Source organism: Streptomyces sp. NBC_01428 (genome assembly GCF_036231965.1).
GTDB lineage: Bacteria > Actinomycetota > Actinomycetes > Streptomycetales > Streptomycetaceae > Streptomyces.
On record NZ_CP109499.1, the window covers coordinates 2,802,079 to 2,859,749 of the forward strand.

The 57,671-nt window shown below is 70.1% G+C and carries 39 protein-coding genes, 1 tRNA gene and 3 rRNA genes (1 of these 43 running past the window's edge); 13 read left to right on the forward strand and 30 right to left on the reverse strand.

Annotated elements, in window-relative coordinates:
- Nucleotides 1-1,421: the 5' end (the start) of a HAMP domain-containing protein gene (locus tag OG406_RS12030; RefSeq protein ID WP_329185677.1), read on the reverse strand. It extends 4,072 nt beyond the left edge of the window; the window shows 1,421 of its 5,493 coding nt (coding positions 1-1,421); its start codon is at nt 1,419-1,421; its stop codon lies off the left edge, out of view.
- A 409-nt stretch (nt 1,422-1,830) separates the two neighbouring features.
- Between OG406_RS12030 and OG406_RS12035 the strand changes: the two genes are divergently transcribed.
- Nucleotides 1,831-4,578 (forward strand): SpoIIE family protein phosphatase, encoded by a 2,748-nt coding sequence (locus OG406_RS12035; RefSeq protein ID WP_267048678.1) that lies wholly within the window; start codon nt 1,831-1,833, stop codon nt 4,576-4,578.
- An 82-nt stretch (nt 4,579-4,660) separates the two neighbouring features.
- Here the strand turns inward: OG406_RS12035 and OG406_RS12040 are convergent.
- The 8 genes from OG406_RS12040 to thyX all read right to left on the reverse strand — a co-directional run bounded on the left by OG406_RS12040 (nt 4,661) and on the right by thyX (nt 15,032).
- Nucleotides 4,661-4,736, reverse strand: a tRNA-Thr gene (locus tag OG406_RS12040).
- An 85-nt stretch (nt 4,737-4,821) separates the two neighbouring features.
- A complete protein-coding gene (locus OG406_RS12045; RefSeq protein WP_266620261.1) occupies nt 4,822-5,484 on the reverse strand; it encodes a DegT/DnrJ/EryC1/StrS family aminotransferase in 663 nt (220 codons plus the stop codon).
- Between the two features lie 113 nt (nt 5,485-5,597).
- Nucleotides 5,598-5,714 (reverse strand): 5S ribosomal RNA (gene rrf, locus OG406_RS12050).
- Between the two features lie 86 nt (nt 5,715-5,800).
- A 23S ribosomal RNA gene (locus OG406_RS12055) occupies nt 5,801-8,924 on the reverse strand.
- A gap of 312 nt (nt 8,925-9,236) precedes the next feature.
- Nucleotides 9,237-10,762 (reverse strand): 16S ribosomal RNA (locus OG406_RS12060).
- Together the 16S, 23S and 5S rRNA genes form the textbook arrangement of a ribosomal RNA operon.
- A gap of 598 nt (nt 10,763-11,360) precedes the next feature.
- Nucleotides 11,361-13,046 (reverse strand): ribonuclease J, encoded by a 1,686-nt coding sequence (locus OG406_RS12065; RefSeq protein ID WP_081219744.1) that lies wholly within the window; start codon nt 13,044-13,046, stop codon nt 11,361-11,363.
- 134 nt (nt 13,047-13,180) lie between these two features.
- Entirely contained in the window at nt 13,181-14,080 is a 900-nt protein-coding gene (dapA, locus tag OG406_RS12070) for a 4-hydroxy-tetrahydrodipicolinate synthase (protein WP_081219743.1), read from the reverse strand.
- A gap of 211 nt (nt 14,081-14,291) precedes the next feature.
- Nucleotides 14,292-15,032, reverse strand: coding sequence for an FAD-dependent thymidylate synthase (thyX, locus tag OG406_RS12075; protein ID WP_327408818.1), 741 nt, complete (start codon nt 15,030-15,032; stop codon nt 14,292-14,294).
- A 233-nt stretch (nt 15,033-15,265) separates the two neighbouring features.
- Here thyX and OG406_RS12080 point away from each other — a divergent pair, with 233 nt between their 5' ends.
- Both OG406_RS12080 and OG406_RS12085 read left to right on the forward strand, forming a co-directional pair.
- Nucleotides 15,266-15,505 carry a hypothetical protein gene (locus OG406_RS12080; RefSeq protein WP_081219742.1) on the forward strand — a complete coding sequence of 80 codons (240 nt, stop codon included), beginning with the start codon at nt 15,266-15,268 and terminating at the stop codon, nt 15,503-15,505.
- A 90-nt stretch (nt 15,506-15,595) separates the two neighbouring features.
- Nucleotides 15,596-16,153: a hypothetical protein gene (locus OG406_RS12085; RefSeq protein WP_266617035.1), complete on the forward strand. Its 558-nt coding sequence runs from the start codon at nt 15,596-15,598 to the stop codon at nt 16,151-16,153.
- 129 nt (nt 16,154-16,282) lie between these two features.
- Here OG406_RS12085 and OG406_RS12090 read toward each other — a convergent pair whose 3' ends face one another.
- The 5 genes from OG406_RS12090 to rpsO all read right to left on the reverse strand — a co-directional run bounded on the left by OG406_RS12090 (nt 16,283) and on the right by rpsO (nt 21,789).
- Nucleotides 16,283-16,735 (reverse strand): hypothetical protein, encoded by a 453-nt coding sequence (locus tag OG406_RS12090; RefSeq protein ID WP_164375402.1) that lies wholly within the window; start codon nt 16,733-16,735, stop codon nt 16,283-16,285.
- Between the two features lie 32 nt (nt 16,736-16,767).
- Nucleotides 16,768-17,520, reverse strand: a complete 753-nt coding sequence (dapB, locus tag OG406_RS12095; protein ID WP_266617030.1) for a 4-hydroxy-tetrahydrodipicolinate reductase — start codon at nt 17,518-17,520, stop codon at nt 16,768-16,770.
- Between the two features lie 26 nt (nt 17,521-17,546).
- The gene (locus OG406_RS12100) at nt 17,547-18,926 is read right to left on the reverse strand and encodes a M16 family metallopeptidase (protein ID WP_329185683.1); all 1,380 of its coding nucleotides are present in this window, start codon (nt 18,924-18,926) and stop codon (nt 17,547-17,549) included.
- A complete protein-coding gene (locus OG406_RS12105) occupies nt 18,923-21,139 on the reverse strand; it encodes a polyribonucleotide nucleotidyltransferase (RefSeq protein ID WP_164375399.1) in 2,217 nt (738 codons plus the stop codon). The genes OG406_RS12100 and OG406_RS12105 overlap by 4 nt, the downstream gene beginning before the upstream one ends.
- 359 nt (nt 21,140-21,498) lie before the next feature.
- Nucleotides 21,499-21,789, reverse strand: a complete 291-nt coding sequence (rpsO, locus tag OG406_RS12110) for a 30S ribosomal protein S15 (protein WP_081219736.1) — start codon at nt 21,787-21,789, stop codon at nt 21,499-21,501.
- Between the two features lie 266 nt (nt 21,790-22,055).
- Here rpsO and OG406_RS12115 point away from each other — a divergent pair, with 266 nt between their 5' ends.
- The 7 genes from OG406_RS12115 to OG406_RS12145 all read left to right on the forward strand — a co-directional run bounded on the left by OG406_RS12115 (nt 22,056) and on the right by OG406_RS12145 (nt 32,797).
- Nucleotides 22,056-22,352: a DUF397 domain-containing protein gene (locus tag OG406_RS12115; RefSeq protein ID WP_329185685.1), complete on the forward strand. Its 297-nt coding sequence runs from the start codon at nt 22,056-22,058 to the stop codon at nt 22,350-22,352.
- A gap of 438 nt (nt 22,353-22,790) precedes the next feature.
- Entirely contained in the window at nt 22,791-26,501 is a 3,711-nt protein-coding gene (locus OG406_RS12120) for an SCO5717 family growth-regulating ATPase (protein WP_329185687.1), read from the forward strand.
- Nucleotides 26,502-26,831: 330 nt separating this feature from the next.
- Nucleotides 26,832-28,676, forward strand: coding sequence for an ABC transporter substrate-binding protein (locus OG406_RS12125; RefSeq protein ID WP_267048673.1), 1,845 nt, complete (start codon nt 26,832-26,834; stop codon nt 28,674-28,676).
- Between the two features lie 71 nt (nt 28,677-28,747).
- A complete protein-coding gene (locus OG406_RS12130; RefSeq protein ID WP_081219733.1) occupies nt 28,748-29,815 on the forward strand; it encodes an ABC transporter permease in 1,068 nt (355 codons plus the stop codon).
- 23 nt (nt 29,816-29,838) lie between these two features.
- Nucleotides 29,839-30,762 carry an ABC transporter permease gene (locus tag OG406_RS12135; RefSeq protein ID WP_164370828.1) on the forward strand — a complete coding sequence of 308 codons (924 nt, stop codon included), beginning with the start codon at nt 29,839-29,841 and terminating at the stop codon, nt 30,760-30,762.
- Entirely contained in the window at nt 30,759-31,793 is a 1,035-nt protein-coding gene (locus OG406_RS12140) for an ABC transporter ATP-binding protein (protein ID WP_266617018.1), read from the forward strand. The genes OG406_RS12135 and OG406_RS12140 overlap by 4 nt, the downstream gene beginning before the upstream one ends.
- On the forward strand, nt 31,790-32,797 hold the full coding sequence (locus OG406_RS12145; protein WP_164370824.1) for an ABC transporter ATP-binding protein: 1,008 nt from the start codon (nt 31,790-31,792) through the stop codon (nt 32,795-32,797). The genes OG406_RS12140 and OG406_RS12145 overlap by 4 nt, the downstream gene beginning before the upstream one ends.
- Nucleotides 32,798-32,895: 98 nt before the next feature.
- On the opposite strand, the gene OG406_RS12150 is transcribed toward OG406_RS12145, so the two are convergent.
- From OG406_RS12150 to rimP, 9 genes are all read right to left on the reverse strand, one after another.
- Nucleotides 32,896-33,849, reverse strand: coding sequence for a bifunctional riboflavin kinase/FAD synthetase (locus OG406_RS12150; protein ID WP_081219730.1), 954 nt, complete (start codon nt 33,847-33,849; stop codon nt 32,896-32,898).
- A 137-nt stretch (nt 33,850-33,986) separates the two neighbouring features.
- Nucleotides 33,987-37,766, reverse strand: coding sequence for a trypsin-like peptidase domain-containing protein (locus OG406_RS12155; protein ID WP_329185690.1), 3,780 nt, complete (start codon nt 37,764-37,766; stop codon nt 33,987-33,989).
- A gap of 247 nt (nt 37,767-38,013) precedes the next feature.
- Nucleotides 38,014-38,919, reverse strand: a complete 906-nt coding sequence (gene truB / locus OG406_RS12160) for a tRNA pseudouridine(55) synthase TruB (RefSeq protein WP_266846475.1) — start codon at nt 38,917-38,919, stop codon at nt 38,014-38,016.
- Complete coding sequence (gene rbfA / locus OG406_RS12165; RefSeq protein ID WP_081219727.1) at nt 38,916-39,365, reverse strand: 30S ribosome-binding factor RbfA; 450 nt, start codon at nt 39,363-39,365, stop codon at nt 38,916-38,918. Before rbfA ends, truB begins: the two co-directional genes overlap by 4 nt.
- A 33-nt stretch (nt 39,366-39,398) precedes the next feature.
- Complete coding sequence (locus OG406_RS12170; RefSeq protein ID WP_081219726.1) at nt 39,399-39,692, reverse strand: DUF503 domain-containing protein; 294 nt, start codon at nt 39,690-39,692, stop codon at nt 39,399-39,401.
- A 233-nt stretch (nt 39,693-39,925) separates the two neighbouring features.
- Nucleotides 39,926-43,084, reverse strand: coding sequence for a translation initiation factor IF-2 (gene infB / locus OG406_RS12175; RefSeq protein ID WP_266846478.1), 3,159 nt, complete (start codon nt 43,082-43,084; stop codon nt 39,926-39,928).
- Nucleotides 43,085-43,232: 148 nt separating this feature from the next.
- On the reverse strand, nt 43,233-43,511 hold the full coding sequence (locus OG406_RS12180; protein WP_164371085.1) for a YlxR family protein: 279 nt from the start codon (nt 43,509-43,511) through the stop codon (nt 43,233-43,235).
- A 101-nt stretch (nt 43,512-43,612) separates the two neighbouring features.
- Nucleotides 43,613-44,611: a transcription termination factor NusA gene (gene nusA, locus OG406_RS12185; protein ID WP_081219723.1), complete on the reverse strand. Its 999-nt coding sequence runs from the start codon at nt 44,609-44,611 to the stop codon at nt 43,613-43,615.
- Nucleotides 44,612-44,613: 2 nt separating this feature from the next.
- Nucleotides 44,614-45,111 carry a ribosome maturation factor RimP gene (gene rimP, locus OG406_RS12190; RefSeq protein ID WP_164371084.1) on the reverse strand — a complete coding sequence of 166 codons (498 nt, stop codon included), beginning with the start codon at nt 45,109-45,111 and terminating at the stop codon, nt 44,614-44,616.
- Between the two features lie 252 nt (nt 45,112-45,363).
- Here rimP and OG406_RS12195 point away from each other — a divergent pair, with 252 nt between their 5' ends.
- From OG406_RS12195 to OG406_RS12205, 3 genes are read left to right on the forward strand one after another with little or no spacing between them, the layout of a single operon-like run.
- Nucleotides 45,364-45,969, forward strand: a complete 606-nt coding sequence (locus tag OG406_RS12195; RefSeq protein ID WP_329185696.1) for a hypothetical protein — start codon at nt 45,364-45,366, stop codon at nt 45,967-45,969.
- Nucleotides 45,966-46,439, forward strand: coding sequence for a ferritin-like domain-containing protein (locus OG406_RS12200; RefSeq protein ID WP_107482648.1), 474 nt, complete (start codon nt 45,966-45,968; stop codon nt 46,437-46,439). Before OG406_RS12195 ends, OG406_RS12200 begins: the two co-directional genes overlap by 4 nt.
- 39 nt (nt 46,440-46,478) lie before the next feature.
- Nucleotides 46,479-47,411: an aminoglycoside phosphotransferase family protein gene (locus OG406_RS12205; RefSeq protein ID WP_329190766.1), complete on the forward strand. Its 933-nt coding sequence runs from the start codon at nt 46,479-46,481 to the stop codon at nt 47,409-47,411.
- Between the two features lie 277 nt (nt 47,412-47,688).
- On the opposite strand, the gene OG406_RS12210 is transcribed toward OG406_RS12205, so the two are convergent.
- The 7 genes from OG406_RS12210 to OG406_RS12240 form a co-directional block, all read right to left on the reverse strand.
- Complete coding sequence (locus tag OG406_RS12210) at nt 47,689-49,380, reverse strand: proline--tRNA ligase (RefSeq protein WP_164371081.1); 1,692 nt, start codon at nt 49,378-49,380, stop codon at nt 47,689-47,691.
- Nucleotides 49,381-49,451: 71 nt separating this feature from the next.
- A complete protein-coding gene (locus tag OG406_RS12215) occupies nt 49,452-50,021 on the reverse strand; it encodes a GNAT family N-acetyltransferase (protein WP_164371080.1) in 570 nt (189 codons plus the stop codon).
- A gap of 98 nt (nt 50,022-50,119) precedes the next feature.
- Nucleotides 50,120-50,968, reverse strand: a complete 849-nt coding sequence (locus tag OG406_RS12220) for a GNAT family N-acetyltransferase (protein ID WP_164371079.1) — start codon at nt 50,966-50,968, stop codon at nt 50,120-50,122.
- Between the two features lie 381 nt (nt 50,969-51,349).
- The gene (ispG, locus tag OG406_RS12225) at nt 51,350-52,507 is read right to left on the reverse strand and encodes a flavodoxin-dependent (E)-4-hydroxy-3-methylbut-2-enyl-diphosphate synthase (protein ID WP_164371078.1); all 1,158 of its coding nucleotides are present in this window, start codon (nt 52,505-52,507) and stop codon (nt 51,350-51,352) included.
- A 163-nt stretch (nt 52,508-52,670) separates the two neighbouring features.
- Nucleotides 52,671-53,975: a M50 family metallopeptidase gene (locus OG406_RS12230; protein WP_164371077.1), complete on the reverse strand. Its 1,305-nt coding sequence runs from the start codon at nt 53,973-53,975 to the stop codon at nt 52,671-52,673.
- Nucleotides 53,972-55,228, reverse strand: coding sequence for a 1-deoxy-D-xylulose-5-phosphate reductoisomerase (gene dxr, locus OG406_RS12235; RefSeq protein ID WP_164371076.1), 1,257 nt, complete (start codon nt 55,226-55,228; stop codon nt 53,972-53,974). The genes OG406_RS12230 and dxr overlap by 4 nt, the downstream gene beginning before the upstream one ends.
- 474 nt (nt 55,229-55,702) lie before the next feature.
- Entirely contained in the window at nt 55,703-57,634 is a 1,932-nt protein-coding gene (locus OG406_RS12240; RefSeq protein WP_329185701.1) for an acyl-CoA dehydrogenase family protein, read from the reverse strand.
- Nucleotides 57,635-57,671 lie beyond the last annotated feature (37 nt).

Sequence of the window (57,671 nt, forward strand, 5' to 3'; positions counted from 1 at the left end):
TCGACGCCGACCTCACGCGCCACCCGCGTGACCTCGACACCGAACGACGACAGCTGGTCGACCATCGTGTTGACGGTGTTCTTCAGCTCCAGCATCTCGCCGGCCACGTCCACGGTGACCTTCTGCGACAGGTCGCCGTTGGCCACCGCCGTCGTCACCGCGGCGATGTCACGCACCTGCGTCGTCAGGTTCCGGAAGACCGTGTTGACCGAGTCCGTCAGGTCCTTCCAGGTGCCCGCGGCGCCCGGCACGTTCGCCTGGCCGCCGAGCTGTCCCCCGGCGCCGACCTCGTTGGCCACGCGCGTGACCTCGTCGGCGAACGTCCGCAGCGTCTCGGTCATCTGGTTGATCGTCTCGGCGAGCTGGGCGACCTCGCCCCGCGCCGAGACCGTCACCTTCTGCGACAGGTCACCGCTCGCGACCGCCGTCGTCACCTGCGCGATCCCGCGCACCTGGGCCGTCAGGTTGCCGGCCATCAGGTTCACCGAGTCGGTGAGGTCCTTCCAGACGCCGGCCACCCCGGGCACCTGCGCCTGACCGCCCAGCTCGCCCTCGGTGCCCACCTCACGGGCGACCCGTGTCACCTCGGAGGAGAACGACGAGAGCTGGTCCACCATCGTGTTGACGGTGTTCTTCAGCTCCAGCATCTCGCCGGACACGTGGACCGTGACCTTGCGCGACAGGTCACCCTTGGCCACCGCCGTGGTCACCAGGGCGATGTCCCGCACCTGCGCGGTCAGCCGGTACGCCATCGTGTTGACCGAGTCCGTGAGGTCCTTCCACGAACCCGACATCCCGCGCACCCGGGCCTGCCCGCCCAGCTTGCCCTCGGTACCCACCTCGCTGGCCACGCGCGTGACCTCGTCGGTGAACGTCGACAACTGGTCGACCAGGTTGTTGACCGTCCGCCCGACCTTCAGGAACTCCCCGCGCAGCGGATGCCCGTTCCCGTCCGCCGCCTGCGCGCGCAGATCCATCCGCGGCGACAGATCGCCCTCCGCGACCGCGGACAGCACCCGGCCGACCTCGGAGACCGGTCGTACGAGATCGTCGACCAGCGCGTTCGACGCGTCGATCGCGGCCGCCCAGGAGCCCTCGCTGACCCCCGTCTCCAGCCGCTCCGTGAGCTTTCCCTCACGGCCCACCACCCGCCGTACCCGCGACAGCTCGCCGGTCAGGTGCAGATTGCGGTCGGCGACCTCGTTGAACACCGCGGCGATCTCGGACATCACCCCGTCGCCGGAGACCGTGAGCCGCTTGCGGAAGTTCCCGTCCCGCATCGACACCAGGGCGGCCAGCATGCGGTTGAGGGCCGCCGTGTCCACCTCGGTGGTGCCTCCCCGCGATGCGCGCCCGCTGTTCAGGGACTGTCCGCCTTTCGCGCGCGTCCTACCGCCCCGCGTCGCTGCGCCAGACTCCACTGTGTCCCTCCCGCAAGGGTCGACCATTACTGCTCGGCGTACTCGGGTACTGCTGCTCGGCGTGCAGAGGAGGCACTCGGCGTGCCCGGACCTTCTCCATGGAGCCTGCCCAGTGTTTCACCCCGGCTGAACCAGGCCATAACAGTTCGGCAGCTTCGCACATCGTCCGCACACGATCGGGCCGTGTCCGCACACCCGCGGAACGGGAGCCGTCGCCGGTCGCGAACGACCTCAGGCACACGGCGGAACGGAAACTCCCGGCCCTTCCGGACGGAAACACTGGCGACCGGCATCCGCATGGACGGCGAAGGTAAGTAACCTTGCATGCGGCTGTCCAGCCGTGCCGGACCTGTCCGGCCTGGGCGGTGGCACGAGCACGAGCGGGCAGGCATCGGAGGGGCACCGCACCATGACCACCGGACTGCATCCAGAGGAAGCCCCTCAGGATCCCCGGCCGACGGGGAACCACGCTCTTCCCACGCAGGAGCGGGGCGGCCACGCGGCCGTGCACGCCGACAACCGGAAGAGGAGTTCTGTGATCACCGCGCGCGCGGCCGCCAGTTTCGAGCCGGTGGGACGCTCCGTCGCGACCGCCCGCTCCTTCGTCCGCGACACCCTCCAGGGCTGGGGCTTCGCCGACATCGTGGACGACGCCGTCGTCCTGACCAGCGAACTGGTCACCAACGCCGTCGTGCACGCGGGCACCTCCGCCGACGTTCTGTGTCTGCGCAGCGACGACGGCGTGCGCATCGAGGTGGCGGATCACTACCCCGAACGCGAGATCCCACTCCAGGGCGCCGCCATCAACATGGGCAGCCCCGACCGCGAGGGGGGACGCGGGCTCCAGCTCTGCGCCGCCCTCGCCGGCCGCTGGGGTGTCGAGTACACGCCCACCCACAAGCAGGTCTGGTTCCAGCTCGAACTCCCCGAGCGCGCGGTCGGCACCCGCGCCGCCGGCCCCTCGCTGCCCGCGCACCTCCTCCCCCTCGCCGACGGCCGCGTCCGCGTCGCGGTCGTCCAGATCGACCGCACCGGCGCCATCAACGCCTGGAACGAGGACGCCGAGGAACTCTTCGGGTACGCGGCCGAGCAGGTCACCGGCAAACCGCTCACCGACCTCGCGGCCTGGCCGCACACCCCCGGCACCAGCACCGGCATCGTGGAGGCCCTCCAACTCTCCCGCTGGGAAGGCAGTTACGGCATCCGCTGCGCCGACGGCCGGGTCACCCCCGTCTACGCCTCGCATCTGCGGGTCCGGGACACGAGCGGCGAACCGTCGACGGTCTGTCTCCTCGTCCGCGACCACGAACGCGCCGTCCTGCAGACCCCGTTGCGCCTCGCCGCGGCGGACTCGGGCACCACCGCCGAGGGCCAGACCACCGACCCGTTCGAGATCTTCATCGGCTCGCCCGCCCCGGACGACCTCGACGGACTCCTCCAGCGCACGGTGGAGCGCGCCCGCGACATGCTCGACGCCGACTCCGCGTTCCTGCTCCTCGCGACCGACGACGAGACGGAGTTGGAGGTACGCGCCTCGACGGGCCTGCCCTCCGCCCGCCAGCGCTTCGCCCGCGTCCCCGTCGAAGCGGGCCCCGGACGCTACGGCTCGGCCCGGATGCCCGCCGTTCACGAGGACCTGACCGTCGTCCCCGGCGCGGTCCCGCTCCTCGGCGGCACCGGCATGCGCTCGGTCGTCACGGTCCCGCTGAAGGTCGAGGGCCGCCTCACCGGTTCCCTCGGCGTCGCCGCCGAAGCCCCGGGCCGCTACTCCAACGAGGAGGCACTGCGCCTCCAGTTCGCCGCCGACCGCATCGCCCTCGCCGTGGAGTCCGCCCGGCTCGGCGAGCTGGAACGCCTGCGCCGCGGCTCCCTGTCGTTCCTCGTCGAGGCCTCCGACCTCCTCGCCGGCACCCTGGACCGCGACCAGACGCTGGCCCTGATGGCCCAGATGACCGTCCCGACCCTCGCGACGTGGTGCGCGGTCTACACGATCGCCGACCAGGCCTCGGAGCCCTATCTCTCGTACGTGCTGCACGAGGACGAGGAACGCATCGACGGCCTCAAGGCGCTCCTGTCGAAGATCTCCCCGCCGGAGCCGGTGCCCACCCCGGGCGCGCGTGTCTGGTCGGCACCCGCCGCGGCGGCCCACGAGGCGGCCCTGCGCACCTCCATGCGCAGCCTGGGCCTCGGCGAGACCACCTCGGCGACCACCGGTATCGGCACCACGCTCGCCACGGCCTCCGCGGTCGGCGGCGAGACCGTCGTCCTCCCCCTGGTGGCCCGCAACCGCGTGATCGGCATGCTGACCCTCGGCAAGCCCTCCGACGAACACTTCCGCCAGGAGATCCTGGAACTGGCCGAGGACCTCTCCCGCCGGGCCGCCCTCGCCCTGGACAACGCCCGCCTGTACTCGGAGCGCACGGCCATCAGCCAGTCCCTCCAGCGCAGCCTCCTGCCCCCGGAACTCCCTCACATCGAGAACGTCGAGGTCGAGGTGATCTACCGCGCGGCCGGCGAGGGCAACGAAGTCGGCGGCGACTTCTACGACCTCTTCCCCATCCGCGACGGCGCGTACGGCTTCGCCATCGGCGACGTCTGCGGTACGGGCCCGGAGGCGGCGGCGGTCACCGGCCTCGCCCGGCACGCCCTGCGCCTGCTGGCCCGTGAGGGCTACGGCGGCCCGGCCGTCCTGGAGCGCCTGAACTCCGCGATCCTCGACGAGGGAGCCCGCAGCCGCTTCCTGACCCTCCTGTACGGCGAGCTGTGGCCCCAGGAGGACGGCAGCGCCGTCCTGAAGGTGGTCTGCGCCGGACACCCGCTCCCGCTGCGTCTGCGCCAGGACGGCACGGTCGAACCGGCCGCCGAACCCCAGCCGCTCCTCGGCGTGATGGAGGACCTGGAGCTCTACGAGCAGACCGTCACCCTCGATCCGGGCGATGTCCTGCTCTGCGTCACGGACGGCGTCACGGAGCGCCGCGAGGGCACGCGCATGCTCGGTGACGACGGTCTCGCGGACGTCCTCACCACCTGCACGGGTCTGACGGCGGGCGCCGTCGCGGCTCGCATCATGCGGGCGGTGGAACGCTTCGCCTCTGACGCTCCCTCGGACGACATGGCGATTCTCGCGATGCGTGTCCCGGGCCTGCAGAACGACTAGGGGTCGTCGGGGCCGGCCGGACCTCCGGTCGGCCCCGGACATGCGAAAGGCCCCCGCCCACAAGGGCGGAGGCCTTTTCTGCTGGAGCCCCCCAACGGAATCGAACCGTTGACCTTCTCCTTACCATGGAGACGCTCTACCGACTGAGCTAGGGGGGCCTGCTGCCTCTGCGAAGTTTCCCTCGCGGCAACGAAATAGATCATACCCCGAACACAACGGTGTTCCCAACCACCGGTGCGGAGATCAGAAAGCGGGCTGGAGGAGTCCCCCGAGCGCGTTGCACGCGGAGACGATCCGCTGCATCTCTCGCTTGGTCAACGCCCCCTCCACCGGCAGCGAAAGGGTCTCGTCCGCTGCCCGCTCGGTCTCGGGAAGGTGCACGTCCCGACGGAACCCGGGCATGCGGTGCACGGGCGTCTTGACCGGAACCTGGCACTCAACTCCCTTGGCCCGGACGGCTCGTGCGAAGGCGTCCCGGTCCGGCCGCCCGTTGCCGGGCACCCGCACCACGTACTGCTGGTAGGTGTGTCCGTCTCCGCCGTCCGGCGTCCGCACTCCGCTGAGCCGGCCGTCGAGGTAGGCGGCCCGTTCCCGGCGCTGCGCGATCTCGTCGTACGGCGACGCGGATTCTCCCTGTTCCAGCACCAACAGCCCGTGCCGTCGGCCGAGTTCGTGCAGTCGCGGCAGGTCGGCGGTCCGGCCGAACCGGTGGACGACCACGACGGCCGCGGACCGGGCCGTTATGACGGCGTCGACGGCGAGGGGATCGAGGCAGTACGTCGCCGGGTCTATGTCGGCGAAGACGACGGTGGCGCCGGCCTCGTGCACGGCCTCGGCGACCTCCACGTTCCCGAAGGCCGGGACGATGACCTCGTCACCGGCTCCGACGCCCGCGGCGCTGAGCATTGCAGCAGTACCCATGCCTGGAATCGTGGTCGCGCAACGTGAACTCCAAGTGACGCAAAACAAAAAAGAGCTGGTCCCCGAACCGAAGTTCGGGGACCAGCTCTTCACTATTAGTTCGGCGGCGTCCTACTCTCCCACAGGGTCCCCCCTGCAGTACCATCGGCGCTGTGAGGCTTAGCTTCCGGGTTCGGAATGTAACCGGGCGTTTCCCTCACGCTATGACCACCGAAACACTATGAAACTGTCAACCGGAGCCGTGGCATAGCTACGACGGTTGTTCGTGGTTTCAGAACCAACACAGTGGACGCGAGCAACTGAGGACAAGCCCTCGGCCTATTAGTACCAGTCACCTCCAGCGGTTACCCGCCTTCCAGATCTGGCCTATCAACCCAGTCGTCTACTGGGAGCCTTAACCCCTCAAGGGGGTGGGAATACTCATCTCGAAGCAGGCTTCCCGCTTAGATGCTTTCAGCGGTTATCCCTCCCGAACGTAGCCAACCAGCCATGCCCTTGGCAGGACAACTGGCACACCAGAGGTTCGTCCGTCCCGGTCCTCTCGTACTAGGGACAGCCCTTCTCAATATTCCTACGCGCACAGCGGATAGGGACCGAACTGTCTCACGACGTTCTAAACCCAGCTCGCGTACCGCTTTAATGGGCGAACAGCCCAACCCTTGGGACCGACTCCAGCCCCAGGATGCGACGAGCCGACATCGAGGTGCCAAACCATCCCGTCGATATGGACTCTTGGGGAAGATCAGCCTGTTATCCCCGGGGTACCTTTTATCCGTTGAGCGACGGCGCTTCCACAAGCCACCGCCGGATCACTAGTCCCGACTTTCGTCCCTGCTCGACCCGTCGGTCTCACAGTCAAGCTCCCTTGTGCACTTACACTCAACACCTGATTACCAACCAGGCTGAGGGAACCTTTGGGCGCCTCCGTTACTCTTTAGGAGGCAACCGCCCCAGTTAAACTACCCATCAGACACTGTCCCTGATCCGGATCACGGACCCAGGTTAGACATCCAGCACGACCAGACTGGTATTTCAACGACGACTCCACCATGGCTGGCGCCATGACTTCAAAGTCTCCCAGCTATCCTACACAAGCCGAACCGAACACCAATATCAAACTGTAGTAAAGGTCCCGGGGTCTTTCCGTCCTGCTGCGCGAAACGAGCATCTTTACTCGTAGTGCAATTTCACCGGGCCTATGGTTGAGACAGTCGAGAAGTCGTTACGCCATTCGTGCAGGTCGGAACTTACCCGACAAGGAATTTCGCTACCTTAGGATGGTTATAGTTACCACCGCCGTTTACTGGCGCTTAAGTTCTCAGCTTCGCCACCCCGAAGAGTGACTAACCGGTCCCCTTAACGTTCCAGCACCGGGCAGGCGTCAGTCCGTATACATCGCCTTACGGCTTCGCACGGACCTGTGTTTTTAGTAAACAGTCGCTTCTCGCTGGTCTCTGCGGCCACCCCCAGCTCACCGAGTAAATCGGATCACCAGTGATGGCCCCCCTTCTCCCGAAGTTACGGGGGCATTTTGCCGAGTTCCTTAACCATAGTTCACCCGAACGCCTCGGTATTCTCTACCTGACCACCTGAGTCGGTTTAGGGTACGGGCCGCCATGAAACTCGCTAGAGGCTTTTCTCGACAGCATAGGATCATCCACTTCACCACAATCGGCTCGGCATCAGGTCTCAGCCTTGATGTGTGACGGATTTACCTATCACACGGCCTACACCCTTACCCCGGGACAACCACCGCCCGGGATGGACTACCTTCCTGCGTCACCCCATCACTCACCTACTACCACCTTGGGCCGGCGGCTCCACCACTCCCCTCAACTCCGAAGAGATCAGGGCGGCTTCACGGCCTTAGCATTAATGGGCTCGATGTTTGACGCTTCACAGCGGGTACCGGAATATCAACCGGTTATCCATCGACTACGCCTGTCGGCCTCGCCTTAGGTCCCGACTTACCCTGGGCAGATCAGCTTGACCCAGGAACCCTTAGTCAATCGGCGCACACGTTTCTCACGTGTGTATCGCTACTCATGCCTGCATTCTCACTCGTGAACCGTCCACCACTGCCTTCCGGCGCGGCTTCACCCGGCACACGACGCTCCCCTACCCATCACAGCGGGCGTTGGCCCTATTGCTGCAATGACACGACTTCGGCGGTACGCTTGAGCCCCGCTACATTGTCGGCGCGGAATCACTAGACCAGTGAGCTATTACGCACTCTTTCAAGGGTGGCTGCTTCTAAGCCAACCTCCTGGTTGTCTGTGCGACTCCACATCCTTTCCCACTTAGCGTACGCTTAGGGGCCTTAGTCGATGCTCTGGGCTGTTTCCCTCTCGACCATGGAGCTTATCCCCCACAGTCTCACTGCCGTGCTCTCACTTACCGGCATTCGGAGTTTGGCTAAGGTCAGTAACCCGGTAGGGCCCATCGCCTATCCAGTGCTCTACCTCCGGCAAGAAACACACGACGCTGCACCTAAATGCATTTCGGGGAGAACCAGCTATCACGGAGTTTGATTGGCCTTTCACCCCTAACCACAGGTCATCCCCCAGGTTTTCAACCCTGGTGGGTTCGGTCCTCCACGACCTCTTACAGCCGCTTCAACCTGCCCATGGCTAGATCACTCCGCTTCGGGTCTTGAGCGCGCTACTAAATCGCCCTATTCGGACTCGCTTTCGCTACGGCTTCCCCACACGGGTTAACCTCGCAACACACCGCAAACTCGCAGGCTCATTCTTCAAAAGGCACGCAGTCACGACGCACCGAGTAAACTCGATGCGCGACGCTCCCACGGCTTGTAGGCACACGGTTTCAGGTACTATTTCACTCCGCTCCCGCGGTACTTTTCACCATTCCCTCACGGTACTATCCGCTATCGGTCACCAGGGAATATTTAGGCTTAGCGGGTGGTCCCGCCAGATTCACACGGGATTTCTCGGGCCCCGTGCTACTTGGGTGTCTCTCAAACGAGCCGTTGATGTTTCGACTACGGGGGTCTTACCCTCTACGCCGGACCTTTCGCATGTCCTTCGTCTACATCAACGGTTTCTGACTCGCCTCACAGCCGGCAGACTGTGAAAGAGAGATCCCACAACCCCTTGCATGCAACCCCTGCCGGGTCTCACACATACAAGGTTTGGCCTCATCCGGTTTCGCTCGCCACTACTCCCGGAATCACGGTTGTTTTCTCTTCCTGCGGGTACTGAGATGTTTCACTTCCCCGCGTTCCCTCCACACTGCCTATGTGTTCAGCAGTGGGTGACAGCCCATGACGACTGCCGGGTTTCCCCATTCGGAAACCCCCGGATCAAAGCCTGGTTGACGGCTCCCCGGGGACTATCGTGGCCTCCCACGTCCTTCATCGGTTCCTGGTGCCAAGGCATCCACCGTGCGCCCTTAAAAACTTGGCCACAGATGCTCGCGTCCACTGTGCAGTTCTCAAACAACGACCAACCACCCATCACCCCGAACCAGTAGTTCGAGTGCACTGGGGCCGGCACTGAAGGCAGCCTTTCGGCCGTACCTTCAGACACCCAACAGCGTGCCCGACACCCTCACCACTCGTGATCAGCTTTCCACGCTCCGAAGAACAGTACTTGCAGCCCGAGATGACTTGAGTGCCGAATAATCAACGTTCCACCCATGAGCAACCACCGTCGAACGTATGCCGACGTAATGGCCCTGGACCACCAAGCAGGCTTGGCGGCCTAGATGCTCCTTAGAAAGGAGGTGATCCAGCCGCACCTTCCGGTACGGCTACCTTGTTACGACTTCGTCCCAATCGCCAGTCCCACCTTCGACAGCTCCCTCCCACAAGGGGTTGGGCCACCGGCTTCGGGTGTTACCGACTTTCGTGACGTGACGGGCGGTGTGTACAAGGCCCGGGAACGTATTCACCGCAGCAATGCTGATCTGCGATTACTAGCAACTCCGACTTCATGGGGTCGAGTTGCAGACCCCAATCCGAACTGAGACAGGCTTTTTGAGATTCGCTCCGCCTCGCGGCTTCGCAGCTCTTTGTACCTGCCATTGTAGCACGTGTGCAGCCCAAGACATAAGGGGCATGATGACTTGACGTCGTCCCCACCTTCCTCCGAGTTGACCCCGGCAGTCTCCCGTGAGTCCCCATCACCCCGAAGGGCATGCTGGCAACACAGAACAAGGGTTGCGCTCGTTGCGGGACTTAACCCAACATCTCACGACACGAGCTGACGACAGCCATGCACCACCTGTACACCGACCACAAGGGGGGCACTATCTCTAATGCTTTCCGGTGTATGTCAAGCCTTGGTAAGGTTCTTCGCGTTGCGTCGAATTAAGCCACATGCTCCGCTGCTTGTGCGGGCCCCCGTCAATTCCTTTGAGTTTTAGCCTTGCGGCCGTACTCCCCAGGCGGGGAACTTAATGCGTTAGCTGCGGCACCGACGACGTGGAATGTCGCCAACACCTAGTTCCCACCGTTTACGGCGTGGACTACCAGGGTATCTAATCCTGTTCGCTCCCCACGCTTTCGCTCCTCAGCGTCAGTAATGGCCCAGAGATCCGCCTTCGCCACCGGTGTTCCTCCTGATATCTGCGCATTTCACCGCTACACCAGGAATTCCGATCTCCCCTACCACACTCTAGCCTGCCCGTATCGACTGCAGACCCGGGGTTAAGCCCCGGGCTTTCACAACCGACGTGACAAGCCGCCTACGAGCTCTTTACGCCCAATAATTCCGGACAACGCTTGCGCCCTACGTATTACCGCGGCTGCTGGCACGTAGTTAGCCGGCGCTTCTTCTGCAGGTACCGTCACTTTCGCTTCTTCCCTGCTGAAAGAGGTTTACAACCCGAAGGCCGTCATCCCTCACGCGGCGTCGCTGCATCAGGCTTTCGCCCATTGTGCAATATTCCCCACTGCTGCCTCCCGTAGGAGTCTGGGCCGTGTCTCAGTCCCAGTGTGGCCGGTCGCCCTCTCAGGCCGGCTACCCGTCGTCGCCTTGGTGAGCCACTACCTCACCAACAAGCTGATAGGCCGCGGGCTCATCCTTCACCGCCGGAGCTTTTAACCCCCACCCATGCAGGCAGGAGTGTTATCCGGTATTAGACCCCGTTTCCAGGGCTTGTCCCAGAGTGAAGGGCAGATTGCCCACGTGTTACTCACCCGTTCGCCACTAATCCACCCCGAAAGGCTTCATCGTTCGACTTGCATGTGTTAAGCACGCCGCCAGCGTTCGTCCTGAGCCAGGATCAAACTCTCCGTGAATGTTTTCCCGTAATCGGGACGACACCACGAGAGCGGAACAACCGGTCGGAATAGGACCGGTCGTTCACAGCGTCCTCGCTGTGCGCCTACCCCGAAGGGCAGGACTTTTTTTTCAAAGGAACCTCGTCCCAGCCGATCGGCCGGAGACGGGGTATCAACAAATCTGGCGTTGATTTTTGGCACGCTGTTGAGTTCTCAAGGAACGGACGCTTCCTTTGTACTCACCCTCTCGGGCTTTCCTCCGGGCGCTTCCCTTCGGTCTTGCGTTTCCGACTCTATCAGACCGTTTCCGTATCCGATTTCCTCGGCGCTTTCCAGGTTTTCGCTTTCGCGTTTCCCTTTCCGGCGAGTCCGACTCTATCAGATCCTTTCGGGCCTGATTTCCTCGGCGCTTTCAAGTTCCGCGCTTTTCGCGCTTTCCTTTTCAGCGACTCCGACTTTATCAGAAGCTCTGAGTCGGATTTTCCGCCCCCTTCGGGGACTTGATCCGAGGCACGAAGCTGTCGGGTTCCCGTTCAGGCGGAGACGTAAACGTACTGGAGCGGGCCGCCTCGATGCAAATCGAGGCGGCCCGCTCCTGGTTGACGTGCTCCGGGGGTCAGACCTCGACCACGACCGGGAGGATCATCGGGCGCCGGCGGTAGTTGTCGGAGACCCACTTGCCCAGCGTGCGGCGGATGAGCTGCTGCATCTGGTGGGGCTCGACCACACCGTCCTGAGCGGACCGCTCCAGGACTTCGGTGACCTTCGGGATGACGTCGGCGAACGCGGCGTCGTCGATGCCGGAGCCGCGGGCCTGCACGTGCGGACCGCCCGTGAGCTTGCCCGTGCTGGCGTCCATCACCACGAAGACCGAGATGATGCCCTCGTCCCCGAGGATCCTGCGGTCCTTGAGCGCGGGCTCACCGACGTCACCGACCGAGAGGCCGTCGACGTACACGTACCCGGCCTGGACCTTGCCGGAGATCTTCGCCTTGCCGTTGATCAGGTCGACGACCACGCCGTCCTCGGCGATGACGATGCGGTCGTGCGGGACGCCGGTGAGGGCGCCGAGCTCGGCGTTGGCCCGCAGGTGGCGCCATTCGCCGTGGACCGGCATCAGGTTGCGCGGCTTGCAGATGTTGTAGAAGTACAGCAGCTCGCCCGCCGAGGCGTGACCGGAGACGTGCACCTTGGCGTTGCCCTTGTGGATGACGTTCGCACCCCAGCGGGTCAGGCCGTTGATGACGCGGTAGACCGCGTTCTCGTTGCCGGGGATCAGCGACGACGCCAGGATCACGGTGTCGCCCTGGACGATCCGGATCTGGTGGTCGCGGTTCGCCATCCGGGAGAGGGCGGCCATCGGCTCGCCCTGGGAGCCCGTGCAGACGAGCACGACCTCGTGGTCCGGGAGGTCGTCGAGCGTCTTGACGTCGACCACCAGGCCCGGCGGGACCTTCAGGTAACCGAGGTCCCGGGCGATGCCCATGTTGCGGACCATCGAGCGGCCGACGAAGGCGACCCTGCGGCCGTACTCGTGGGCGGTGTCGAGGATCTGCTGGATGCGGTGCACGTGGCTGGCGAAGCTCGCCACGATGATGCGCTTGCTCGCGCTCGCGAAGACCTGGCGCAGCACGTTCGAGATGTCCCGCTCGGGCGGGACGAAGCCGGGGACCTCGGCGTTGGTGGAGTCCGAGAGGAGAAGGTCGATGCCTTCCTCGCTCAGACGCGCGAACGCGTGCAGGTCCGTGAGGCGGCCGTCCAGCGGAAGCTGGTCCATCTTGAAGTCGCCGGTGTGGACGACCATGCCCGCGGGGGTGCGGATGGCGACCGCGAGGGCGTCCGGGATGGAGTGGTTGACGGCGACGAACTCGCAGTCGAAGGGGCCGATGCGCTCGCGGTGGCCCTCGGCCACCTCCAGCGTGTACGGCCGGATGCGGTGCTCCTGGAGCTTCGCCTCGATGAGGGCGAGGGTCAGCTTGGAGCCGATCAGCGGGATGTCCGGCTTCTCGCGCAGGAGGAACGGCACGGCACCGATGTGGTCCTCGTGGCCGTGCGTGAGCACGATGCCCTCGATGTCGTCGAGGCGGTCCCGGATGGACGTGAAGTCCGGCAGGATCAGGTCGATTCCGGGCTGCTCCTCCTCGGGGAAGAGCACTCCGCAGTCGACGATCAGGAGACGGCCTCCGTACTCGAAGACCGTCATGTTCCGGCCGATCTCGCCGAGACCGCCGAGCGGGGTGACGCGCAGGCCGCCCTTCGGCAGGACCGGCGGTGCGCCGAGTTCAGGATGCGGATGACTCAAAAGACTCTCCTCACCACGGACGCCACGTACCTGGCAAGGCACGTGGCGCGCGTGACGTTCGTGCAGTAGCAGTTGTCTGTGTGGGGTGCGGGCCATGGCCCGCGGTGGTGCTTATTCAGTTGTGAAGTCTGTGTTCAGAGCTCTACCCCGCCGGCGCCAAGATCGATCTTGAGCTGGACGGTCTCCTCGGGCGACAGCTCGACCATCGGGGCGCGCAGTGGACCGGCCGGCAGGCCCTGGAGGGCGAGTGCGGCCTTGGTCGTCATGACGCCCTGGGTGCGGAACATGCCGGTGAAGACGGGGAGCAGCTTCTGGTGGATCTCCGTGGCCTTCTGCACGTCGCCCGAGAGGTGGGCGTCGAGCATGGCGCGGAGTTCCGGGGTGACGACGTGGCCGACGACGGAGACGAATCCGACCGCGCCCACGGAGAGCAGCGGGAGGTTCAGCATGTCGTCGCCGGAGTACCAGGCGAGTCCGGAGCGGGCGATGGCCCAGCTGGCCCGGCCGAGGTCTCCCTTGGCGTCCTTGTTCGCGACGATACGGGGGTGCTCGGCGAGCCGCACCAGGGTTTCGGTGTTGATCGGGACGCCGCTGCGGCCGGGGATGTCGTAGAGCATGACCGGCAGGCCGGTCGCGTCGGCGATGGCCGTGAAGTGCCGATAGAGGCCCTCCTGCGGCGGCTTGTTGTAGTACGGCGTCACGGTGAGCAGGCCGTGCGCGCCGACCTGCTCGGCGGCGCGGGCCAGCTCGATGCTGTGGTGGGTGTCGTTCGTGCCGACGCCGGCGACGACGTGGGCGCGGTCGCCGACCGCCTCCACCACGGCCCGTACGAGATCCGCTTTCTCCGCGTTGCTGGTGGTCGGGGACTCACCGGTGGTGCCGTTGATGATCAGGCCGTCGTTGCCTGCGTCCACCAGGTGGGTGGCGAGCCGCTGAGCGCCGTCGAGGTCGAGTGCGCCGTCCGCCGTGAAGGGCGTGACCATGGCGGTGAGGACCCGCCCGAAGGGGGTCTGCGGAGTGGAGGTCGGAGCCATGGGTAACACGCTACTCGCTGCTCAACCCGGGGTCTGCCCTCGGGGGACACGACAAAGCATGACAAAGGTGGAGCCCGGCACTGCCTGCTCGGGGGTTCAAGCAGTGCCGGGTCCGTTTGATCAGGCTAGATGAACTTCGCGAAATGCCGCAATACGGACACCTCGCCCGGATGATCCGTACATCTGTGCCGGACCGGTGCGCACAGGCGTTTTACGGTGCCACACGGCCGTTCGCGTTGTAGGCCGCGTGTGTGAGCGGCATGAGCCTGGCCCACTCCGCTTCCATCTTCTCGCCGACCATCTCGATCTCCCGCTGCGGGAAGGACGGGACCTTGGCGAGCTCGTGCTGGGTGCGCAGGCCGAGGAAGTGCATGAGGGACCGCGCGTTGCACGTGGCGTACATCGAGGAGAAGAGGCCGACCGGGAGGACGGCGCGGGCGACCTCGCGGGCCACGCCGGCGGCGAGCATCTCCTGGTACGCCTCGTAGGCCTGGCGGTAGGAGTCCTCCATCGCGCGGCCCGTGAGCTCCAGCTGGGCCGGTGTGCCCTCCACGAAGACGTACTTGCCGGGACGGCCCTCCTGGACCAGCTTGCGGGAGGCGTCCGGGACGTAGAAGACCGGCTCCAGGTTCCTGTAGCGGCCCGATTCCTCGTTGTACGACCAGCCGACGCGGTGGCGCATGAACTCGCGGAAGACGAAGATCGGGGCGCTGATGAAGAAGGTCATCGAGTTGTGCTCGAAGGGGCTGCCGTGCCGGTCCCGCATCAGGTAGTTGATCAGGCCCTTGGAACGCTCCGGGTCCTTCTGCAGCTCTTCCAGCGACTGCTCCCCGGCCGTGGAGACACGGGCGGCGAACAGCACGTCGGCGTCGGAGGCCGTGTGCTTGATCAGCTGGACGGTGACATCGCTGCGGAAGCTGGGCTTGAGGTCGTCGGCGGGGGTGTCGGTCACGGTGCGGAGGGTCCTTCCCATCACTGGCTCGGGCGGCGCCCACTCTACGGCCCGGCACCGACAACGGGGCGTTCGGTGTCGTGCCGCGACATTCGGCACCGAACTTCTGCGAATTCGGTGATTCAGGGCACCTCTTGGGGCACTCGTGCGTCTGTATGAGTGAGGGCGACGCGTTCGAGCCGCTCTCACCGACCGTCACACCAGCACGATTCTCCGGAAGGAGAAGCACGCCCATGTTCCGCCGGCGCGAGCCCGTCCCGTTCGCCTTCATCGCCGAGGCCGACCAGTTCCGCAGCAATGTCACTCCCCCACCCCGCGAGCGGGCCTCCGCCGGGCAGATGGTCGGGCGATGGCTCATCGGCCTCACCGTCGTCGCCGGGATAGCGGGGTCCCTGCTCGTCGGGATGCCCGCCTTGTCGCAGGATCAGTCACCTGCGAAGACGCAGCATTCCGAGGCGTCGGACGGCCGCTGACTCATCCGGACCCCCAAGGGTGGTGGCCCGGCATCCGGCTCGATAACCTCACCGGGCACAGCCCATGCGTGGATTGAGTGAGGATCAGTCGTGCCCCTGCCTTTCCTGACGGCGGACCGCGCCTTTGACGAGGCCGCGGACGATGTCGCGCTGCCCTTCGACGACCGCGACCGCTGGCGGCGCCCCTACCGGCCCGGCCCGTGGCGGGTCGGCGCCGCCGCGCTCGTCCTGCTGCTCGCCTCGTTCGTGCTCGTCGCGGCCGTGATCATCGCCGTGGCCGGTGCCGTGCCCGCCGCTCTGGCCTGCATGGTCGGCGCGGCGGTCGTCATACTGTGCGCGCTGCGTCTGCTGCGCGTCGGTGTGTGGGTGAGCGCCCGGGGACTGCGCAGGGTGGGCTTCTTCGTCACGAGCACGACCCCGTGGGAGCAGGTCACCGCCGTCCGCACGGTGCAGCAGCCGGTGCGCTGGCTGGGGCTGCCGCGCACGGTGCAGGGACAGGCTCTGACGCTCGTACGGGCGGAGCGCGCGCCCGGTGAGGTTCCGCCGCTCATGACGACGCACAACGCCGACTTCCTGGCCCGTACGGAGGCCTTCGACCGGGCGGCGGACGCCGTCGAGGTGTGGGCGGACGAGTACCGCCGGCACTGACGCGCGATCACGCCGAGGGCGACGACGCAGGAGGGGCCGACCCGCAGGTGTGCGGGTCGGCCCCTCCTTTCTCGTACAGCCGCCGTGGCGGGCGTCCCGCCCGAGGCCATGGGCGTCGCGCCTGCCCGGTCAGGCTTCCAGGGTGCGGCCCTCCTGGAGGGCGATGGCCCGCTGCATGGCCTTGCGGGCGCGCGGGGTGTCCCGGGCGTCGTGGTAGGCCACCGCGAGGCGGAACCAGGTGCGCCAGTCGTCCGGCGCGTCCTCCGTCTCGGCCTTGCGGCGGGCGAAGACCTCGTCGGCCGAGTCGCGGTCGATGCGGCCGCCCTCGGTGCGCCGCAGCTCGTCGACGGGCAGTCCGCCCTCGGCGTCGAGCACGGCGGCGAGCCGGTTGGCCTTGCGGACGAACTGCGTGTTCGCCCAGAGGAACCAGACGCCGATGACCGGCAGGATGAGCACGGCGACACCGAAGGTGACGGTGATCAGGGTGCCGTCCTGGATGAGCATCACTCCCCGGCTGCCGACCAGGACGAAATAGACGACCAGGACGGCGGCCGTGACCGCGTAGGTGATTTTCGCGCGCATGTCTGCCGGTTACCTCGTGTACGTGCCCCGGCTCAGCCGAGGTCCAGGAAGTGTTCCAGGCCGAAGGTGAGGCCCGGGGTGGTCACCACGCGGCGGACACCGAGCAGGATGCCCGGCATGAAGCTGCTGTGGTGCAGGGAGTCGTGGCGGACGGTGAGGGTCTCGCCCTCACCGCCGAGCAGGACCTCCTGGTGGGCGAGGAGGCCGCGCAGCCGGACCGAGTGCACCGGCACGCCGTCGACGTCCGCGCCGCGGGCGCCGTCCAGGGCGGTCGCCGTGGCGTCGGGCTGCGGGGCGCTGCCCGCGCGCTCCCGGGCCGCGGCGATGAGCTGGGCGGTGCGCGTGGCGGTGCCGCTGGGGGCGTCCACCTTGTTCGGGTGGTGCAGCTCGATGACCTCGACGGACTCGAAGTACGGAGCGGCGACCTCGGCGAACTTCATGGTCAGGACGGCCCCGATGGAGAAGTTCGGCGCGATGAGCACGCCGGTCTCCGGGGACGCGGCCAGTGAGGTGCCGAGCTGCGCGAGACGCTCGTCGGTCCAGCCGGTCGTGCCGACCACGGCGTGGATGCCGTGCCGGACACAGAAGTCGAGATTGCCCATCACCGAGGCGGGGGTGGTCAGTTCGACGGCGACCTGGGCGCCGGCGTCGACCAGCGTCTCCAGCTTGTCGTCGCGCCCGAGGGCGGCCACCAGCTCCATGTCCCCGGCGGCCTCGACGGCTCGTACCGCCTCGGCTCCGATCCGGCCCTTGGCACCGAGGACCGCCACGCGCAGCTTGCTCATTGCTTCGTTCCTTATCGAGACGGGGGTCAGGCGACCGCGTCGTGCAGCCGCGACGCCTGCTTGTCCTTGACCGGGCCGATGACCGCCAGCGAGGGCCGCTGTCCCAGGATGTCCCGGGCGACCTCGCGGACCTCGTCCGGGGTGACCGAGGCGATCCGGGCCAGCATGTCGTCGACGGACATCTGTTCGCCCCAGCACAGCTCACTCTTGCCGATGCGGTTCATCAACGCGCCGGTGTCCTCGAGGCCGAGGACGGTGGAGCCCTGGAGCTGGCCGACGGCGCGGCCGATCTCGTCGTCCGAGAGGCCGTGCTCGGCGACCCGGTCCAGCTCGTCGCGGCAGAGCTTCAGGACGTCGTGGACCTGGCTCGGGCGGCAGCCCGCGTAGACACCGAAGAGACCGCAGTCGGCGAAGCCCGAGGTGTACGAGTACACGCTGTAGGCCAGGCCGCGCTTCTCGCGGACCTCCTGGAAGAGACGCGAGGACATGCCGCCGCCGAGGGCCGTGTTCAGGACGCCGAGGGCCCAGCGCCGCTCGTCGGTGCGGGCGAGGCCCGGCATGCCGAGGACGATGTGGGCCTGTTCGGTCTTGCGGCCGAGCAGTTCGACGCGGCCGGCGGTGCGGATGGTGCGCCGGCCGTCGCGCGGGGCGATGGGGGTCGCCGAGGCGTTCTTGAAGGCACCCGCCTTCTCGAAGGCGGCACGGACCTGGCGGACGACCTTGTTGTGGTCGACGTTGCCGGCGGCGGCCACCACGAGGTGGGTCGGGTCGTAGTGCTTCTTGTAGAAGCGGCGGATGCGGTCCGCGGTCAGGGCGTTGACGGTGTCGACCGTGCCGAGGACGGGGCGGCCGAGGGCGTTGTCGCCGAACATCGTGTGCGCGAACAGGTCGTGCACGCAGTCGCCCGGGTCGTCCTCGGTCATCGCGATCTCTTCGAGGATCGCGCCGCGCTCCACGTTGACGTCGTCCTCGACGATGAGGGAGCCGGTCAGCATGTCGCAGACGACGTCGATCGCGAGCGGCAGGTCGGTGTCGAGCACGCGCGCGTAGTAGCACGTGTACTCCTTGGCCGTGAACGCGTTCATCTCGCCGCCGACCGCGTCGATCGCCGAGGAGATGTCCAGGGCGGACCTGCGGCTGGTGCCCTTGAAGAGCAGGTGCTCCAGGTAGTGCGTGGCGCCGTTCAGTGCCGGCGTCTCGTCGCGGGAGCCCACGTGTGCCCAGATGCCGAAGGTGGCGGAGCGCACGGAGGGGAGCGTCTCGGTGACGATGCGCAGGCCACCGGGGAGGGTGGTCTTGCGGACCGTGCCGATGCCGTTCGTGCCCTTGATCAGGGTTTGGGTACGGGCGACGGCCCGCGCCTCCGAGGAGGTGCGGGCCGTCGTCGTGGAGCTACTCGACGTCACTTGTCGGTGTCGTCCTTCTTCTCATCGTCGCCTTCGCCCTCGATCACGGGGATCAGGGAGAGCTTGCCGCGGGAGTCGATCTCGGCGATCTCGACCTGGACCTTGGAGCCCACGCCGACGACGTCCTCGACGTTCTCCACGCGCTTGCCGCCGGCGAGCTTGCGGATCTGCGAGATGTGCAGCAGACCGTCCTTGCCCGGGAGCAGCGACACGAACGCACCGAAGGTCGTCGTCTTCACGACGGTGCCCAGGTAGCGCTCGCCGACCTCCGGCATGGTCGGGTTGGCGATCGAGTTGATCGTGGCGCGCGCGGCCTCGGCCTGCGAGCCCTGCTGGGCACCGATGTAGATGGTGCCGTCGTCCTCGATCGTGATGTCGGCGCCGGTGTCCTCCTGGATCTGGTTGATCATCTTGCCCTTGGGGCCGATGACCTCACCGATCTTGTCCACGGGGATCTTGACGGTGATGATCCGCGGGGCGTTCGGGGACATCTCGTCCGGCGTGTCGATCGCTTCCATCATCACGTCGAGGATGTGGAGGCGGGCGTCGCGGGCCTGCTTGAGGGCCGCGGCCAGGACGGAGGCGGGGATGCCGTCCAGCTTGGTGTCCAGCTGGAGGGCGGTCACGAACTCCTTGGTGCCGGCGACCTTGAAGTCCATGTCGCCGAAGGCGTCCTCCGCACCGAGGATGTCGGTGAGGGCGACGTAGTGCGTCTTGCCGTCGATCTCCTGGGAGATCAGACCCATGGCGATACCGGCGACGGGGGCCTTGAGGGGCACACCGGCGTTCAGCAGCGACATGGTCGAGGCGCAGACGGAGCCCATGGACGTCGAGCCGTTGGAGCCGAGGGCCTCGGACACCTGACGGATCGCGTAGGGGAACTCCTCGCGGGTCGGCAGGACCGGCACGATCGCGCGCTCGGCGAGCGCGCCGTGGCCGATCTCGCGGCGCTTCGGGGAGCCGACGCGGCCCGTCTCACCGACGGAGTACGGCGGGAAGTTGTAGTTGTGCATGTAGCGCTTGCGGGTCACCGGGGAAAGGGTGTCCAGCTGCTGCTCCATGCGGAGCATGTTCAGGGTGGTGACGCCCAGGATCTGGGTCTCGCCACGCTCGAACAGCGCCGAGCCGTGCACGCGCGGGATGGCCTCGACCTCGGCGGCCAGCGTACGGATGTCCGTGACGCCGCGGCCGTCGATGCGGACCTTGTCCTTGATGACGCGCTCGCGGACCAGCTTCTTGGTCAGCGAGCGGTACGCGGCGGAGATCTCCTTCTCGCGACCCTCGAACTGCGGGAGCAGCTTCTCGGCGGCGATCTCCTTGACGCGGTCCAGCTCGGCCTCGCGGTCCTGCTTGCCGGCGATGGTGAGCGCCTGGGCGAGCTCGCTCGTGACCGCGGCGGTGAGCGCCTCGAAGACGTCGTCCTGGTAGTCCAGGAAGATCGGGAACTCGCCGGTCGGCTTGGCGGCCTTGGCGGCGAGGTCCGACTGCGCCTTGCAGAGGACCTTGATGAAGGGCTTCGCGGCGTCGAGGCCGGCGGCCACGACCTCCTCGGTCGGCGCCTCGGCGCCACCCTGGACGAGCGTGATCGTCTTGTCGGTGGCCTCGGCCTCGACCATCATGATCGCGACGTCGCCGTCCTCGAGGACGCGACCGGCGACGACCATGTCGAAGACGGCGTCCTCGAGCTCGGTGTGCGTCGGGAACGCGACCCACTGGCCGTTGATCAGCGCGACGCGGACGCCGCCGACCGGGCCGGAGAAGGGCAGACCGGCCAGCTGCGTGGACGCGGAGGCGGCGTTGATCGCCACGACGTCGTACAGGTGGTCGGGGTTGAGGGCCATGATCGTCGCGACGACCTGGATCTCGTTGCGAAGGCCCTTCTTGAAGGACGGACGCAGCGGGCGGTCGATCAGGCGACAGGTGAGGATGGCGTCCTCGGAGGGACGGCCCTCACGGCGGAAGAAGCTGCCGGGGATCTTGCCGGCGGCGTACATCCGCTCCTCGACGTCCACCGTCAGGGGGAAGAAGTCGAGCTGGTCCTTGGGCTTCTTGGAGGCGGTGGTGGCCGACAGCACCATGGTGTCGTCGTCCAGGTACGCGACGGCGGAGCCGGCGGCCTGACGGGCCAGCCTGCCCGTCTCGAAGCGGATGGTGCGGGTACCGAAGGAACCGTTGTCGATGACGGCCTCGGCGTAGTGGGTCTCGTTCTCCACTAGTGTTTTCTCCTCGTCTTCGTCCCGTCCTGCCCGTGTGGCAGGGGGACGGTGGCGGAGAGGCGCTCCTCCTGGTGCGGGCCGGTCTTCGATCGAAGCACCCGGGGCTGTTACGCCCGGGGGCCACTACCGAGGACCGGCGGCGGCGAGGCGCGCTTCTCCTCGTTCGGTGTCGTGAGATGCCCTACCCGGCGGGTACGGCTTCGTCACGCTCTGTTCGTACGTGCTGTTTCCTGCGTATTGCGTTGTGCTACCACACTACAAAGCGTCGGTGACACTCCGCACGTACAAGGCCGTGCGGCGGCACATACAGCAAAAGGAGCGGCTCCCGACGCGGGAACCGCTCCCTTCACGGCGTCTTACTTGGCGCCGCCGGCCGCACCGCGGCGGATGCCCAGGCGGTCGACCAGCGCACGGAAGCGCTGGATGTCCTTCTTGGCCAGGTACTGAAGCAGGCGGCGACGCTGGCCGACCAGGATCAGAAGACCACGGCGGGAGTGGTGGTCGTGCTTGTGGGTCTTGAGGTGCTCGGTCAGGTCCGAGATCCGGCGCGACAGCATGGCGACCTGGACCTCGGGGGAGCCGGTGTCGCCCTCCTTCTGACCGAACTCGCTGATGAGCTGCTTCTTCGTAGCGGCGTCGAGCGGCACGCTTACTCCTTGTAGTCTCGTGTCTGCCACCGAGTGCCCCTGGTCGAATTCTCAGGGGAGCTTCCGTGACTCGGAAGGCGGGGATCCGATGGGCGCGGCCTCCAGAGCAGCGCTCCGGGGGTGCGTACACAAACGGCCGTTACACAGGGTACCAGCCTGGCCGGACGCGTCTGTCCGGGTCACGGAAGGTTCCCGGGCGGTGTGGTCCAGGCCACTAGGGTGACGCCGCAGAGGTCATTCGTACGTGGGGAAGGGGCCGGCGGAACATGGCCGAGGAAGCGGACAAGGACGTCAAGGCGCGCAAGGAGCGGGAGAAGGACGAGCTCTACGCCCTGGACATCTCGGGCGTCGAATGGCAGAGCGCGCCCGGCACCGAGGAGCACGAGGAGCGGGTCGAGATCGCGTATCTGCCCAGGGGTGCGGTGGCCATGCGCTCGTCGCTCGACCCCGGGACGGTGCTGCGGTACACGGAGGCGGAGTGGCGGGCCTTCGTCCTGGGTGCGCGGGACGGTGAGTTCGACCTGGAGCCGGCGCCGCACGCCGAGAGCCTGCCTGCGGAGTAGCGGAGTAGTGGCGCAGCAGTAGCGGAGCAGGGCAACGGTCGGCGGCCGTCCGGTGGGCGGCTGCCCGACGCCGTGTGAACGCCGAGCGAGCAAGGGCCGGAGCGGAGAACCTCTCCGCTCCGGCCCTTGCTGCTGTTTGTCTGCTTTGGGGCTCAATCGTGAGCGTGTGTACGCCACTTCTGGGCAGGGTGTGACGTAGCGGGCGTCCGCGGTGGGGTGGACGGGCCTGCCCTCCTGACAGTCATGGTGATTAGGCTGGGACAGGGCGCGACGCCAGAACCCGTGGACGGGAGGCTCGTGTTCCAGGGGGAGCCGGGTCAATTCGGTCGACCTCGTACGGACTTCGGACGGCCTCGGTCGTTCAGGGACGCCCACGGACGACAAGCAGACGGTCGCCCCGGCACGGCTTGAGGGTGCTCGACCACACCAGGAGGAATTGTGAACAGCGATCGGGACGGGATCCGCGGGGGCTGGGCCACGCCCGGCGATGACCAGTCCGACGCGGAGTCCGCCGTCGAGACGACGGGCGAGTTCACCATCGACTACGCGCCGCCGGCCTGGTACACGCAGAACGCCTCGGGCGGCTCCGGGGATTCGGACGCCACGAACGACACGGACGACACGGACGCCACGGACGCATCGGACACCGATGCGGACGTGGAGGAGCCGGTCGACGCGGACGCTCCGGCAGACTCCGACGGCTCCGCGCGGAGCGACGACGCGGCGGTCGCCGTGCCGCCCGTCCCGGACGCGGTCGGCCCCGCCGCCGTGCCGAACCTTCCCGTGGGCGGTTTCGAGCCGCAGTGGGCGCCGCCCGCTCCCCCGCTCGCTCCGGCTCCCGCTTCTCCCCCGGCTCCTGCCGTTCCCGTCGCCGGGCCGGACAGCACCCCGTCGGACGCCGCCTCGGACGAGGCCGACTCCGCGAGCGGGGACCTGGAGAGCGGCGCCACCATGCGGTTCTCCGCCGCCGCGGTGAAGCGCGAGATCGCGGAACGGACGGGTGCGGAGGTCGCCGAGGCCGAGGACACCGCTCCGGCCGCTCCCGCTCCCGATCTCGTTCCTGCTTCTGCGACCGCTTCTGCTTCTGCGACCTCTTCTGCTCCTGGTTCTGCTTCTGCCGAGGTCGCCTCCGAGGGCGAGAGTGACGGCGAGGTCGAGGACGTCGACGTGGCAGACCGAAACCCTCGGGCCGAGAGCGCGGACGGGCCGGACGCCGAGGCCCCGCACGGAGACGAGGAGGGGGACGCGGGCGAGGCCGATGCCGAGGGCGCCGCCGACGCCGACCTCCCCGTCCCGGTCGAGCCCGTGGCAACCGAGCCCGAGGCCGTCGAGCCCGAGCCCGTCATCCCCGCCCAGCCCGTGGGCCCGCCCGCGCCCGCCATCGACCCGGTTCTCGCGTACCAGTCGCTGGAGGCCGGGGTCCACCGGATCGGTGCGTCCGACGCGCCGGTGGCGGGCGACGCGCCCCGTGACGACGCTCAAGTCCCCTCCCCCGAAGTCGAGTTCACCGACGCACCGGGCGGTACGCCCGCGGAGACGCCCGAAGCCGCCGACGTCGTGGCAGCGCACCCCGCCGCCGACGAGCACGCCGCGCCGGGCGAGGTCCCGGCGGACGACGACGTGCGCGACGCTGTACCGGCGGACGCTCTCACGGGCGGCGAGCCGCAGACCGGTACACCGACGGCCGGTGAGCCGCAGGACGCGCCCCCCGCCTGGGCGCCGCCGCCGCTTCCGCAGACCGGGCTGCCGCCGTTGCCGCCCGCCTATCAGCCCGCGGCTCCCGCCCCCGCCGCGCAGTGGCCCGCCTCCACCGAGCCCGCTCAGGCCCCCGGCCCGGGTCAGGTTCCGCCGCAGGCACCGGTTCCGCCGTACGTTCCGGATCCGCAGCAGGCCCCGGCCGCGCAGGCTCCCGCACCGGGCGCCCCCTTCCAGCCGCCCGCGCCCCAGCCCGCGCCGGGTCAGCCGTTCCAGCCCCCCGCCGCGCAGCCCGCGCCCGGCCAGCCGTTCCAGCCTCCGGCCCCGGCCCCTCAGCCCGCGCCGCAGTCGGGGCCTCCGGCCTGGCCCTTCCCCGGTGAGCCCGTCGTCGCGGGATCGCCGCAGGGGCCCGTACCGGCGCAGCCGCCCGTCCACGACAGCTCCGTCCCCGCACCGGCTCAGGCTCAGGCCCAGCCCCCGGTTGCGGCCGCTCCGGTCGCGGCGCCGGCGCCGATCCCTCCGCAGCAGGGCGGTTACGGCTTCCCGCAGCCCGGTGCTCAGGTCCCGCCGGCCGGCCCGGCTCCATCGGCCCCGCCCGTCCCCGCCTACGGCTTCCCGCAGCAGCCCGCGCCCCAGGCCCCGCAGGCGCCGGCCCCCGCGCAGGCCCCCGGCTACGGCTTCCCCCAGCCCGCCGCGCCCGCGCCCGGTGCCGTACCGCCGCAGGCACCTGCCCCACAGCCGGGTTACGGGTTCCCGCAGCAGGCCGCGCCCGCGCCGGAGCAGCAGGCACCCGCACCCGCGCCGGCCTACGGCTTCCCCCAGCAGCAGCCCGCGCCCCACGACCAGCAGGCACCCGCCTCGCAGGCCCCCGGCTACGGCTTCCCCCAGCCCGCCGCACCCGGTGCCGTACCGCCGCAGGCACCCGCCCCGCAGCCGGGCTACGGGTTCCCGCAGCAGGCGCCCAACTCCCCCGCTCCGCAGCCCGGTTTCGACCCGGCGCCGGCGCAGGTCCAGCCTCCGCAGCAGCCGGGCCCGGAGCCCGTGCAGCAGCCGGCCGCGCCGGTGGACCCGCGGGCGGGTACCGCGTGGCCGCAGCCGGTGCGTCACGACCAGCGGCAGCCAACCAACCCCGGTGCGGCGCCGCTCGGTTACACCGCGGCCGTGGAGCTGTCGTCCGACCGGTTGCTCAACAACAAGCGGCAGAAGGTCAAGAGCGGTCGTCCGGCCGCCGCGCAGTCGCGGTTCAAGCTGGGCGGCAAGAAGGAAGAGGCCGAGCGGCAGCGGAAGTTGGAGCTGATCCGCACTCCGGTCCTGTCCTGCTACCGGATCGCCGTCATCAGCCTCAAGGGCGGGGTCGGCAAGACGACCACGACGACCGCGCTCGGCTCCACGCTGGCCACCGAGCGGCAGGACAAGATCCTCGCCATCGACGCCAACCCGGACGCCGGCACGCTCGGCCGCCGGGTGCGCCGCGAGACCGGGGCCACCATCCGTGACCTCGTGCAGGCGATCCCGTACATCAACTCGTACATGGACATCCGCCGGTTCACCTCGCAGGCGCCCTCCGGTCTGGAGATCATCGCCAACGACGTCGACCCGGCCGTGTCCACCGCGTTCAACGACGAGGACTACCGGCGCGCGATCGACGTCCTCGGCAAGCAGTACCCGATCATCCTGACCGACTCCGGCACCGGGCTGCTGTACAGCGCCATGCGCGGGGTGCTGGACCTCGCCGACCAGCTCATCATCATCTCGACGCCGTCGGTGGACGGGGCGAGCAGTGCCAGCACGACGCTGGACTGGCTGTCGGCGCACGGGTACGCGGACCTCGTCTCGCGGTCGATCACCGTCATCTCCGGGGTCCGCGAGACCGGCAAGATGATCAAGGTGGACGACATCGTCAGCCACTTCGAGACACGCTGCCGCGGTGTCGTGGTCGTGCCGTTCGACGAGCATCTGTCCGCGGGTGCCGAGGTCGACCTCGACATGATGCGGCCCAAGGTGCGGGAGGCGTACTTCAACCTCTCCGCGATGGTGGCCGAGGACATCGCGCGCCACCAGCAGTCGCACGGGCTGTGGACGAACGACGGCAACCCGCCACCGGTGGCCGCGCCCCCGATGCCGGGGCAGTACGCGCCGGAGCAGCAGGCCCCCGGTCAGCCGGCGTACGGACAGCCCGCCCCCGGACAGCCCGCGCCGGGGCAGGTGCCGCAGCAGCCCCAGCCCGGACAGCCGTACGCCCAGCCGGCGCCTCCCGGTCAGCCCTACCCGCAGCAGCCCGGGCAGCCGCAGGCTCCCGGCCAGCCGTATCCCCCGGCCCCGGGTCAGGGCCACCCGCAGCCGGGGCAGGCCTATCCGCCGCCGCAGCCCGGCGGGCAGTTCCAGCCGGGGCAGCCCTATCCGCAGCACCCGGGTCAGACCCCGCCGCCGCCTCCGGCACCGCCTCAGCAGTAACCCGATCGGCCCCATCGAGGGGCCGGTTCACGCGAAGGGCCCGCACCGTCCACGGACGGTGCGGGCCCTTCGCTTTTCCGGAGTCCTCCGGGCGCGCGTCCAGGGCCGCCACCTGCCGTCAGGCCGTCACCAGGGGCCCTTCACCGGTCTGAACCAATGAGCGAAAAATTGCCGCCAACTCGTTGTTTCCGCAGGCCACATGGGGTCCGCGCATCGTTGACTCGTGCAGACCACCGCTGATAGACACACAGATCAAATCCGCCGACGCCTCTTGATCAAGTCGTTCGACCAGCCTTCTGTGCGCAACCGATGACGCGAGGTCATGGACCCATGAAGACACCAGAGCAGCCCCGCAGAGGCCTGGTACGGCCCCGGCTCGTCGCCGCCGCGGGGGTCGCCGCCCTCACCCTGTCCGCCGGTCTCGCGACCCCGCTCAACCCGGCCCCGCAGCAGGCTCAGGCGAAGGAGGGCAAGAAGGTCCTCACCGTCGCGGTCGCGCAGAGCGTCGACTCGCTGAGCCCGTTCCTCGCGTCGCGCCTGGTCAGTACGAGCATCCACCGGCTGATGTACGAGTACCTGACCAACTACGACCCGGCGGACAACCACGCCGTCCCGGGCCTCGCCACGAAGTGGACGCCGTCGGCGGACAAGCTGACCTGGACGTACACGATCCGTTCCAACTCCCGGTGGTCGGACGGACAGCAGGCCACCGCGGAGGACGCGGCGTGGACGTTCGACAAGATGATGACCGACGAGGCCGCGGGCACCGCCAACGGCAGCTTCGTCGCCAACTTCAGGAAGGTCACCGCGCCCAGCCCCACCAAGCTGGTGATCGAGCTGAAGAAGCCGCAGGCCACGATGGCCGCGCTCGACGTGCCGATCGTGCCGAAGCACGTCTGGGAGAAGGTCGGTGACCTCTCCAAGTTCAACAACGACAAGAGCTTCCCGGTCGTCGGCAACGGCCCGTTCGTCCTGACGGGCTACAAGGCCGACAGCTACGTACGGCTGAAGCCCAACAAGACGTTCTGGCGCGGGGCGCCGAAGTTCGACGAACTGGTCTTCAAGTACTACAAGGACGGGGACGCTGCCGTCGCGGCACTGCAGAAGGGCGAGGTGTCCTTCGTCTCCAACCTGACGCCCGCGCAGTCGACCGCGCTCAAATCCGAGCCGGACGTCAAGGTCAACGACGCGCCGGGGCGCCGCTTCTACGCGCTGGCCACCAACCCGGGGGCGCAGGCCAAGGACGGTAAGCACTTCGGTGACGGCGCCCGGTCGCTGCTCGACCAGAAGGTCCGCCAGGCCCTCTTCATGTCGATCGACCGGCAGACCCTGATCGACAAGGTGTTCCAGGGGCACGCCGTCGCGGGCGCGGGCTACATCCCGCCGCGCTTCTCGACGTACGCCTGGAAGCCGTCCGCGGACCAGGAGCTGGCCTACGACCCGGCGAAGGCCGCCAAGCTGCTCGACGAGGCGGGCTACAAGAAGAACGCCGACGGCAAGCGTGTCGAGAAGAACGGCAAGCCGATCGACTACCGGATCCTCTGCCACGCCACCGACCCGAACGACAAGGCGGTCGGACAGTACGTGAAGGAGTGGTTCGGGAAACTGGGCATCGGGGTCACGCTCAACTGCCTGGACAACGTGACCGACCCGTGGCTGGCCGGTGACTACGACCTCGCCTTCGACGGCTGGTCGGTGAACCCGGACCCCGACTTCGTCCTGTCGATCCACACCTGCGGCGCGCTGCCGGCCACCCCGAAGGACACGGGCGCCACGGACAACTTCATCTGCGACAAGAAGTACGACGACCTGTACGGCCGGCAGCTCGCCGAGTACGACGCCGGCAAGCGGACGGACCTCGTCAAGCAGATGCAGTCGCGGCTCTACGACACCGGGTACATGAACGTCATGGCGTACCCGAACGCGGTCGAGGCCTACCGCACGGACCAGATCAAGTCGATCGAGACGATGCCGAAGGCCGCGGGCAACATCTACGGCCAGGACGGCTACTGGAGCTGGTGGTCGGCCGTTCCCGCGGACTCCTCCGGTGCGTCCTCCGGCGGTTCCGGCTCGACGGGCGTCATCATCGGCATCGCCGCGGGCGTCGTCGTCCTCGTGGGCGCCGGTGCGTTCCTCGCGATGCGCCGCCGCTCGACGGCCGACGACCGTGAGTAGTGCCCGCGCCGCCCTCCCCCGGGAGCACCGTGGCCCGGGGCCCCGTGATCGTACGAGCGAATGAGTGGTTCATGACCGCTGAGGCAACACCCTCGCTGGTCGAGGCGACCGGCGGTCCGGCTCCGGCCGGGCCGTCGGCCCGCGGGCGGAAGGCGCGCGCCGGTACCGCCTATCCGCGGTACGTGGCGGGCAAGCTGGGCGGCGCCGCCGTCTCCCTGCTCGCCGTCCTCGTCACCAGTTTCTTCCTGTTCCGGCTCATCCCCGGCGACCCGGTCAAGTACATGACGGGCGGCCGTCAGGTGTCCGCCGAGCAACTCGCCAACTACCGGAAGGAGTTCGGCCTCGACCTGCCGCTGTGGGAGCAGTTCACCGACTACTGCGGCAAGGCGCTCACGGGCGATCTCGGCACGTCGTACCAGTTCCGCGCCCCCGTCATCGACAAGATCACCGAGGCGCTGCCGAACACCCTGCTGCTCACGGTGACGGCCTTCGTCCTCTACACGGCGCTCGGCATCTTCATCGGCACGCGGTCCGCGTGGCGGCACGGCAGGCCGAGCGACCGCGTCAACACCGGCCTGGCGCTGACCCTCTACTCGATCCCGTCGTTCTGGCTGGGGCTGCTGCTCATCATCGTCTTCTCCGTGGGCATGGGGCCGGTCCCCGGTCTGTTCCCGACGGGCGGTATGGAGTCGGGCGACAAGGAGGGCTTCGCGTACGTCGTCGACGTGGCCCACCATCTGGTCCTGCCGGTGGTGACGCTGGTCGCCGTCGAGTACGGGCAGACGCTGCTGGTGACGCGTTCGGCGCTGCTCGACGAGATGGGCAGCGACTATCTGACCACGGCCCGCGCGAAGGGGCTGCGGGACGATCTCGTACGCCGCCGTCACGCGGTGCCGAACGCGCTGCTGCCGACGGTCACGCTGATCTTCATCAACCTCGGCCGGACGGTCGCGGGCGTGATCCTCGTCGAGACGGTCTTCTCCTGGCCGGGGCTCGGCGGGCTGTTCTACCAGGCGCTGAGCGTGCCCGATCTGCCGCTGGTGCAGGGGCTGTTCTTCGTCTTCGCGGCCGCGGTGATCGTGATGAACACGCTGGCCGACCTGATCTATCCGCTGCTCGACCCCCGGGTGGGCCGATGACCACGACCGAGCCGGACGGGCCGATGACGACCGAAGCGACGCCGCAGACCGTCCCGTCGAGCCCCCGTACCCTCGCCCGGCAGCGCCGCCGCCGCTCCGCGGTCCGCTTCTGGAAGCAGTACCGCACGCACCGGGCGGGCGTCTTCGGACTCGCCGCCCTCGCCCTGTTCGGCCTGATCGCGCTGACCGCCCCGCTGACCGTGGGATCCGACGTGCAGAGCGTGACGAACGCGCCCGGCGACCCGCTGGAAAGTCCGAGCGCCGCGTTCCCGCTGGGGACCGACCAGTTCGGGCGGAACCTGCTGGGGCTGGTGGTGTGGGGCGCCCGCGTCTCCCTCCTGGTCGGGCTGCTCGCCGCCGTCCTGTCGGTGGCGATCGGGGCGCTGATCGGGATCACCGCCGGGCACTTCCGCGGCTGGTACGCGACCGTGCTGATGCGGATCACGGACTGGTTCCTGGTGATGCCGACGCTGGTCCTCGCGATCGCGCTGGCGACCGTGATGACCCGCTCGCTCGGCACGATCATCCTGGCGATCGGCGTCACCACCTGGCCCACGACGGCCCGGCTGGTGCGCGCGCAGACCCTCGCCGTGGAGTCGCGGCCGTACATCGAGCGGGCCAAGGCGCTCGGCGGCGGCCACTGGCACATCATGACCCGGCACGTGCTGCCCAACGTGATGCCGCTGGTGCTGGCCCAGACGACGCTGATCATCTCGTCGGCGATCCTCGCGGAGGCCACGCTCGCCTTCCTCGGCCTCGGCGACCCGACGGTCGTGTCGTGGGGCGGGCTGCTCCAGGACGCCCGGGAGGCGGGCGCGGTCAGCGCGGGCAAGTGGTGGTACCTGGTGCCGCCGGGCGTCGCGATCGCGGTGGTCGCGCTGGCGTTCACACTGTGCGGCCGCGCGGTGGAGTCGGTCCTCAACCCGAAGCTGGGGGTGACACGGTGAGCACGACGACCGACAGGACACCGGAGGCGTCCAGGACGCCGAGCGGGCAACGGCTGCTGGAGGTCAGGAACCTCGCCGTGACCTATCCGGGCGGCGCGGCCGCCGTACGCGGGGTGGACCTCTCGCTCGACGCGGGTCAGAAGCTCGGCATCGCGGGCGAGTCGGGGTGCGGCAAGTCCACGCTGGCGCTGGCCCTGCTGCGGCTGCTTCCCGCGGGCACGCACACCAGCGGGGAGATCCTCCTCGGCGGCGAGGACGTGCTGACCATGAAGTGGGGCCGAGTGCGGGCGGTGCGCTGGGCTGGCGCGTCGATCGTCTTCCAGGGCGCGATGCACTCGCTCAACCCGGTGCACCGCGTCGGCGACCAGATCGCCGAGCCGATCCTGCTGCACAAGAAGGCGACCCCGGCGGGCGCGCGGCGGAGAACGGGGGAACTCCTCGAACAGGTGGGGCTGCCGGCCGCCCGCGCGGACGCCTACCCGCACGAGCTGTCCGGCGGTCAGCGCCAACGCGTCATGATCGCCATGGCGTTGGCCTGCGACCCCCAGCTCGTCATCGCCGACGAGCCGACCACGGCGCTCGACGTGATGATCCAGGCGCAGATCCTCCGCCTGATCGAACAGCTCGTCAGCGAGCAGGAGGTGGGGCTCGTCATGATCAGCCACGACCTCGCCGTACTGGCCGACACCTGTGACCGGCTGGCCGTGATGTACGCGGGCCGCGTCGTCGAGGAGGGCCCCGCACGACAGGTCTACGAGAACGCCCGACACCCCTATGGAAAGGCCCTGTCGGCCGCCTTCCCGCGGATCGGCGATGCCGGGTCGCGGTTCGCGCCGCGCGGTCTGCCCGGCGATCCGCCCGACCCGTCCGACCTGCCGTCCGGCTGCACCTTCCACCCCCGCTGTCCGGTGGCCGTGGACGCGTGTGTGACGGACGACCAGGTGCTGCGGGACGCGGGGGCCGGCCGCCGGGCGGCCTGCGTCCACGCGGGCACGGCCGTGGACGCCGAACCGGTCAGGAGCACGCCATGACGACGACACCCCCCGTGACCACCGGGCCCCTGCTGAGCGCGCGGGCCCTGCACGTCGCCTTCCCCGGCCGGCAGGGCGCCGACCGCGCCCGTGCCGTCGACGGCGTCGACCTCGACATCCGGCCCGGCGAGATCGTCGCCCTGGTCGGCGAGTCGGGCTGCGGCAAGACGACTCTGGCCCGCTCACTGCTCGGTCTGGTCCCGCCGACCGGCGGCGGTGTCACCTTCGACGGCCGGCCGCTGGACTACTCCTCCCGCGCCCTGAAGGCGTACCGCAGGCGCGTCCAGCTGGTCCTCCAGGATCCGAGCGGCTCGCTCAACCCGCGCCACACGGTGTACGACGCGGTGGCAGAGGGGCTGCGCATCCACGGGTACGGGGGCGACGAGCGCGCGGCGGTCGCGGGGGCGCTGTCCCGGGCGGGTCTGCGGCCTCCCGAGCGGTTCTTCCTGCGCTACCCGCACGAACTGTCCGGCGGCCAGCGTCAGCGCGTCGTCATCGCCGGAGCACTCGTGCTGGAGCCCGAACTCATCGTCGCCGACGAGCCGGTGGCCTCCCTCGACGCCTCCGTCCGCGGCGAGATCCTCGCGCTGCTCCTGCGGCTGCGCGACGAACTCGGCCTGTCCGCACTGGTGGTGACCCATGACCTGGGCCTCGCGTGGAACATCGCCGACCGGGTCGCGGTCATGTACCTCGGCCGGATCGTGGAGACCGGCCCCGTCGAACAGGTCCTGACCTCACCTCAACACCCGTACACGCAGGCCCTGTTGTCCGTCCTCCCGGAGGCTCCGGGCGAGCCGGTCGTGCTCGGGGGCGAGCCCCCGGACCCCTCCCGCATCCCGGGCGGCTGCCGCTTCCACGCCCGCTGCCAGGTGCTGGCGAGCGGGGAGGCGGAGCGGGCGGGTGTCGCGGACGCCTGCCGGGGACAGGACCTGGCCGTGCTGGACGGCGCGGGCGGGACCCAGGTGGCCTGCCACTGGGCGCGGGCGGTGCGGGCCGAGGCGTGACCGGGCGCGGCACGGCAGCCGCCCTCGAGACGTGACGACATGACGGAGCGGCCGGTGCCCACCAGGGCACCGGCCGCTCGCGTGTCGTACGGCGGGGGCTACTCGCCCGGGTACGCCTCGATCATCTCCCGCGACCGCTTCACGTCGTCCGCGATGGCCACCAGCAGGTCCTCGATGGAGTCGAAGCGGGCCTGGCCACGGACGAAGGCGAGGAAGTCGACGGCGACGTGCAGGCCGTAGAGGTCGAGGCCGACGCGGTCGATGGCGTACGCCTCGACGGTGCGCTCGGTGCCGTCGAACTGGGGGTTCGTGCCGACGGAGATCGCGGCGGGCATGATCTCGCCCTGGGCGTGCAGCCAGCCCGCGTAGACGCCGTCGGCGGGGATCGCGGTGTGCGGGAGGGTCTCGACGTTCGCCGTGGGGAAGCCGAGTTCACGGCCGCGCTGGGCGCCCCGGACGACGACGCCCTCGACGCGGTGCGGGCGTCCGAGGATCTCGCGCGCGCCCTCGACATCGCCCTCGGCGACCAGCCGCCGGGTCAGTGTCGAGGAGAACGGCTCACCGCCGCCGGCCGCGCCGCTCACGTACAGGTCCACGACCTCGACCTCGAAGTCGTACGTCTTGCCCTGCTCGCGCAGGAAGTCGACGTTGCCCGCGGCCTTGTGGCCGAAGCGGAAGTTGGGGCCCTCGACGACGGCCTTGGCGTGCAGCTTGTCGACGAGCACCTTGACCACGAAGTCGGCGGGCGACAGCTTCGAGAACTCGGTGGTGAACGGCAGGATCAGCAGCGCGTCCACGCCCAGGTCGGCCATCAGTTCGGCGCGGCGGTGGTGCGGGGCGAGCAGCGGCGGGTGGCTGCCGGGGCGGACCACCTCGCTGGGGTGCGGGTCGAAGGTGACCACGACGGAGGGGACGCCCAGTTCGCGGGCGCGGTCCACGGCATGCCGGATGATCAGCTGGTGTCCGCGGTGCACCCCGTCGTAGGAACCGATGGTGACGACGCTGCGCCCCCAGTCCTCGGGGATGTCCTCCAAGCCACGCCAGCGCTGCACTGTGACCGCTCCTTGTCGAACCCGTGTCCGTGATTGCCTCATTCGCAGCTCTAAGGGTGCCATGCCGGACGGGCACCGCTCGCATCGGCATCGGGCTGTGACACATCGCTCAGCGCCGGGAGCCGTTCACGGCGGGCTCAGGCCGGGACCCGCGGCCCCGCGAGGTTCTCGATCATGCGGCGGGTGCTGGGGCCCACGACGGAGGACCAGTCGTCGGGCGTGCCGTTCAGCCAGCGGGCCATCAGGGAGGCGAAGCCCGGGACGCGCCGGGCCAGGTCGACGAGTCCGCGGTCGAATCCGGTGGCTCCGGCGGGGGTTCGGACGAGGAGGCGGCCGACGCGGTGCACCAGGTCACGGGTGGGTTCCTCGCCGCGCGGGCCGAAGCCGTGGGCGGCGGCACTCAGGACCGTGTCGAGGACGGCGGGGTCCCGTTCGTGGGCCAGCAGCAGGTCGAGCAGGTCGCGCCGCAACAGGGCGGACGCCGTGGTGTCGGGCGCGGCGAGGACCTGCGCAAGGGCTGTCCGCACCGCGCGGGAACACCCCGCGAGCAGGCCGCTGACCAGGGGGAAGAGCACGAGGTGGGCGCCTTCGCCGTGGTCCAGACGCCGCTCGACGAACGCGGCGATGTGCGGGGCGGTCTCCGGGCAGGTCTCCACGGTCTCGCGGACCAGTGTGGCGATCCGGCGGGCGAGTGCGGGTGTGGTGACGTCGGCGAGGGTGCGCAGCAGCTCGGCCGTGTCCGGGCCGGGGCGCCGCAGCCGCTCGCGGAAGGCGGCGAACACCGGCTCCGGGTGGGTGGCGAGCGCGGCGACCAGGGTGTCCGGCGACAGCCGCGCGTCTCCGGCCGCGAAGCGCTCCAGCGCCTGGGGCAGATACGGCTCCCGGGTGCGCGGATCCCGGACGAGGATGCCGAGGGCGCCGCCGTGCAGGGTGGCGTCGGTGGGGCGGGCGAGCACGGCGAGCGCGGCGTAGCGCAGCAGCTCGCGGTCGGCTCCGGTGGCCGCGAACGGCGCGGCGCGCAGCCCGAACGCGACGGCGGCGACCCGGCGGGCCGGGCGTTCGTCGTGGGCCCACCGGTCCACCGCCCGGCACACGGCCGACGGCTCCTCCTCCGCCAGCGCGGCCAGCAGTTCGTCACCGCGCCGGTGCGCGCAGTCGACCAGGGCCTCCGCCAGGTCGTCCAGAGCCCGCCGCCGGTGCGCGTACAGCAGGGCCTGCGCGGCCGCCGCCACGGTCGCGTGCGGCATCGCGGGCAGCCCCCGCTCGTCGTCGAACCAGCGGGTGAGATGCGGCTGGACGGCCGTGGGGTCCTCGGCGAGGAGGCGGGCGACGGTGTCGAGATGGCGCGGTGCGGCCTGCGGTTCTCCGGGGAGGATCGCGTCGGCCGCCCCGGCCCGCCGGGGGTCGGTGACGACCAGGCGCCTGAGCAGGTCGAAGCGTTCGGCGGGCGGCAGCGGCACGGCGGCCCAGAACGCCGGGCCGAAGGGCGCCGGTACGGCCCGGCCCTGCTCCCGCCAGGCCACGATCCGCTCGGTGAGCAGCACGAGGACGCCGGTGTACGGCGTCGCGTCGGGCACCCGGAGCAGGACGTCGGCACAGAGATGGGTGGCCCACCAGAGCGCGTCGCCCGCGGGGTCCCGCCCCGGCGGAAGAAGGTCGTCCACCGCTTGCAGGAGGTCCTCCAGACGGAGGGTCAGTTCGGCGGGCCCTTGTTGACGGCCGTGCAGGAGCAGGGTCTCGACGACGGGGCCGATGCGATGGCGGGGTACGGGGACCGTGGCCCCCGAGGACCTGCGGGAGGTCACCGAGGCCCGCGCGGCACCCGTCGACGTCGCCGGCGGCGAGGGGGCGCGGCGGGTGCGGCGGCGGCTCGGTCCGGTGGCGCCGGCATGCCCGGAGCCCTGGCCGGTGCCGGCGGGGGTGCGCGTCCGGTGGACCAGGGTGTGCAGCGCGCCGTCCAGGTCGAGGTGCGTGCCCTGGATCCAGTCGGCCAGCTCCTCGTGGGCGAACCGGTAGCCGTCGCCGGCCGGGACGAGGAGCCCTTCGGTGAGGACGGCGGACGCCCAGCCCGTGGTGCCGGCGAAGCGCGGTCCCGGTGCCGGTCCCCAGGGGAAGACGGCTTCGAAGGACGCGCGGTCCAGCTCGCCCTGCCCGGGCCCCAGACTGCGCCGCGCCGCCTCGTGCACCTGGCCGGAGACCCGGGCGGCGAGTCGGCGTACGGCGGTGCCGCGCACGCCGTTCGCCGCGGCGAGCCGGACGGCGACCCGCAGGCACATCAGGTCGAGGTGGGCGGCGAACACGGCGTCACGGTCGAGTGCCTCGCCCGGCGGGTCCGGCAGCGCGGCGCGGACCTCGGAGAGCAGCCGCAGCACCAGGGGATGGCGGGCGTCATCGCCGGCGAGGACGCCTTCGGGGATCCCGGCGCGCGACCGGGCCCGTGCGGCCTCCTCCTCCGTCAGGTCCCCCAGCCGCACGCAGGGAGGCAGGGGCGGGCCCGCCGCCCGCGCGGGAGGACCCCCCGGGGAGACCGGGCTGCCCGGCCCGTGCAGCAGCTCCGCGGGGAACTCCGCTCCGGCGTGTTCCCAGTACTCCGCCCGGCAGCCGATGACGAGCCGCGCTCCGGTCTCCGCCAGCCAGGCCGCCGTCGCCTCCGTCCAGGCCGGCAGCCGGTGGGCCGGCTCGGGCGGCATCTCCTCGGGGCCGTCCAGCAGGAGCAGCAGCGGCCTGCCTGCGGCACACGCCAGGCGGGCCAGCCGGTCCGGCCCGATGTCGCCCAGCTCCCCGGCGTACCCGGCGGGAGGCAGCAGCTCCGCCCCGGCGGGCCGGCGCGGGTCCTCGCCCGGTTCCGCTCCGGGGTTCTGCCGCGACGCCGCCACGATCCGCCCGGCGCGCTCCAGGGCGCGTGTCGCCGCGTCGGCCACCGAGCTGTCCCCGGCGAGGAGGTCGGCGCCGCGCAGCCACAGGGTGGGGGCGGGTTCCGGCCCCTGGGAGCGGCGGGCGGCGAGGGCCGCCAGTTCCGTCGTACGGCCGCTGCCGGGCGGGCCGACAAGCCCGAGGACGGCGGCGGGGCCCGCCTCGAAGGCGGTGAACTCCCGGACGACGTCGGCGCGTTCGACGGGCTCGGGTGCCGGTCCCACCGACCCGGGCGGGCCCGGCGGACGCGGTCCGTCCGAGCCGACCGAGGTCGCGGTGAGCTCCAGGGCGCCGGCGAGGTTCAGATCGGCTCCGTACGCGGGCACCGTCACCGCGTTGCGGGCGAGCAGCTCGGCGAGCGGGCCGGGGACGCCGCGCAGGGGGACGGCGAAGCCGGGTGCCCGGTGGACGGCGGAGTCCCCCGGGCCGGTGCCGTCCTCGGTCCGCGGGAGCAGGGCGGTGCCGAGGACCGCGACCACGGTGCCGGTGGCGGCGTCGACGACCGGTCCCCCGGCCGCTCCGCCGCCCAGCCGGAGGGCGTCCGCGCCCGCGGTGCCGATCGCCAACTCCAGCACACCGCGCAGGAGATGACGGCGGTCGGTGGAGGTGTACGTCACGGCGGACGTCTCCAGCACCCGCGCCTCGCGCCAGGTGCCCGCCGCGATCCTGACGTACGTGCCGGTCGCGACGTGGTCCCGCACGGAGACGGGAAGCGGGTCGAGGCCGAGACCTTCGGTGCGGACGAGCGCCAGACCGGCGTCGGGCAGCGGGACCACGGCGTCGGCCGTCACCACACAGCTGCGGTCACCGGAGTGCAGCACGAGCCGGACCAGGCCGTCGACGGCTTCGTGGCTGGTGACGACCGTTCCGTGGTGGTCGGCGGCGAACCCCGTGCCGCGGGGGCGTCCCGCCAGGTCGCAGACGCGCACCAGGGCGTCGTCCCACGTCGCGCGGACGGCGTCCGGCAGCTCCAGGTCCCCGGTCCGCGGGCCTCGTCCCGCCATGCTCGATCCTCCCCGCCGCGTTCCTCGTTCCGACGGTAGGCGCGGGGTGATCGACGGGACAGATCGCGTGGTGAACGCGCCCCCTTCCACACCTCGGTTCACTCCGAGCGCCCGCCCGAAGGGGTGAACAGGCGCGGCGGGATGGATAGACCTTGAGAGGGGGAACCGAGGGGGGACCGTGGAGCGGCGGGCACGAGACCCCGTGACCGCCGCTCCACGGGCGGAGCTGTCCGGGCGCTGCCGGACCTCAGCCGAAGACGGCGAGGCTCTTGGCCTTGCCCTTCTGTTCCTCGACCAGCGCGAGGAACTCGCCCTTGGGGCCGAAGACCGCCACGGCGCCCTTGCCCGTGTACTCCTCGGGCATCTCCAGGCGCACACCGTTCAGCAGCAGGCCACCGCGCCGGGTGTCGACGTCCCAGCGCGGGAACGCCGCCGAGGCCGCGTCCGCGACCGGCATGACCGTCAGCTCCTCCTGGAGCTGGTCGAGCGTGCGCGCGGAGTCCAGCTTGTAGGGGCCGACCCGGGTGCGCCGCAGGGCGGTGAGGTGGCCGCCGACGCCCAGGTCCGCGCCGAGATCGCGGGCGAGCGCCCGGATGTACGTCCCCGACGAGCAGACCACCGAGACGACCAGGTCGACCACGGGAGTGCCGTCCTCGGCGACGGCGTCACGGACGTCGTACACCGCGAAGGACGAGATGGTCACCGGGCGGGCCGGGATCTCGAAGTCCTCGCCCTCGCGCGCCCGCTTGTAGGAGCGCACGCCGTCGATCTTGATGGCGCTGACCTTGGAGGGCACCTGCATGATGGCGCCGGTGAGCTTGGCGACCCCCGCGTCGATCGCGTCGCGCCGCACGCCGGAGGCGTCCGTCGACGAGATGAGGTCGCCCTCGGCGTCGTCGGTCAGCGTGTTCTGGCCGAGCCGGATCGTGCCGAGGTACTCCTTCTCGGTGAGCGCGAGGTGTCCGAGGAGCTTGGTGGCCTTCTCGACACCGAGGACGAGCACGCCCGTCGCCATGGGGTCGAGGGTGCCTGCGTGGCCGACCCGCCGGGTGCGCGCGATCCCGCGCATCTTGGCGACCACGTCGTGCGAAGTGAAGCCCGACGGCTTGTCGACAATGACCAGTCCGTCGGGCGTCCGGGGCTTCTCCGTCATTCCGCGGCGTCGTCCTCGTCGTCCTCGCCCGGCTTCTTGTACGGGTCCGCCTCACCGGCGAACGCCGCGCCGGCCGAGACCTCGCGCACCTTCTCGTCCGAGGCCCGGGCCTTGTCGAGGAGGTCCTCGATGGTCTTGGCGGTGTCCGGCAGGGCGTCCGCGACGAACGTCAGCGACGGCGTGAACTTCACGCCCGCCGCGGCGCCGACCGCCGAGCGGAGCACGCCCTTGGCGCTCTCCAGGCCCGCGGCGGCCGCCGCGCGCTCCTCGTCGTCCCCGTACACCGTGTAGAAGACGGTGGCCTCCCGGAGGTCCCCGGTGACCCGGGTGTCCGTGATGGTGACGTGAGTGCCGAGCCGCGGGTCCTTGATCCCGCGCTGCAGCTTCTGGGCCACCACCTCTCGGATGAGGTCCGCCAGCCTCTTCGCCCGCGCGTTGTCGGCCACTGGTCCGTCTCCTTCTTCGCCTTGCTTGTTTCGTCAGTCTTCGTCTGTGTGGAGTCTGCGCCGTACCGACAGCAGTTCCACTTCCGGCCGTCCCGCGACCAGGCGTTCGCACCGGTCCAGGAGGTCGGACAGATGCTGGGTGTCTCCGGAGACCACCGCCAGGCCGATCTCTGCCCTGCGATGAAGATCCTGGTTCCCCGTCTCGGCGGCACTCACCGCGTACTTCCGCTGGAGTTCCGCGACGATCGGCCGGACGAGAGAGCGTTTCTCCTTCAGCGAGTGAACGTCGCCGAGGAGGAGATCGAAGGACAGCGTCCCCACATACATGTGTAACCGGATGTCCCGCCGGTACGGGATAGACGACCTGCCAATGCGCTTGGCAGGGACCTCTGAACCGTACAACGAACGGGTGGGGCCGCTCGACGGATATTCGGCGCCCCGAGGGACGCGGACAACCGTGCGACCGGCCCCCGCCGTCCGCCCGGGGCGGTACTTCGCCCGGGCAGACGGAAAACTGGCCGGCGGTGACAGGTCACCGCCGGCCAGCTCACACCACCGCGTTACGACCGCGGCTTCTCGCGCATCTCGTACGTCGCGATGACGTCGTCGACCTTGATGTCGTTGAAGTTGCCGAGGTTGATACCGCCCTCGAACCCTTCGCGGATCTCGGTGACGTCGTCCTTGAAGCGACGCAGCCCGGAGATGTTGAGGCTCTCGGCGATGACCTTGCCGTCGCGGATGAGGCGCGCCTTGGTGTTGCGCTTGACCTCGCCCGACCGGACCAGGACACCGGCGATGTTGCCCAGCTTGGACGACTTGAAGACCTCGCGGATCTCCGCCGTGCCGAGCTCGACCTCCTCGTACTCCGGCTTCAGCATGCCCTTCAGGGCCGCCTCGATCTCCTCGATGGCCTGGTAGATCACCGAGTAGTACCGGACGTCGACGCCCTCGCGCTCCGCCATCTGCGCCGCGCGGCCCGCAGCGCGGACGTTGAAGCCGATGACGATGGCGTCGGAGCCGGTCGCCAGGTTGATGTCGGACTCGGTGACCGCACCCACACCGCGGTGCAGGACACGGATGTCGACCTCTTCGCCGACGTCGAGCTGGAGCAGCGAGGACTCGAGAGCCTCCACCGAACCGGACGCGTCGCCCTTGATGATGAGGTTGAGTTCCTGCACCAGACCGGCCTTGAGGGCCTCGTCCAGGTTCTCCAGGGAGAACCGGACACCCCGGCGGGCGAAGTTGGCGTTGCGCTCGCGCGCCGCCCGCTTCTCGGCGATCTGACGCGCCGTGCGGTCCTCGTCGACGACCAGGAAGTTGTCGCCGGCACCCGGGACGTTGGTGAGACCCAGGACCAGGACGGGGGTCGACGGACCCGCTTCCTCGACGTTGTTGCCGTTGTCGTCGAGCATCGCCCGGACACGGCCGTACGCGTCGCCGACCACCATGGTGTCGCCGATGCGCAGCGTGCCGCGCTGGACCAGGACCGTCGAAACGGCACCGCGGCCGCGGTCGAGGTGGGACTCGATCGCAATACCCTGCGCGTCCTGCTCCGGGTTGGCCCGCAGGTCGAGCGAGGCGTCCGCGGTGAGGACCACGGCCTCCAGCAGGCTCTCGATGTTGAGGCCCTGCTTGGCGGAGATGTCGACGAACATCGTGTCGCCGCCGTACTCCTCGGCCACCAGACCGAACTCGGTGAGCTGACCGCGCACCTTGGTCGGGTCCGCGCCCTCGACGTCGATCTTGTTGACCGCGACCACGATCGGCACGTCGGCCGCCTTGGCGTGGTTCAGCGCCTCGATCGTCTGGGGCATCACGCCGTCGTTGGCCGCCACCACGAGGATCGCGATGTCGGTCGACTTGGCACCACGGGCACGCATGGCGGTGAACGCCTCGTGACCGGGGGTGTCGATGAAGGTGATCCTGCGCTCTTCACCGTTGACCTCGGTCGCGACCTGGTACGCACCGATGTGCTGCGTGATTCCGCCGGCCTCGCCCGCGACGACGTTCGTCTTGCGGATGGTGTCGAGAAGGCGGGTCTTACCGTGGTCGACGTGACCCATGACGGTCACGACCGGCGGACGGACCACGAGGTCGTCCTCGTCGCCCTCGTCCTCGCCGAACTCGATGTCGAAGGACTCGAGCAGCTCGCGGTCCTCCTCCTCGGGGCTGACGATCTCGAGGACGAAGTTCATCTCGTCCGCGAGGAGCTTCAGCGTCTCGTCGGAGACGGACTGCGTGGCAGTGACCATCTCGCCGAGGTTCATCATCACGCCGACGAGCGACGCCGGGTTGGCGCCGATCTTCTCGGCGAAGTCGGTGAGGGAGGCACCACGCGACAGGCGGACGGACTGTCCGTTGCCGCGAGGCAGCATCACGCCGCCGACGGACGGGGCCTGCATGGCCTCGTATTCCTGGCGCCTCTGCCGCTTCGACTTGCGACCACGACGCGCGGGACCGCCGGGACGGCCGAAGGCGCCCTGCGTGCCACCACGGCCGCCGGGACCACCCGGACGACCACCGAAGCCGGGACGGCCACCGCCGCCACCCGGACCACCGGGACGACCGGCGAAACCGCCGCCACCGCCACCGGGACCGGCCGGACGACCGGCGAAGCCGCCACCGCCGCCACCGGGACGACCGGCGAAGCCGCCGCCACCCGGACGACCGCCGCCGCCACCGGGACCACCGGGACGACCGCCGCCGCCACCCGGACCGCGGCCACCGGGGCCACCGCCGGGACGCGGGCTACCCGCAGCGGGACGCTGCGGCATCATGCCGGGGTTCGGACGGTTGCCACCGGGGCCACCGCCGGGACGCGGAGCGCCACCCTGCGGACGGGGCATGCCGCCCGGAGTCGGACGCGCACCACCGGGACCGCCCTGGGGACGCGGAGCGCCACCGGGACCGCCCTGCGGACGGGGACCACGGTCCTGACCGGCACCCTGCGGGCGCGGGGCACCGGGGCCACCGGCACCGCCGCCGGGACGCGGGGCACCGCCCGGACGGGGCGCCTGCGGGCGCGCCATACCGGTGGAGCCACCAGAGGTGAACGGGTTGTTGCCCGGACGGGGACCCGCCGGACGGGCGCCACCGGGACGCGGGGCCTGGCCGCCGGGACGCGGAGCGCCCTGACGGTCGCCGCGCTCGGGACGGTCACCACGGCCCTGACCGCCCTGGCCGGGGCCACCGGCGGGACGGGCGCCACCGGGGCGCGGAGCCTGGCCGCCGGGACGCGGGGCGCCCGGACGGGCACCCGCGGCGGGAGCCGAGGGGGCAGAGGATGCCGCAGGAGCCGCGGGAGTCGTCGGCGCCGACGGAGGCGCGGTGAACTCGGGCGCGGCCGGAGCCGGAGCCGCCGGAGCGGGCTTCGGCGCGGGCTTGGGACCCGGACGGGGACCCGACGCGGCCGGTGTCACCGGAGCAGCCGCGGGCGTCTCCGCCGCGGCCGGCTTCGGGGCCGGCGGGCGCGGGGCGGCCGGACGGGCAGCCTGCGCCGGAGAGGGGGCGCCCGGCTTGGCCGGGGTCGCCTTGCGCGGTGCCGGCTTGCCGCCACCGCCGCCCTGCTGGAGGGCATCTGTCAGTTTTCGTACGACGGGCGCCTCGATCGTCGAGGACGCCGAACGGACGAATTCACCGAGTTCTTGGAGCTTGGCCATGACGACCTTGCTCTCTACGCCGAACTCCTTGGCGAGTTCGTATACCCGGACCTTAGCCACTTCGCTCCTTTTAGGTCCGGGTTTGCGTCCGGACCGTCGCTACTTCATGGGCGTACTCATCGCGTGCTCATCGAGTGCTCATCGCAATCTCGACCTACTTCCAACTCGCGGGGTACCAGGGCCGCACGGGGGTTCCGCGCGACGCTTCTTACGGTGTTGCCTGCTCGACATGGAGGCGAAGAGCCGCGGTGTCGAGCGGTCCCGGAGCGCGCAGCGCCCGTGGGATCGCCCGGCGGCGGATCGCCAGGTCGAGACAGACCAGGGCGGGATGCACGTACGCACCCCGGCCGGGCAGCGTACCGCGATGATCGGGGACGCATTCGCCCTCGACCGCCACGATGCGCAGCAAGTCTCTCTTGGCCGCTCGCTCCCGGCACCCCACACAGGTGCGTTCAGGGCATGCGCGGGCTCGCGTCCGGCCAGACACTCTTAAGTCTACCTCCCCGTAACGACCTCACCCCTTTGGGGCAAGAATCGAACGGTTGTTGTCGTGATCCAAGCCACTCGTGGCGCGGATCTATTCCCCGATCACTCGCCGTGCTGGTCGGCAGGCTGTTCGGTGTCCGGACGGATGTCGATCCGCCAGCCCGTCAGACGGGCGGCGAGGCGGGCGTTCTGGCCCTCCTTGCCGATCGCCAGTGACAGCTGGTAGTCGGGCACCGTCACGCGCGCGGAACGGGCGGCGAGGTCGACGACCTCCACCTTGGAGACGCGCGCCGGGGAGAGCGCGTTCGCCACCATGTCGGCCGGGTCGTCCGACCAGTCGACGATGTCGATCTTCTCGCCGTTCAGCTCGGCCATCACGTTGCGCACCCGGCCGCCCATCGGGCCGATGCAGGCGCCCTTGGCGTTCAGGCCGCTCCGGGTGGACCGGACGGCGATCTTCGTGCGGTGGCCGGCCTCGCGGGCGATCGCGGCGATCTCGACGGAACCGTCGGCGATCTCCGGAACCTCCAGCGCGAAGAGCTTCTTCACGAGGCTGGGGTGCGTGCGCGAGAGCGTCACCGACGGACCGCGGACGCCCTTGGCCACCCGCACGACGTACGAGCGCAGGCGCAGCCCGTGCTCGTAGGTCTCACCGGGGACCTGCTCCTGCACCGGCAGGATGGCCTCCAGCTTGCCGATGTCGACGAGCACATTCTTCGGGTCGCGGCCCTGCTGGACCACGCCGGTGACGATGTCGCCCTCGCGGCCCGCGTACTCACCGAGGGTCGCGTCGTCCTCGGCGTCCCGCAGACGCTGCAGGATGACCTGCTTGGCGGTGGTCGCGGCGATCCGTCCGAAGTCGGACGGAGTGTCGTCGAACTCGCGCGCCTCCTGCCCCTCCTCCAGATCCTGAGGGTCCTCCTTCGCCCACACCGTCACGTGGCCGGTCTCCCGGTCGAGCTTGACGCGCGCGTGGCGGCGGCTTCCCTCGGTGCGGTGGTAGGCGATGAGGAGGGCCGACTCGATCGCCTCGACCAGCAGGTCGAAGGAGATCTCCTTCTCCCGCACCAGACCCCGCAGGGCACTCATGTCGATGTCCACGGCTACGCCTCCTCTTCCTTCTTGTCCTTGCGGCTGAACTCGACCTGCACCCGGGCCTTGGCGATGTCCTCGAAGGCGAGCCGACGGGCGGTGGGCTTGCGCCCCTTCACACCCGGCACCTCGACGTCGAGTCCGTCGTCCTCGACGTTCAGGATCCGTGCGATCAGGTCGTCGCCGTCCGCCAGCTGGAACTTCACCAGCCGGTCGGTGGCACGTACGTAGTGGCGGTGCTCCTTGAGCTCGCGCTCGGCACCGGGGGTTCCGACCTCGAGGGTGTACTCGCCCTCGCCCATCGCGTCCGTCTCGTCGAGCTTCGCCGAGAGCGCGCGGCTCACATCGGCGATCGCGTCCAGGTCGGCACCTTCGTCCGAGTCCACGACGACGCGCAGAACACGCTTCCGGCCGACGGACTCCACTTCGATCTCTTCCAGATCGAGTCCCTGGGAGGTCACGAGCGGATCCAGCAGTTCTCGCAGCCTCTCGCTCTGGGTCGTGCTCATCCGGGTGACTCCTCGGCCGCGTCTGCTGTTGTGGGTTGGTCGCGTGTCAGGTCAAAGGGTATCCGGTCGCGGGGGGTGTTGCCGTCCACCGGTGCCTGTGCTCCCGCGCCGGGAGCTGCGGAAGCGGGGGCCGGAAGACGCCGCACCGGCAGATGGGAGAGAGCCGCTGGACGGTGATCGGCTTCCGCGCGGGTACCGTGATCACGGGCAGCTCGCCCATACATTCGTACGAGCCCTCCGAGGACGTCTGTCGTGCCGTTCCCTCTCTCGTCACGCACCCCGTCGGGTCCGCGCCGCAGGACCCTGCTCGCGGCCGCCGCGGGCACCTTCGCCCTCGCGGGCTGTTCCGCCGACGAGCCGTCCGGTGACACGACCGGCGGCAGCCGCCCCTCGCTCGCCGACCGGGCACGCGCGCGTGCGGCCCGCGACAGCACGACCCTCGCGGGCCGGTACACCGCGGTGATCGCCGCGCATCCGGACCTGGAGAAGAAGCTCGCCCCGCTGCGGGCGGACGTCGCCGGGCACGCACGGGCGTTCGGCGCGGGCAGCAGCGCGGGCTCGTCGGCGTCCCCGTCCGCCGCGGCCTCCGGCACGGCACCCGGGTCGGCCTCGGGTTCACCCACCCCTTCCCCTTCCGGTTCGGCTTCGGCTTCGGCTTCGGCTTCGGCGAGTGCGTCGTCCGATGTCGCCGCGCGGCCCAAGGACGCCCTGTCCGAGCTGGCCACCGCCGAACTCGCGCTCGCCGACGAGCGGACACAGGCCCTGGTCGAGCTTCCGGGGGAACTGGCCAGGCTGCTGGCCTCGGTGGCGGCGGCGGGCGCCGCCCACGCGTATCTGCTGACGGAGGCGGCCAAGTGAGCAAGCGGGACAGGACAGAGGAAGCCGAACTCAAGGCCCTGCAGGCCGCCCTGGCCGCCGAGCACGCCGCCGTGTACGGCTACGGCGTCGTCGGCGGCAAGATCGGCGAGAAGCGGCGGAGCGACGCCCGGGCGGCGTACGACGCCCATCGGGCACGCCGTGACGCGCTCGTGCGGGCGGTGAAGGACCTGGGCGGCACGCCCGAGGCCGCGTCGGCGGCGTACGTCCTGCCGTTCCCGGTGACGGACTCCCCCACCGCCGTCCGGTTCGCGGCCGAGCTGGAGGAGCGGGTGGCCGCCGTGTACTCGGACCTCGTCCGCGCCACGACGGGTGATCAGCGGCGCACCGCGGCCGGGGCGCTGCGCGAGGCGGCGGTCCGGGCGGTGCGCTGGAACGGCGAGAGCGTAGCCTTCCCTGGGCTCGCCGAGCGGGCGGGCACCCCGACGCCTACGGCGTCCTCGCCGGCGTAACGCGACCTGGAAGGAAACATCTCGCGCATGGACTCGCGCATGGTCTTCGAACCGCCGCAGCGCCTTCTGCGGGCACTCGGCGAGAACAGGCGGAGCGGGTCACAGGGGGCCGACGGGGCCGGGGCGTGGCTGGAGAAACTGCCCGAGCTGGCCCAACAGGCGCTGGAACAGCGCGAGTTGACCGCCGAGCGGGTCCAGGCGCCGGGCGGCCGCAGCAGTCTGGTCGTGCTGGTGAAACAGGCCGACCAGAGGCCGGCCGTGCTGAAACTGGCCCCGGACCGTGCGCGGCCCGAGAGCGAGCGGGCGGCACTGGCGCACTGGGACGGCCGCGGCGCGGTACGCCTCCTCAATCCCGGCGACACCCACGGCGTACTGCTGCTGGAGCGGCTGCACCCGGACGTGTCCGTGCGGACGCTGCCCGAGGCGAAGGCCCTGCTGGAAGCGGCCGGGACACTGCGGCGGCTGTGGGTCGAGCCGCCCGCCGGCCACGTCTTCGAGACCGTCGCGGAACGGACCGGGCGGCAGGCAGAGGCGATGCGCGCCACGGTCGCGGAGGAGCCGGAGGGCGGCGCGGAGATCGGCGCGCTGGTCGACGCCGCGCTCGCGGCCCGCGACGACCTGCTGGCGCAGCCGCCCGAGACACGGCTGCTGCACGGCACCTTCCGGCAGAGCAAGGTGCTCGCCGGAGAGCGCACCCCGTGGCTGGCCGTCGGACCCGACCCGGTGGTCGGCGAGTGCGCCTTCGACCTGGCCCGGCTGGTCCGCGACCGGGTGGAGGACCTGATCGCCTCGCCCTCTGGAGCCTCGATCACCCGGCGCCGCATCAAGCGCCTCGCCGAGTCCCTGGAAGTGGACCAGGAACGCCTGCGCGGCTGGACCCTGTTCCGCGCGGTCGAGTCGGGCGTACGAGCGGGCCGGGTGGGCCGCCCCCGCGACGCCGAACTGCTGCTGGAGTTCGCCGGCTGGGTCTGAGCGTCCGCCCTCCCCTCACTCGCCGGGCGGCGCGGACCGGAGCATGAGCGACCCACCGGCCGCTGGACGCGGCCGGTCGCGACCGGTCGCGAGGATGACGGGCAGGACCCTGCCGACAACTCCGGTGACAGGCCGGGCGTCGAGGGCGCGGTCGGCTGTCGCGGCGGGCGCGTCCGACGCGGAGACGTCGGGCCCGGCGTGGCCGATGCGCGGAGAACAGCACGGCGGCGCCCGTCGAGTCCCGGTCCGGGACTCGACGGGCGCCGCCGGGTTCGCCCTAGGCCGTCAGACGGGCGATGGCCTCGTCGACGGTCAGTTCCTCGCGCTCGCCGGTACGGCGGTCCTTCAGCTCCAGGACACCCTCGGCCGAGCGGCGGCCGGCGACCAGGATCTTCGGTACGCCGATGAGCTCCGCGTCGGTGAACTTCACGCCCGGCGAGACACCGGCACGGTCGTCGACCAGGACGCGGACGCCCGCGGCACCCAGCTTCTCCGACACGTCGAGCGCCAGCTCGGTCTGCAGCGCCTTGCCGGCGGCGACCACGTGGACGTCGGCCGGCGCGATCTCCTTGGGCCAGCACAGACCCTGCTCGTCCGCCGACTGCTCGGCCAGGGCGGCGACCGCACGGGAGACACCGATGCCGTACGAGCCCATCGTCACGCGGACCGGCTTGCCCTGCTGCCCGAGGACGTCGAGCTGGAAGGTGTCGGCGTACTTGCGGCCGAGCTGGAAGATGTGGCCGATCTCGATCGCCCGGTCCAGCTTGAGGCCGGTGCCGCACTTGGGGCAGGGGTCGCCCTCTTCCACGACGACGACGTCGAGGTGGTCGTCGACCTCGAAGTCCCGGCCGGCGACGACGTTCTTCGCGTGCGTGTCCGCCTTGTTGGCGCCGGTGATCCAGGCGGTGCCGGGCGCGATGCGCGGGTCGGCGATGTAGCGGACCTTCTCCAGGCCCTGCGGGCCGACGTAACCCCGTACGAGGTCGTCGCGGCCCTCGAAGTCCTCGGCCGTGACGAGTTCCACGACGGCCGGGGCGAGGTGCTCGCCCAGCTTGCCCAGGTCGACCTCGCGGTTGCCGGGGACGCCCACGGCCACGATCTCGCCGTCGACCTTGACCAGCAGGTTCTTCAGCGTCGCGGAGGCGGGCACGCCGAGGTGCTCGGCGAGCGACTCGATGGTGGGGGTGTCGGGGGTGTCCAGCTCCTCGACCGGGCCGTGCTCCTCGGAGACCGGCGTGAGCGCGAACGTCACGGCCTCCGTGTTGGCGGCGTAGTCGCAGGAGGGGCAGTCCGCGAAGGTGTCCTCACCGGCGGCGGCGGGCGCGAGGAACTCCTCGGAGGCCGAGCCGCCCATGGCGCCGGAGACGGCGGACACGATGCGGTAGTCGAGACCGAGGCGCGCGAAGATGTTCTGGTAGGCCTCGCGGTGCAGCCGGTACGACTCGGCGAGCCCCTCGTCCGTGGTGTCGAAGGAGTACGAGTCCTTCATGTGGAACTCACGCCCGCGCAGCACTCCGGAGCGCGGACGGGCCTCGTCGCGGTACTTCGTCTGGATCTGGTACAGCATGACCGGCAGGTCCTTGTACGAGGACGCCTGGTCCTTGACCAGGAGAGTGAAGATCTCCTCGTGCGTCGGGCCGAGCAGGTACTCGCCGCCCTTGCGGTCCTTGAGACGGAAGAGCAGGTCGCCGTACTCGTCCCAGCGGCCCGAGGCCTCGTAGGGCTCCTTGGGCAGCAGGGCCGGCAGGAGGACCTCCTGGGCGCCGATCGCGTCCATCTCCTCGCGGACCACGCGGGAGATGTTGTCGAGCACCTTCTTGCCGAGCGGCAGCCACGTCCAGATGCCCGCGGCGTTGCGTCGCACGTAGCCGGCGCGGACGAGCAGCTTGTGGCTGAGCGTCTCGGCGTCCGCCGGGTCGTCACGCAATGTCTTGACCATCAAACGGGACATGCGCTGGACCTGGGCCATGATTCTCGACTCCTGCTGCGTAAGGGTGATGCCAGGAGGTTAGCCGGGGGGCGGCCGGTCCCGGAAATCCGTTAACGGTGACGCAGCGGCAGCGGGGCGCCCATCACGGCGTACGGCTTGGGGGCGCTGGGGAACAGGACCTGCTGGGCGAGGTCCTCGTAGCCGAGGGAGCGGTAGAGGCCGCGGGCCGGGCTGTCGACGTCGATCGCGGAGAGGATCGAGCGGGGCTCGGTGGCGGTCGCGGTGATGCCGGTGATCAGGGCGCGGCCCACGCCACGGTTCTGGAACCGCGGGTGGACGTGCAGCTCGGTGATCACGAAGGAGTCGTCGAGCCAGCCCTCCTGGCCCCCCGCGCGCAGGTACGGCTCGACGACGGTGGACCACCAGTGGCCGCGGTCGTTCGGCATGCCGTAGACGAAGCCGACGAGCCGGCCGTCGACGGTGGTCGCGCCGAGCGCGTGCGCTCCCGGGTACGTGAGGTGGCGCAGCACGATCTGGCGGCGTACGGCGATCTCCTCGGAGCCGAGCCCGAACGCGAGCGCCTGCACGGCGAGCGCCTCGTCGACGCGCGCCGCGAGATCCAGCGGGCCGACGGCCACGTCGTCGGAGTTGCGGTGGCCGTGACCGGGAAAGCGCAGCATGCGGGGAGACTACCTGGCGAACCGTGGGGCGCGTGAGGTCTGCGGGAGCCGTCCGCGGAAGCGGTGTCCGGCGTCGGCGGGTGCCGGTGGGCCGGGCGTCAGAACAGGACGCTCATGAACGCGCCGACCTCTTGGAAGCCGACTCTGCGATAGGTGGCACGGGCCGCGGTGTTGAAGTCGTTCACGTAGAGGCTGACGACGGGGGCGACGTCGGCGAGGGCGTAGCGCAGGACGGCGGCCATGCCGGGGGCTGCCACGCCCCGGCCGCGGTACTCGGGGGCCACCCAGACGCCCTGGATCTGGCAGGCGTGGGCGGTCGCGGCGCCGATCTCGGCCTTGAAGACGACCTTGCCGTCCTGGTCGAGGCGGGCGAAGGACCGGCCGGAGCCGACGAGTTCGGCCACCCGGGCCTGGTAGAGGAGTCCGCCGTCGCCGGCCATCGGCGAGACACCGACCTCCTCGGTGAACATCGCCACGCACGCCGGCATGATCGTCTCCATCTCGTCCTTGCGGATGCGGCGGACGAACGGATCCGGGGTGACCGCGGCGGGCAGCCGGTCGGTGACCATCAGGGGCTGGTGGGCGCGGACGTCGCGGGCCGGGCCCCAGCTCGGTTCGAGCAGCCGCCACAGCTGGGCGGTGGGTTCGGCGGGGCCGACGATCGAGGAGCAGCGGCGGCCGCCCCGGCGGGCCCGGTCGGCGAAGCCGCGCACGGCGCGCGGGGTGGCGCAGATCGGGACGAGGTTGGCGCCCGCGTAGCAGAGGGACTGCAGCATGCCGTCCTCGTACCAGCCCCACATCTCGCCGCCGAGCCGCCACGGATCGAGGCCCGCGACCCGTACGCGGGAGGCGACGAAGGCGTTCGCCACCGGCTCGCGGTCGAGGACGGCGAGCGCGGCGTCCAGGTCACTCGGTTCGAGGACCCTGGTGGTGGTCTGGGTCAACACGTGCGGGGGCCTCACCCTGGGGTCTGCTGATCTCCGCACTGTACCTGCCGTGGTTGTGACCCGCCGCCCCTTGTTCCCGGCTTCCCCGGGGAGGCCGGGCCCTTCCAGGCCCCGGTCCCGCCGGGGTTGTTTCGGCTGCGGGTGCGTGGGGGTTTGCTCGCGCCGTTCCCCGCGCCCCTGGTCCGTTTCACCGGGCCAGGGTTCACGAGGACCGGCAGGGAGCCCGGCCCCCCGGGATCGTTTCGGCTGCGGGTGCGCGGGGGCGGTCGCGCCGTTCCCCGCGCCCCTGAGTGTCTCGCCCGGGCCGGAAGCCGAACGGATCCGGCGGAGCGGCCGGGGCCCCGGGCGTCCTGCATGCCCGGGGTCGAACGTCGGGCCGGGTCAGCCGGCGACCGAGACCGACGGCTCGCCGGAGGTGATGCCGTCGGCCTCCATCTGCTCGGCGAGCTTCATGGCCTCTTCGATGAGGGTCTCCACGATCTTCGACTCGGGGACGGTCTTGATGACCTCGCCCTTGACGAAGATCTGGCCCTTGCCGTTGCCGGAGGCGACGCCGAGGTCGGCCTCGCGGGCCTCGCCCGGGCCGTTCACGACGCAGCCCATGACGGCGACGCGGAGCGGGACCTCCATGCCGGTGAGGCCGGCGGTGACTTCCTCGGCCAGCTTGTAGACGTCGACCTGGGCGCGGCCGCAGGACGGGCAGGAGACGATCTCCAGGCCGCGCTGCTTGAGGTTCAGCGACTCCAGGATCTGGAGGCCGACCTTGACCTCCTCGACCGGCGGGGCCGACAGGGAGACGCGGATGGTGTCGCCGATGCCCTCGGAGAGCAGGGCGCCGAAGGCGACGGCCGACTTGATGGTGCCCTGGAACGCCGGGCCGGCCTCGGTCACGCCGAGGTGCAGCGGGTAGTCGCAGGCGGCGGCGAGCTGGCGGTAGGCGTTGACCATGACGACCGGGTCGTTGTGCTTGACCGAGATCTTGATGTCGCGGAAGTCGTGCTCCTCGAAGAGGGATGCCTCCCACAGCGCGGACTCGACGAGCGCCTCGGGGGTCGCCTTGCCGTACTTCTGGAGCAGGCGCTTGTCGAGGGAGCCCGCGTTGACGCCGATCCGGATCGGGGTGCCGGTGTCCTTCGCGGCCCGCGCGATCTCCTTGACCTGGTCGTCGAACTGCTTGATGTTGCCGGGGTTCACACGGACGGCCGCGCAGCCCGCGTTGATCGCGGCGAACACGTACTTCGGCTGGAAGTGGATGTCCGCGATGACCGGGAGCTGCGACTTCCTCGCGATGGTGGCGAGCGCGTCGGCGTCGTCCTGCGTCGGACAGGCGACGCGCACGATCTGGCAGCCGGACGCGGTCAGCTCGGCGATCTGCTGCAGCGTGGCGCCGATGTCCGAGGTACGCGTGGTGGTCATCGACTGCACCGAGACGGGAGCGTCTCCGCCCACGGCGACGCTTCCGACCTGGATCTGTCGGCTCTTGCGGCGCTCGGCCAGCTTGGTCGGAACGGACGGCATGCCGAGAGAAATCGCAGTCATCTGCTGTGCAACCCCAAGTTGTGGATCAAGGTCCCGGAATCGTGGGCTCCCGGCTTCGAGATTACGGTACGGGCGCACGGCCGAGCACATCACGCCCCTAAACCCACTCGATGGAAGGCGGCCGGACACCCGAGGATGTCCGGCCGCCTTCAAGGCAGTCCTGCTATGAGATTTTGACTGGGTTAACGACGTCCGCGATGAAGACGAGGATCGTGAAGCAGACGAAGACTCCGGCCACCACGTAGGCCACCGGCATCAGCTTCGCCACGTCGAACGGGCCGGGGTCCGGGCGCTTCAGGAGCTTCGCCGTGTTGCGCCGGAGCGACTCCCACAGCGCCCCCGCGATGTGTCCGCCGTCGAGCGGCAGCAGGGGGAGCATGTTGAACAGGAAGAGGGAGAGGTTGAACCCGGCGACCAGCAGCAGCATCATCGCGACCTGCTGCGACGCGGGGATGTCGAGGGTGAAGACGTCACCGCCGATGCGTGCCGCGCCGACCACGCCCATCGGGGAGTCGGCCTTGCGCGGGCCGTCGCCGAAGGCCGCGTTCCACAGGTCCGGGACCTTGCCGGGCAGGGCGACCAGTGATTCGACGCCGTTCTCCATCATGTCGCCCATGCGGGTCACGGACTGTCCGAAGGACTGCTCGACGATGCCGGAGGCGGGCGTGAAGCCGAGGAAGCCGGCGTACACGTACTTGCCCTCGACGTAGCCGCCGTCGCCGTCGGTCTTGCTCACCTGGTTCTTGATCAGGTGGGCGTTCAGGTCGACGCGCTCGCCCTTGCGCTCGACGGTGATCGTGACGTCCTTGCCGGGGTTGGCCCGGATGTCGGACTGGAGGGCCGCCCAGTCGGTGACCGGCTTGCCTCCGAACGCGACGATCTTGTCGCCGCCCTTGAGTCCCGCGGCCTTGGCGGGCGCGGCCTCGTCGTTCTTCGCGCACTTCGTGCGGTTCTCGCTCTGCTGGATGACGCAGTCCGAGACCTTGCCGACCGTGGTCGTCTGGGTGTTCACACCGAACGTCATCATCACGCCGAGGAAGATCACGACGGCGAGGATGAGGTTCATGAAGGGGCCGGCGAACATCACGATCACGCGCTTCCACGGCTTGCGCGTGTAGAAGAGGCGCGTCTCGTCGCCGGGCTGCAGTTCCTCGAAGGCCGCCGACCTGGCGTCCTCGATCATGCCCCGGAAGGGCGACGTCGAGCGGGCCTCGATGCGTCCGTCCGGGCCGGGTGGGAACATCCCGATCATGCGGATGTAGCCGCCGAGGGGGACGGCCTTGACGCCGTACTCCGTGTCGCCCTTCTTGCGCGACCAGATGGTCGGGCCGAAGCCGACCATGTACTGCGGCACACGGATGCCGAAGAGTTTGGCCGTCGACAGATGCCCCAGCTCGTGCCACGCGATCGAGATGAGCAGGCCGACCACGAAGACGACTATGCCGAGGATCATCATCAGGGTCGTCATGCACGAGCCTCCGCGGTTGTCGTCCGTACCGTCAGTTCACGAGCCCGGGCACGCGCCCAGGTCTCCGCTTCGAGGACGTCCGCGACGGTCAGGGAAGTTCCCGTTCGCGGTGTGCCGTGTTCCTCGACCACCCGCGTGACGGTCTCCATGATCCCGTTGAACGGCAGGGTGCCGTTCAGGAACGCGTCCACGCACTCCTCGTTGGCGGCATTGAACACCGCCGGGGCCGTCCCCGCGAGCTGCCCCACGTGCCGGGCGAGCCCCACGGAGGGGAAGGCTTCGGTGTCGAGCGGGAAGAACTCCCAGCTCGACGCCTTGGTCCAGTCGAAGGCGGGCGCCGCGTCCGGGACGCGTTCGGGCCAGCCGAGGCCGATGGCGATCGGCCCCCGCATGTCGGGGGGCGTCGCCTGGGCGATCGTCGAGCCGTCCGTGAATTCCACCATCGAGTGGACATACGACTGCGGGTGCACGACCACCTCAATGCGATCGAAGGGAATGTCGTAGAGGAGGTGCGCCTCGATGACTTCCAGTCCCTTGTTCACCAGGGTCGCGGAGTTGATCGTGATGACCGGTCCCATGGCCCAGGTGGGGTGCGCGAGGGCGTCGGCCGGTGCCACGTCCGCCAGCTCGGCCTTCGTACGGCCGCGGAACGGGCCTCCGGAGGCGGTGACGACGAGTTTGCGGACGTCCGCGCGGGTGCCGGCGGCCAGCGCCTGGAAGAGGGCGGCGTGCTCGGAGTCGACCGGGATGATCTGGCCCGGCTTGGCGAGGGCCTTCACCAGCGGGCCGCCGACGATGAGCGACTCCTTGTTGGCGAGCGCGAGGGTGCGGCCGGCCTCCAGGGCGGCGAGCGTGGGCGCGAGGCCGATGGAGCCGGTGATGCCGTTCAGGACGGTGTGGCAGTCGGAGGCGGCGACCTGGGTGGCGGCCTCGGGTCCTGCCAGGATCTCGGGGAGGGGCTCGCCCGGGCCGTACTGGTCCGCGAGGGCCTCGCGCAGCGCCGGTACGGCGTCCTCGCGCGCGACGGCGACCGTCCGCACCCGGAGCCGGTGGGCCTGCTCGGCGAGCAGGGCGACCCGGCCGCCGGCGGCCGAGAGCGCGGTGACCCGGAACCGGTCGGGGTTGCGCAGCACCAGGTCGATGGCCTGGGTGCCGATCGAACCGGTGGAGCCGAGGATCACGACATCGCGGGCTCCGTCCACGGGGTCGAAGACGAGATGCGGATCAGCGAGGGGGGCTGGACTGTCGCTCATCCCCCCATTGTGGCCGCATCGCGCCCCCGGCAGGACAGGGCGTCCCGGTTTCGCGCGCCGTCCCGTCGGATTCCTCGGACGCGGGGGCGTCGGGGTTCCGTGCGGAGGGTGCGTGCTCGGCGGCGGGGCGACGGCCGTGCGGGGGCCCGCTGCGCCCGGTGAGGGAAGGAACCGCAGGTCAGGTGGCTGCGGTGGTGGAGAGACGGTGGGCGGTACGCCGTCGGCCGTCGGGCTCCGTCCCGGCGGACCGTTCGCGGGGGCGGGCGCGGCAGGCGCGCCGACGAAGGCATGCGGAGGCGGAGGATTGTCGGCGGCCGAAGGTCCGTTCGACCTCGCCGTCCCGGACCGCCGGGCCGAACGCCCCTGGCACCTCACGGTCCCGGACAGCCCGTGCCCCGCGCGGGCACGGCGTGGTCGCGGTCCGCCGTCGAAGGGCGGTGCCGCGACCTCGCGGTGTCCGGCGGGGCGGGGGCGTCAGCGGATGGGGCGGTGGACGTTCTCGCGCTCGCTGGGTCCGGGGGTCGCGTCGGCGATCCAGGGTCCTTCCCCGGACGGGTCGACGACGCCTTCCTCCAGCCAGGTGTACGTGCCCGACAGGACGCCCTTGACCACGGTGCGGTCGAGGTCGTCGGTGTTGGACCAGAGGCGTCCGAAGAGTTCCTCCACGCGGATGCGGGACTGCCGGCAGAAGACGTCGGCGAGCTGGTAGGCCTCGCGGCCGTGGTCGCCGGTGCTGCGCAGGAGTTCGGCGCGGACGCAGGCGGCGCTCATCGCGAACAGTTCGGCGCCGATGTCGACGATCCGGCCGAGGAAGCCCTGCTTGGTCTCCATCCGGCCCTGCCAGCGCGACATGGCGTAGAAGGTCGACCGGGCGAGTTTGCGGGCGCTGCGCTCGACGTAGCGGAGGTGCGGGGAGAGGTCGACCTCGTGCTTGAACTCGCCGAAGGAGTTCGGGAGCTGTCCGGATCCGGCGACCAGTCTCGGCAGCCACTTGGCGTAGAAGACACCGGCGTTGGCGCCCGCCTTCGCCTTGTCCGAGAGGGACTTCTCGGGGTCGATGAGGTCGCCGGCGACGGAGAGGTGGGCGTCGACGGCCTCGCGGGCGATCAGCAGGTGCATGATCTCGGTGGAGCCCTCGAAGATGCGGTTGATGCGCAGGTCGCGCAGGATCTGCTCGGCCGGGACGGCGCGCTCGCCGCGGGCCGCGAGCGACTCGGCGGTCTCGAAGCCGCGGCCGCCGCGGATCTGGACGAGTTCGTCGGCCATCAGCCAGGCCATCTCGGAGCCGTACAGCTTGGCGAGGGCGGCCTCGATGCGGATGTCGTTGCGGTTCTCGTCGGCCATCTGCGAGGACAGGTCGAGGACCGCTTCGAGGGCGAAGGTGGTGGCGGCGATGAAGGAGATCTTGGAGCCGACGGCTTCGTGGAGGGCGACGGGCTTGCCCCACTGCTCGCGGGCCGCGGACCATTCGCGGGCGATCTTCAGGCACCACTTGCCGGCGCCCACGCACATCGCGGGCAGGGAGAGCCGGCCGGTGTTGAGGGTGGTGAGGGCGATCTTCAGGCCGGCGCCCTCGGGGCCGATGCGGTTGGCGGCGGGGACCCTGACCTGGTGGAAGCGGGTGACGCCGTTCTCCAGGCCCCTGAGGCCCATGAAGGCGTTGCGGTGCTCGACGGTGATGCCTTCGGAGCCGGCCTCGACGACGAACGCGGTGATGCCGCCCTTGTGTCCTTCGGACTTCGGGACGCGGGCCATGACGACGAGGAGGTCGGCGACGACGCCGTTGGTCGTCCACAGCTTCACTCCGTCGAGGACGTAGTCGTCCCCGTCGCGCACGGCGGTGGTGGCGAGGCGCGCCGGGTCGGAGCCGACGTCCGGTTCGGTGAGCAGGAAGGCGGAGATGTCGGTGCGGGCGCAGCGGGGCAGGAAGGTGTCCTTCTGCTCCTGGGTGCCGAACTGCTTGAGCGGCTGCGGTACGCCGATGGACTGGTGGGCGGAGAGCAGGGCGCCGATGGCGGGGCTGGCGGAGCCGACGAGGGCGAGCGCCTTGTTGTAGTACACCTGGGTGAGGCCGAGGCCGCCGTATTTGGTGTCGATCTTCATGCCGAGGGCGCCGAGTTCCTTGAGCCCGTCGATCGTCTCGTCCGGGATCTGCGCCTCGCGTTCGATGCGGGCCGAGTCGATCTTCGTCTCGCAGAAGTCGCGGAGTTTGGCGAGGAACTCCTCGCCGCGCTGGGCGTCCTCGTCCGCGGGCATCGGGTGCGGGTGGATGAGGTCGAGGCGGAAGCGGCCGAGGAAGAGTTCCTTGGCGAAGCTGGGCTTGTGCCAGTCCTGTTCGCGTGCGGCTTCGGCGACCTGGCGTGCCTCACGTTCGGTGACTGTGGGCTGTTGGGGTGGTGCGGACATGAGGCTCACCTCGCCGCGCATAGGGGACACGGGACAT

Bases quoted from the DNA above. Each gene is read 5' to 3' on its own strand.
- OG406_RS12035 (WP_267048678.1), top strand. From the start codon at position 1,831: ATGACCACCGGACTGCATCCAGAGGAAGCCCCTCAGGATCCCCGGCCG.
- OG406_RS12045 (WP_266620261.1), bottom strand. From the start codon at position 5,484: ATGCTCAGCGCCGCGGGCGTCGGAGCCGGTGACGAGGTCATCGTCCCG.
- dapA (WP_081219743.1), bottom strand. From the start codon at position 14,080: ATGGCTCCGACCTCCACTCCGCAGACCCCCTTCGGGCGGGTCCTCACC.
- OG406_RS12080 (WP_081219742.1), top strand. From the start codon at position 15,266: ATGTTCCGCCGGCGCGAGCCCGTCCCGTTCGCCTTCATCGCCGAGGCC.
- OG406_RS12090 (WP_164375402.1), bottom strand. From the start codon at position 16,735: ATGCGCGCGAAAATCACCTACGCGGTCACGGCCGCCGTCCTGGTCGTC.
- dapB (WP_266617030.1), bottom strand. From the start codon at position 17,520: ATGAGCAAGCTGCGCGTGGCGGTCCTCGGTGCCAAGGGCCGGATCGGA.
- OG406_RS12115 (WP_329185685.1), top strand. From the start codon at position 22,056: ATGGCCGAGGAAGCGGACAAGGACGTCAAGGCGCGCAAGGAGCGGGAG.
- OG406_RS12125 (WP_267048673.1), top strand. From the start codon at position 26,832: ATGAAGACACCAGAGCAGCCCCGCAGAGGCCTGGTACGGCCCCGGCTC.
- OG406_RS12130 (WP_081219733.1), top strand. From the start codon at position 28,748: ATGACCGCTGAGGCAACACCCTCGCTGGTCGAGGCGACCGGCGGTCCG.
- OG406_RS12135 (WP_164370828.1), top strand. From the start codon at position 29,839: ATGACGACCGAAGCGACGCCGCAGACCGTCCCGTCGAGCCCCCGTACC.
- OG406_RS12145 (WP_164370824.1), top strand. From the start codon at position 31,790: ATGACGACGACACCCCCCGTGACCACCGGGCCCCTGCTGAGCGCGCGG.
- OG406_RS12155 (WP_329185690.1), bottom strand. From the start codon at position 37,766: ATGGCGGGACGAGGCCCGCGGACCGGGGACCTGGAGCTGCCGGACGCC.
- truB (WP_266846475.1), bottom strand. From the start codon at position 38,919: ATGACGGAGAAGCCCCGGACGCCCGACGGACTGGTCATTGTCGACAAG.
- OG406_RS12170 (WP_081219726.1), bottom strand. From the start codon at position 39,692: ATGTATGTGGGGACGCTGTCCTTCGATCTCCTCCTCGGCGACGTTCAC.
- rimP (WP_164371084.1), bottom strand. From the start codon at position 45,111: ATGAGCACGACCCAGAGCGAGAGGCTGCGAGAACTGCTGGATCCGCTC.
- OG406_RS12205 (WP_329190766.1), top strand. From the start codon at position 46,479: ATGGTCTTCGAACCGCCGCAGCGCCTTCTGCGGGCACTCGGCGAGAAC.
- OG406_RS12210 (WP_164371081.1), bottom strand. From the start codon at position 49,380: ATGGCCCAGGTCCAGCGCATGTCCCGTTTGATGGTCAAGACATTGCGT.
- OG406_RS12215 (WP_164371080.1), bottom strand. From the start codon at position 50,021: ATGCTGCGCTTTCCCGGTCACGGCCACCGCAACTCCGACGACGTGGCC.
- ispG (WP_164371078.1), bottom strand. From the start codon at position 52,507: ATGACTGCGATTTCTCTCGGCATGCCGTCCGTTCCGACCAAGCTGGCC.
- OG406_RS12230 (WP_164371077.1), bottom strand. From the start codon at position 53,975: ATGACGACCCTGATGATGATCCTCGGCATAGTCGTCTTCGTGGTCGGC.
- dxr (WP_164371076.1), bottom strand. From the start codon at position 55,228: ATGAGCGACAGTCCAGCCCCCCTCGCTGATCCGCATCTCGTCTTCGAC.
- OG406_RS12240 (WP_329185701.1), bottom strand. From the start codon at position 57,634: ATGTCCGCACCACCCCAACAGCCCACAGTCACCGAACGTGAGGCACGC.